Genomic DNA, 57,671 nt, shown 5'->3' on the forward strand with positions numbered 1-57,671 from the left:
TATCGCGCGCGTCGAAGCGGTTCCCGCGGGCGCTGACCTCACGGTGCTCAACGCCTACCCGGTCGACATCACCCCGTCGGACCGTACGAAGGAGGCGGTGACCGCGATCCGCGACCTGCCGGCGCCGTTCGAGGTGTTGGTGACCGGCGACGCCGCACACCTCGTGGACTACGAGTCGATGCTGGTGGAGCGGGCGCCGTGGGCGATCGGCGTGGTGGTGCTGGGCACGCTCTTGCTGCTGTTCGCCTTCACCGGCTCGGTGCTGTTGCCGATCAAGGCGGTGGTCACCAACATGCTCAGCATCGGCGCCGCCCTCGGCGTGGTGGTCTGGGTGTTCCAGGACGGCAACCTGGCTAGCGTCTTCGGCACCAGTGGACTCGGATACCTCAACCTCACCGTGCCTGTGCTCGTCGCCGCAATCGCGTTCGGGCTGTCCGTGGACTACGAGGTGTTCCTGCTCTCCCGCATCCGCGAACGCTGGCTGGCCGGCGTACCCGCCGATCGCGCGGTGGCGGAGGGGATACAGCGCACCGGGCGCATCATCACCTCGGCGGCGCTGTTGCTGGTGGTCGTGTTCGCCGGTTTCCTGGTCGGCGGTTTCGTGCCCATCAAGGGCATCGGCCTGGGGCTCGTGCTCGCCGTCGCGATCGACGCCACCGTGGTACGGATGCTATTGGTACCAGCCACGATGACCGTGCTCGGCCGGTACAACTTCTGGGCGCCAGGTCCGCTGCGCCGCCTGCACAAGCGGATCGAGGTGACCGAGGAGGCCCCGGCGGAAAGGGAGCCGGCGCTCGTCTGACCCCGGACACAGCGAAAGAGGGCACCCCACCGTGGGGTGCCCTCTTTCGCCGCTTGCTTAGCGCTTCGGCGCGGCCTTGCGGGCCGGGGCCTTCTTCGCGGGGGCCTTCTTGGCCGCCGCGGACGCGCGGGCGGTGGTGCTCTTGGTCGCGGCCTTCTTGGCGGGGGCGGCAGCGGCCTTCTTGGTCGCCGTAGCCTTGGCCGGTGCGGCGGCCTTCTTGGTGGCCGTGGTGGCCTTGGCGGTGGTGGCCTTCGAGGCGGTGGTCTTCTTGGCGGCGGCCACCTTCGGCACCCGGCCGCTCGCGACCATCTCCTTGAAGCCGGCGCCGGCGCGGAATGCCGGGACCGACGTCTTCTTCACCTTCACCGCTTCACCGGTGCGCGGGTTGCGAGCTGTTCGCGCGCCACGGACCCGCTTCTCGAAGACGCCGAAGCCGGTGATGGCCACTCGGTCGCCCTTGGTGACAGCCTGCTGGACTTCTGCCAGCACCGCGTCGAGCGCCGCCGTCGCCGCCTTCTTGTCCCCCAAGCGGGCGGCGAGCGCCTCGATGAGCTCGGCCTTGTTCACGTTTTCCCTCCCGTACTTAACTTCGGACTCAACTCGAGCCCATTCTGCGCGCACCGTATGCCCTTTGCCCAGTCTGAGCAAACATCCGCGCGAAAAAAGTCGTTGTGTCGTAACGGATTCGCCCCTGTCGGATGATCCGACAGGGGCGAAAACGGCCAGGTACGGGGTACTGCAGGGCTAAGAAACCACTGGCAGGAAGGGCAGTCGACGCTCTTCGTACGAGGTAATCGCGTCCTCGTGGCGCAGCGTCAGTCCAATGTCGTCCAACCCCTCCATCAGCCGCCAACGGCTGAAATCGTCGAGAGGAAAGGACCAAGTGCTGTCATCGGCCCGTACTTCCCGCGCCGTCAGGTCCACCGTGACCTGCGCGGTCGGGTCGTTCTCGACGAGATCCCACAGCGCTTCCACAGCTTTGAGTTCGAGCTCGACCGGCAGCAGACCCTCCTTCAAGGCGTTGCCGCGGAAGATGTCGCCGAAGCGAGGTGAGATGACCGCCTTGAAACCGTAGTCACGCAACGCCCACACGGCGTGCTCGCGCGACGACCCAGTGCCGAACTCGGGGCCGGCCAGCAGGATCGAGGCGCCCGCGAAGGCGGGGTTGTTGAGCACGAAGGCGGGATCCTCGCGCCACGCGCTGAACAGCCCGTCCTCGAAGCCCGTGCGGGTCACGCGCTTGAGGTAGACGGCCGGGATGATCTGGTCGGTATCCACGTTGGACCGGCGCAGCGGGAGCGCGGTGCCGGAGTGAACGGTGAACTTTTCCATGAACTACTCACGCCCTAGTTCAGGTCGGCGGGCGCGGCGAGGCGGCCCACGACGGCGGTTGCGGCGGCGACCGGGGGCGAGACGAGGTGGGTACGACCACCGCGCCCCTGCCGGCCCTCGAAGTTGCGGTTGGAGGTGGACGCCGAGCGCTCACCGGGCTTGAGCGTGTCGGGGTTCATGCCGAGGCACATGGAGCAGCCGGCGAACCGCCACTCGGCACCCGCGTCGGTGAAGACCTTGTCCAGCCCCTCGTGCTCGGCCGCTTCGCGCACGGCGGCGGAGCCGGGCACCACGAGCATGCGCACGCCGTCGGCCACCTTGTGACCGCGCAGCACCTCGGCGGCGGCGCGCAGGTCCTCCAGACGTCCGTTGGTGCACGAGCCGACGAAGACCACGTCGACGGCGACGTCGCGAAGGCGCGTGCCCGGCTCGAGCGCCATGTACTCCAGGGCGCGGCGGGCGGCCGAACGCTCGACCTCCTCGACGAACTCCTCCGGGTCCGGCACGGCGCCGTTGAGCGCGATGCCCTGCCCCGGGTTGGTGCCCCACGTGACGAACGGGCTGATCTGCGAGGCGTCCAGCACCACCTCGGTGTCGAACGTGGCGCCTTCGTCGGTCGTGAGGCTCTGCCAGTGCTCGACGGCCGCGTCCCACGCCTCACCCTGCGGCGCGTTGGGGCGCCCCTTCAGGTAAGCGAACGTGGTCTCGTCCGGAGCGATCATGCCGGCCTTGGCGCCCCACTCGATCGACATGTTGCAAATCGTCATGCGCCCTTCCATGGAAAGCGCGCGGATGGCTTCGCCGCGGTACTCCACGATGTGGCCGCGCCCGCCGCCGGTGCCCACCTTGGCGATCAACGCCAGCACAAGGTCCTTGGCCGTGACGCCGGGGCCGAGCGCCCCTTCGACGGTCACCGCCATCGTCTTCGGCCGCGCCTGCGGCAGCGTCTGCGTGGCGAGCACGTGCTCGACCTCACTCGTGCCTATGCCGAACGCGAGCGCGCCGAACGCGCCGTGCGTCGCGGTGTGCGAGTCGCCACAGACGATCGTGAGACCGGGCTGGGTGAGACCGAGTTGCGGGCCGATCACGTGAACGATGCCCTGCTGCGCGTCGCCCAGCGGGTGCAGCTTCACGCCGAACTCGGCGCAGTTGCGGCGCAGCGTCTCAATCTGCGTGCGCGACGTGGTGTCGGCGATCGTCAGAAGATCGCCGCGACGGTTGTTGAAGGACGGATCCGCGTACCCGGTCGGAGTGTTGTGGTCCTCGGTCGCGAGCGTCAGGTCCGTGCGCCGGACGGAACGTCCGGCCATCCGCAGGCCGTCGAATGCCTGCGGGCTGGTCACTTCGTGGAGCAAGTGAAGGTCGATGAACAGCAGATCCGGCTCACCCTCGGCGGATCGCACCACATGGGCGTCCCACACCTTCTCGGCGAGGGTCCTTGGTTTCTGCGTGTCTCCCACCATCTGGACATCCTAAATTCTGGGAGGTATGTTTCGGCTTGTGGGACACAGTATGAGCGGTGTCGGCGTTCTCGACAAGGCGGTGGTCATCCTGGCCGCATGTGTCGACGGCGCCAGCTTGGCCGAACTCGTCGAGCGCACCAAGCTGCCCCGGGCCACCGCGCACCGGCTTGCGCAAGCACTGGAAATCCACCGGATGCTGGTGCGTGACACCCAGGGACGGTGGCGCCCCGGGCCGCGTCTGGGCGAGCTGGCCAACGCCGCGCCCGACGTCCTGCTGACCGCCGCCGAGCCACTTCTGGCCGCGCTGCGCGACGCGACCGGCGAGAGCGCACAGCTTTACCTGCGCCGCGCGGACGAGCGCATCTGCGTGGGCGCCGCCGAGCGCGCGAGTGGCCTGCGCGACACCGTGCCGGTGGGCGCGGTGCTCCCGATGACGGCGGGCTCGGCCGCACAGGTGCTGCTCGCCTGGGAGCCGCCCGAGGCTGTGATGCCACTGTTGCCGCGGTGCAAGTTCACCGGCCGGACGCTGGCCGAGGTGCGCCGCCGCGGCTGGGCGCAGAGCGTGGCCGAGCGCGAGGCCGGCGTGGCAAGCGTTTCCGCCCCGATCCGCGACCGCACGGGCCGCGTCATCGCCGCGATCAGCGTCTCCGGCCCGATAGAGCGCCTCGGCCGCCGCCCCGGCGACCGCCACGCGATGGCCGTCGTGCGCGCCGGCCAGCGCCTGAGCGGCCTCTGAGGATCCTTCGAGCGGCTTTACCCCCGTCCGCGTCACCTGCGGACCGCACGCTCCCGCGGGCCACGCGGAGGTCGGCGGCTCGCCAGGGCTCGCCGAGATCCCCGACCTCCGCTGCCGACTCCGCGCGACAAGCCCAACCCGGGATCGGCGCCAGACCCACGCGCCGGCCAGCCACAACCGGCCCACCACAAGGGCATCACCCTGCCCGCTCGCCGAAAGCACACCGTGGCAACGCCACACCGGCCAACCACAGCGCATCACCGCGCCCGTCTGCCGGAAGGCACGCCAGGGCAACGCCACGCCGGGCAACCGCCGAGCAGCGCGATGAACCCGGCGGTGGAGCGGGCGATGACGTTGGCGATGCCGCGTCCTGGACCCGGCGGGGGCTGCCCGTGGTGGACCGACAGGGCATCACCGCGCCCGCCCGCCGAGAAGCACACCATGGCAATGCCGTCCGGCTGGCCACAGGAGCATCACCGCGCCCGACCGCCGGAAAGCACGCCGCGGCAACGCCACGCCGGCCCGCAAAAGGGCATCACCCTGCCGCCGCCGGAAGCACGCCGTGGCAACTCCACGCCGGCCAGCCGCAGGGCATCGCCGAGCGCCTGACCGTCGGAAGGCCCGCCGTGGCAAGGCCGTCCGGCCAGCCACGGGGCATCACTGCGGCCGCGCCGCGATCACACCGCGGCAACGCCACGCCGGCCGACCACAGGGGCATCACCGCGCGTGCCCGTCGGAGGCGCACCGTGGCAATGCCGTGCGGTCGGCCACCGGGGCGTCGCCGTGGCTGCCCGCCGGAAAGCACGCCGTGGTAACGCGGCGCCGGCCGGCCACAGCGCATCACCGTGGCTGCCCGCTGGAAGGCGCGCCGTGGCAAGGCCGTCCGGGCTCGCCAGCCGCCCCGAGATGGCCTCCGGCGACTTGGTTGGCCTAGCTTTGGCTGTGTCGCTGCTCTTCCTCGACGGCGTGGGCGCTTCGCCGGTCGCGACGCGACGTTCGGCGACGGCACAAGGCTCTCGCTGATCGGCCGGGCGGTGGCCGCCATCCGGTCAGCCGATGTGCCGCTGACCCGCGGCCGCACTGCGCTGTCGGGGTTGTCCTTGTCGCGCGGAGCCGGCAGCGGAGGTCGGGGATCTCGGCGAGCGCCAAGCTCGCCGCCGACCGGAGCGGTGCCCGCGGGAGCATGCGGTCCGCAGGTGACGCGGACGCGGGCAAATCCTGGCTCTGAAAACGATCGAGGCCCGCACCTGTGTGCGGGCCTCGCCAGATGTAGCCCCGACCGGATTCGAACCGGCGCTACCGCCTTGAGAGGGCGGCGTCCTAGGCCGCTAGACGACGGGGCCAGGACTTTCTTTGCTCCGCTGCCCTATCGGACAACGGTGCTGAACTCTACCAGAGGGCCAGCACCGGCGTCCTCACGGACAACGGCTGCTGGGGTACCAGGACTCGAACCTAGACTAACTGAACCAGAATCAGTTGGGCTGCCAATTACCCCATACCCATTGGCACGTGCCCATCGGGCCGTACCGGAGGGGAACTCTACCCGACTGGACGGCTCCCACCCAAATCGACCCGCGCGGTCAGTCGAGCCCCACGACGGGGTTGGCCAGGTCACCGATGCCCTCGACCCGCACCATCACCGTGTCGCCGGCCGTGATGGGACTCACGCCCGCGGGCGTGCCGGTGAGGATCACGTCGCCGGGCAGGAGGGTCATGACGTGTGACACGTAGGAGACCAGGGTGGGCACGTCGAAGACCATGTCCTTGGTGCGGCCCAGCTGGCGGACCTCCTCGTTGACCTCGCAGCGCACCTCGAGGTCGCTCACGTCGAGGCCGGTGCTGATCCACGGGCCGAGCGGGCAAAACGAGTCGAAGCCCTTCGCGCGCGTGAACTGCACGTCGGCTTTCTGCAGGTCGCGGGCGGTGACGTCGTTGGCGCAGGTGTACCCGAAGATCGCCCGCTCGGCCGCCGCCCGGTCGGCGCGCCGCGCGCCCGGCGGGCCGATGACCACCGCGAGCTCGGCCTCGTGCTCGACCTGCTTGGACTGGGGTGGCAGCCGGATTGCGTCGCGCGGCCCGATCACCGACGTGGAGGGCTTGAGGAAGAGCAGCGGCTCTTTCGGCACCTCGTTGCCCAGCTCGGCCGCGTGATCGGCGTAGTTGCGCCCGACGCACACCACCTTGCTCGGCAGGATCGGCGACAGCAGCCGCACGTCGGCGAGCGCCCAGCGCTGGGTGGTGAACGAGATCTGCCCGAACGGGTGGCCCTCGATCTCGGCGACCGTCAGCCCGTCGGGGTCGCCCTCCACGACGCCGAAGGACATCCCACCGGCATGAACGAAACGAGCGATACGCACAACCGCCAACCTACCCTGGACCGGTGCAGGTCCTGGACGCCACCGAGTGGCAAGCGCGCCGCGCGGCGCACGAGGCGCGCGTGGACGCGTGGCTGGCGCCACACCTCGCCCGCCGCCGGGCCGGCGTCAAGCACCCGGTCGAGGACTTCCTGTTCACGTACTACTCGTTTCGCCCCGCCCAGCTGCGCCGCTGGCACCCGGGCGCCGGCGTGGTCCTCGAAGGCGGCGAGCCAGACCGCGACTACATCACGGCCGGCACAGGCGTCACCCTCGACCCCACGATCGCCAAGCGCCGGTCGGTCGAGTGGATCAGGACGCTGATCGAGCGGACGGCGAGTCGGCCGCCCAACTACGGGTGCTTCGGGATGCACGAGTGGGCGATGGTCTACCGCACCGAGGGGGTACGCCACGGGCAGGTGCCACTGCGCCTCTCCCCCGACGAGACGGCGCGCGTGGTGGACGAAAACCGGGTGCGGTGCAGCCACTTCGACGCGTTCCGCTTCTTCACGCCCGCCGCCCGCCCGCTCAACCTCATCCAGCCGAGCCGCGAGTCACAGCACGACAACGAGCAGCCGGGCTGCCTGCACGCCAACATGGATCTCTACAAGTGGGCGTACAAGCTGTCGCCGCTCGTGGAGAGCGAACTCGTCGCGGACGCCTTCGCGCTGGCCCGCGACATCCGGGCGCTGGACATGCGCGCCAGCCCTTATGACCTGGCCGCCCTCGGCTACGAGCCGGTGCGGGTGGAGACCGCCGAGGGGCGGCAGGAGTACGCGCGAGCTCAGCGTGCCTTCGCCGACCGCGCGGCACCACTGCGCGCCCGCCTCATTGCTGCCCTCGATCGTCTCGACGACTCTTCTTGATCGCGGAGCGGCGCCGCTTGTCGTCCAGGCGCCGCTGCTTGGCCGCGCGGCTCGGCTTGGTGGGACGCCGCGGCGGCGGTGGCGGCGCAATCGCCGCACGCAGCAGCTCGGCCAGCCGCTCCCGCGCCGCCTCCCGGTTGGCAAGCTGCGCCCGGTGCTCACTCGCCGCGATCGTGAGCACCCCGTCGACGAGCCGCCCGGCCAGCCGCGCCAGGGCACGCGCACGCAGGTCGGCCGGGATCGCGGGCGAGCCGGCCACGTCGAACGACAGCTCCACCCGGCTGTCCGTCGTGTTGACGCCCTGCCCGCCCGGCCCGGACGAGCGGGAGAAGCGCTCGCGGAGCTCACCGCCGGGGATGAGGAGGCGGTCGCTCACGCGCAGGTCGTTCATCCCCCTAGTAAAGCGCCCGGTCGGCATGTGCGTGAGGCGTGGACGCCGATCGAGGAACACGCCGCGCCGTCGCTTGCGCGCTTCACGTTCAGCGCCGACTAACCTGACCCCTGCCGCTGGTCGCACCCGCTCGGGGTCGCCCCCACATCGAACATGGCCTGAGCAGCGCCTATGGGCGATTTGTGCCGCCCAACCATTCGGAGTAGCCGGCATTAGAGCAGGGGCAGGCGCGGAGTTCGGAGCGCTATTCCACGCAGCTGATAGAGATGCGACAACGAGAAGCAGCGCCACACCTCCCAACGAGCGCGAGTGTGTCCACAGTGCAGCACTGCCACGCGGCCGTCCCTGCGTATCGACTCGGCGCAAGCAGCTCCGAATTCCCTGCGCGCAGGGCCAGGCCGCGGGCGCTGGCCACCGGGAGCGGCGTTGCGCTAGTTGAGGGCGTTCACGGCGCGGGCGATGACCAGGACCACGATGAGGAACGACATGCACGCCTGCACCGTCATCGCCAGCTTTGCCCACCGAGCCAGCGGCATCGTGTCCGTCGGGCTGAAGGCGGTGGAGTTGGTGAAGGCGAGGTACAGGTAGTCGACGTAGAGCGGCCGCCACTCGCTGTGGGTGAGGTCGGGCGTGGTCATCTGCGGGAAGAGGAACTCCGGCTGGATTTTGCGCGCGTTGGCCCTGGCGGCGGGGCCGCCGCGGTCGGTCAGCCAGTACCAGATGGAGAAGACGATCACGTTGGTGAGCCAGATGACGGCGCCGCTGAGCAGCACGTTGCCGGGGTCTTCGTCCTCGCCGCGGACCAGCACCAGCACGAGGCGGCCGGTGGACCAGAGCAGCGCCACGGTGGCCACGCAGACCAGCGCGACCCCCAGCATCCGCAGCACGGCCGACTCGCGGTCGATCCGGAACGGGTTGACGACCAGCACGCCGAGCAGCAGCGCGACCTCGACGGCCGGCAGCAGCCACTTCGGGTCGAACGCCAGGTCCTGTGGGGTCAGAAACTGCAGGAGGATGGCGAAGGCGATGGCCAGCGCGACCGGCCAGCGATGCTCTCCCTGGTGGGGCCGCTTCCAGGCCGGGGGCTGATCACTCACGCGTCCATTGTGTACGCGATGACCGATTGACAACCCTGTTACGGCTTTCTATCGTGACCGGAAAGCGCTTTCCAGCCAGGGGCGCCTCTCCCCACGTCACGAGGGTCTGCCACCTCGCCTTCCCGCACGAAAGGCAGACCCCGCATGCCTCGAGCCACCGTGCTCCGGCCCGCCATCGCCGCCGTGCTCGTCGCGGCCGGCCTCACCGCCGTCACGCCCGCCGCCCCGGCCATGGCCGCCGACACCGCGCCCATCGGCTTCGCCGCCGTCAACGCCCTCGGCCAGAACGGCACCACCGGCGGCGCCGGCGGCCCCACCGTCACGGCCACCACCACGGCGCAGTTCCTCGACTACATCGCCCGCCCCGGCCCGTACGTCATCCAGATCACCGGCTCGATCACGCTGCCCACCGGCAACAGCGACGGCATGCACAACGTGACCTCGGACAAGACCATCATCGGCGTGGGTGCGAACGCCCGCCTCGTCGGCGGCGGCCTCAACATCGGCGTACCGGTCGACGACGACGTGACGAGCCCGCCTGCCAACGCCGTGCACAACGTGATCATCCGGAACGTGCACATCACCGGCGCGACCGACGACCTGATCAACGTGCAGATGTACAGCCACCACGTGTGGATCGACCACAGCACGTTCTCGAACGGCGACGACGGCGCGATCGACATCAAGCGCGGCTCGGACTACATCACCGTCTCGTGGAACCACTTCTTCGACCACGACAAGACGCTGCTGGTCGGCCACGACGACGACAACGCCGCACAGGACCGCGGGCGGCTGCGCGTGACGTACCACCACAACTTCTTCGACGGCTCGGACCAGCGCAACCCGCGCGTGCGCTTCTCCCCGCTCGTGCACGTCTACAACAACTACTACGACGACAACAGCTACGGCATCGCGTCGACAATGGACTCCGGCGTCTGGGCCGAAGGCAACTACTTCTACAGCGTCAACAACCCCGGACGCGTCGACTTCAGCGGCGACCTCGGCCGCATGTTCCAGCGGGACAACATCCTCGTCGCCTGCAACCACGCCATCGAGGTACGCGGCACCGTGACCGACCCGCGCACCTATTACCCGTACACGGCGGGTCCCGCCTCCACGGTCCCCACGGTCGTCCCGGCCGGCGCCGGCGTCGGAAAGATCTGAGGTGCCCGCCATGAAGCGCATCATCGTCCCGGCCGCGGCGGCCGTTCTCGCCGTAGCCGCCGTCACCTTCACCGCCGGCGGCGCGCAGGCGGCGACGCTGTTCAGCGACAACTTCGAAGACGGCAACAGCAGCGGCTGGACCACGAGCGGCGGTACCTGGGCGGTCGCCGCTGACGGCTCGCAGCTGTTGCGGCAGTCCGGCACCAGCAGCGACGCCCGCGCGCGGGCCGGGCAGGCGAGCTGGACCGACTACACGGTCACGGCAAAGGTGAAGCCGACCGCGTTCAGCGGCAGCAACCGCTTCGCCGCCGTGCTCGCCCGCGCGCAGTCGGCCACCAGCTACTACTACGTGGCGCTGCGCTCCAACAACACCGTCGAGCTCAAGAAGCTCGTCAACGGCACCGCCACCACGCTCGCCTCGGGCTCGCTGACGGTCTCGGCCGGCACCACCTACACGGTCAGCCTCCAGGTGGCCGGCTCGACCCTGCGCTCCACGGTCAACGGCAGCGCCGCGCTGAGCGCCACGGACACGGCGTTCGCGGCCGGCGGGGTCGGCGTCGCCACCTTCTATACGGCGGCCAACTTCGACGACGTCTCCGTGGACACGGCCGCGACGCCGACCACCCCGCCGCCGAGCAGCGCCAACCCGACCACGCCGCCCCGACCACGCCGCCCCGACGACTCCTCCGCCGGCGCCGGGCGGCGGGCCGATCGGGTTCGCCTCGCTGAACGCGCTCGGGCAGAACGGCGTGACCGGCGGCGCCGGCGGGCGCACGGTCACAGCGACGAACGCGACGGAGTTCCTGGACTACATCGACAGCACGGAAACGCTGATCATCCGGGTGGCCGGGCAGATCAACATCACGAGCAAGCAAGGGGTACGGCCGAACAAGACGATCATCGGCGTCGGCACCTCGGGCCACATCAACGGCGGCGGGCTGGACTTCTACCGCTCGTACAACGTGATCGTGCGGAACCTCCGCTTCACCAACGCCGAGGACGACGCGGTAAACGTCGGGCAGGAGTCGCACCACATCTGGATCGACCACAACTCCTTCTCCGGCGCGGTCGACGGCTCGATCGACATCGTGCGCGGCGCCGACTACGTGACCGTGTCGTGGAACCACTTCGACCACTCCGACAAGAGCATGCTGATCAGCCACTCGGACGGGGCGGCCTCCACCGACATCGGCCACCTGAAGGTGACCATCCACCACAACTTCTTCGACAACAGCCGGCAGCGCCACCCGCGCATCCGCTTCGGCGAGCCGGTGCACGTGTTCAACAACTACTTCCTGAACAACGAGCTCTACGGCGTCGCCTCGGTACAGCAGGCCGGCGCGGTGGTGGAGAACAACTACTTCGAGAACGTGCCGTTCCCGTGCTTCTCCGCCAGCGGGTACGCCGACAGCGGGCCGGGACGGCTCGTGCACCGGGGCAACACGTTCGTCAACTCGGGCACCTGTGAGGCGGCCGGTTCGGTCGTGGAGCCGCGCACCTACTACTCGTACACGATGGACAGCGCCGCCAGCGTCCCCGGCCTCGTGCGGGCCGGCGCCGGCTACGGCAAGGTCAGTTGATCCGGAGGTGAGCGCAGGGGCGACACCGACGGCGCGGGAGCGTCGTCGGTGCGGTCCCGGGCCGGCAGCCACAGCACGAACGTGCTGCCGGCCCCGAGCGTCGAGAAGACCGACACGTGACCGCCGTGCGACTCGGTGATCTGCCGCACGATGGCGAGGCCGAGTCCGGTACGGCGGTCACGGGACGGATGCGCGCCGCGCCAGAAGCGGTCGAAGACGCGCGGCTGGTCGTCGTCGGAGATCCCCGGCCCCTCGTCGGCGATGGCCAGCCACAGCCACCCGCTCTCCTGCCCCGTCCCCACGGCCACCGTGCCGCCCTCGGGTGACAGGCGCACCGCGTTCGACAGAAGGTTGCCGGCGGCCCGGCGCAGCGCGTCGTGGTCGCCGATGAGCATCAGGTCGCCGCGCACGTCGTACCGGATATGGACGTTGCGGTCCGCGGCGATGGCCGCGAAGTCCTCCCCCGCCTCGCGCGCGACGGCGCCGAGGTCCACGTCGCTGTCGGCGAGCGCGACCGCGTTGCGCCGCGCGGTGGCCAGCAGGTCCTCGACGAGCCGCGACATGCGCGTGGTGGCCCGGTCGATGACCGCGACCGCCCGCTGCTTCTCCGGCTCGGTGGCGTCCGGCGCGTCCATCAGCGAGGCGTCCAGGTTGGCGCGGATCACCGCGAGCGGGCTGCGCAGCTCGTGCGAGGCGTCGTCGATGAGCTGCCGCTGCGCGCGGAACGCCTCGTCCAGCCGGTCGAGCATCGAGTCGATCGTTTCGCCGAGGTCGCGCAGCTCGTCCCGCGGGCCGCTGAGCCGGATGCGGCGGGACAGGTCGGTGGCCTGGATCTCCCGCGCGGTGCGCGCGATCGCCCCCACCGGCCGCAGCGCCCGGCCGGACAGCACCCACCCGATGCCCAGGCTGGCGACGAAGAGGCCGCCGAGCGCGATCGCCGAGTAGTTGCGCAGCGTCTCCAGCGTGCTGAAGTTGACCGCCGACTCGATCTCGTCCACCTCGGCGACCGTCATCGTGCCGGTGAACTGGCCGTACTTGTAGGTCTTCGCCTCGTACGACTGGGTGATCGGCTTGGGGTCGGTGGTGCGCTCGACCGCCACGTACGTCACCGCGAGCCCGCCGCCGGCGAGCGCGAACAGCAGCGTGGAGTAGAGCACCGTGAGCCGGAAGCGAATCGTGCGGACAAAACGCATTACGACTCCTTCAACCGGTAGCCGCGACCCACCACGGTCTCGATGGCGTCACCGCCGAGCTTGCGGCGCAGCGTGCCCACCGTCACCCGCACGGTCTGGGTGAACGGGTCGGCGTTTTCGTCCCACACGTGCTCGAGCAGTTCCTCGGCCGGGACGACATGTCCCGGGCGGGTCATCAGGTACTCCAGCACCCCGAACTCCTTGGGCGTAAGGTGCAGCGCCTCGCCGGCCACGCTCGCCTCGTGCCGGGCCACGTCGAGGCGGATGCCACCCACCTCCAGCACGGCGGTGCCGCCGCCGGTGTCGCGGCGCAGCAGCGCGCGCACGCGGGCGAGCAGCTCCGCCAGCGCGAACGGCTTCACCAGGTAGTCGTCGGCCCCCTCGTCCAGCCCGCGCACCCGGTCGTGCAGCGCGCCGCGCGCGGTGAGCATCAGCACCCGCAGGTCCGCGCCGCCCTCGACGGGCACCTCGCCGCGCCGAATCGCGTGGCACACGCCGAACCCGTCGGCGTCGGGCAGGTTGATGTCGAGCAGCATCAGGTCGTACGCGTTGACGGCCAAACGGTCGTACGCCTGCGCCGCGTCGCCGGCCACGTCCACCGCGTAACCGGCGCGGACCAGGCCGAGGCGCACGGCCTCGGCCAGGTCTTCTTCGTCTTCCACCACGAGCAGGCGCATGGCTGAACGCTATCCGCCGCCGGCGATGATGCGCTCAGCCGCCTGCTGGGCCTGCTCGATCGGGATGGCGAAGCCGATACCGATGTTGCCGCTGCCCTCCAGAGTGGCGATCGCGGTGTTCACGCCGACCACCTCGCCGCGGGCGTTCACCAGCGGGCCGCCGGAGTTGCCCGGGTTGATCGAGGCGTCGGTCTGTATCGCGTTGCGCCGGGCACCCGAGCTGCCGAGGCGGACCTGGCGGTCGAGCGCGCTCACGATCCCCGCGGTGACCGTGCCGGAGAGCCCGAGCGGCGAGCCGACGGCAAGCACCGGCTCGCCGACCCGGGTGCTGCCGGGCTGCGCCAGCGCGAGAGGGCGCAGCCCGGACGACGGATCCACCCGCAGTACCGCGATGTCGCTTCCCGGGTCGCGGCCGACCACCTCGGCCGGCAGCCGCCGGCCGTCCGGGCCGACCACGGTCACCGAGCCGCCACCCTCGACCACGTGGTTGTTGGTGATGATGTGGCCCTGGTCGTCGACCGCGAAACCGGAGCCGCCCGAGCTGCCCACCCGGACCTGCACGACGCCGGCGAGCGCGGTCGCGGCCGCGCCGACCAGGTCACCCGGCACGCCACCGGCGGCGGGCGGCGGTGCGCTCGTGGCCGGCCCGGGTGCGGGCGGCGTCGCCGAGGCCGTGGTTGCCTCGTCGTCGTCCGCCACCACGCCGCCGGCGATCGCGCCCGACGCCGCGGATACCGCCACCACGGCGAGGCCGGCAAGCAGCATGCGCGGCCACCGCGCCGGGTCACCCTTCGCGGCCGCACCACCGGGTACGCCGGGGCGCGGCTGGCCCCAAGCATCGAGCTCCGGAGAGATGAAGCCCGGCCCGCGCGGTTCTCCGAGTCCTCGTAGGTCAGTCATGGCCACCCTCCACTAAGGAATTCTCGAGAACCAGAACATCGAGGCGGCCGCCGCCATCAGCGCGAGCACCAGCCCGACGCCGATGAAGCGGGCCGAGACGTCCTGCCGCTCGGTGGTGAACCCGACCGAGCTGCCGATGTCCTCGTACACCGCGCGGAGCTCGTCCGAGCTGCCGGCCTGGTGGTACGTGCCGCCGGTGCCCTGCGCCACGGCTTCGAGCGTCTCGCCGTCCACCGGCACGCTCATGCTCCGGCCGGGGCCCTCGATGGCGCCGGACTCCGTACCGAAGGCGATCGTGTCCACCGGCACCCCGGCCGAGGTTGCCGCCTGCGACGCCTCGTCCGGGTCGCGCCCGGCGGTGTTGGCGCCGTCGGAGAGCACGACGACCCGCGCCGGTGGCGGCTCCTCGGCGGCCTCCGCGTCCAGCGACTGGATCGAGCCCAGCGCCGCGTAGATCGCCTCGCCGATCGCCGTACCCTGCTCGCCCGCGCTCCCCTCCTCCAGCCGCTCGATGCCGTTGTACATGGCCTCCCGATCGGTCACCGGCGCCACGAACACGGACGCGTTGCCGGCGAAGCCGACCAGCCCGACGTTGAACTCCTCGGGCAGCCCTTCGACGAAGTCGCGCGCCGCGGTCTTGGCCGAGGTCAGGCGATCCGGCGCCACGTCGGTGGCCAACATGGACAGTGACACGTCCACCGCCACGATGACCGTGGCCCGCTCGCGCGGCACCCGCACGTCGTCGGTCGGTCGGGCGAACCCGACCACCAGCAGCGCCATCATCGCCAGGAACAGCGTCGCCGCGACGTGCCGCCGCCAGCCCGGGCGCTTGGGCGCGACCCGGTCGAGCAGGCGCAGGTTGGTGAAGCGCACCGCGTACCTGCTGCGGCGACGCTGCAGCACCAGGTAAAGCGCGGCTATGGCTGCTACGCCGACGAGCAGCCAGAGCCGCACCGGACTCTCGAAACTCATACCCGTCCTCGCTTCGCTGCGGGCGGGCGTGAGCCACTTGACACGCTGTGCCCAATGGTTCGCTCGCTTCGCTCCCTCACGCTGAACCCCTCTTCGGTGTTGCCGCCATCGCGAGGCGGCGCTGGGCGTACACGTGGCGCACGATGTCGGCCACCCAGTCCCGGTCCGTCCGAAGTGGAAGGTGTGCCGCACCGGCCCGGCGCAGGGCCCGCCGCACGGTTTCCCGCTGGACGGCGGCCGCCGCCGCGTACCGCTCCCGCAGCCGCCGGTCGCCTGTGGACACTTCGCGCCGCCGCCCGCTCTCCGGGTCGACGAGCGTGATGAGCCCGACGTCGGGCAGCTCCAGCTCGCGCGGGTCGGTCACCTCGACGGCCAGCACCTGGTGCCGTACCGCCACGCGGCGCAGCTCCTCTTCCCACTCCGGCCGGGCCTCGGGGTCGTCCGACTCCGGCAGGCCGTCCAGGAAGTCCGAGACCACGACCACAAGACCCCGCCGCAGCGCCGACCGCCGCAGGCCAGCGATCGCCTCGGCCAGCGCGGGTGGCTGGACTCCTTCACCCACACGGGGTACGGCGAGCAGCGTGCGCAGCAGGCCGAGCAGGTGGATGCGACCTGTGCGGGCCGGGTAGCGCCGGATCGACTCCACGCCGAGCAGGTGCGCGCCGAGCCGGTTGCCTGAGCCAGCGGTCAGGAAGCCGACCGCCGCGGTCGCCGCCACGGCCAGCTCCCGCTTCTCGATCTCCGCCGTGCCGAAGTCCATGCTCGGCGTGGCGTCCGCGAGCAGCCAGGTGGTCAGCTCGCGGTCCGCCTCGACCTCGCGGACGTGCGGCACCGTCGTACGCGCGGTGACCGCCCAGTCCATGCGGCGCACCTCGTCCTCGCCCGGCCGGTACTCCCGGCTGCCGGCCAGCTCGCTGCCCGCTCCGGGGAGCAGGCCGAGGTACTGGCCGTGCAGCAGCCCGTCGAGCCGCCGGGTGATGGTGAGCTCCAGCCGCCGCAGCCGCCGTTCCGGGGCAAGGTCGTGGATGGACGCGTACCCCTCGTTCATGCCGCTGCTTTTTCGGCTTGATGGGGTGCGATCTGCGGCGGTGGCACGGCCTCGACAAGCCGGCGCACCACGGTGTCCGCGCCCACGCCGTCGGCGACCGCGTCGAACGACAGCACCAGCCGGTGCGAAAGCACGTCCACCGCCAGGTCGGTGATGTCCGCCGGCAGCACGTAGTCGCGCCCGCGCAGCAGCGCCAGCGCCCGCGAGGCGGCGACAAGCCCGAGCGTGGCGCGCGGGCTCGCGCCGTACGCCAGCCGCGACCTCACGTCTCCCGCGCCGAACCGCTCCGGCTGCCGCGTGGAGACGACGAGCCGCACGATGTACTCGGCGAGCGCGTGGTGCACGAACACACCCCGCGCCAGCTCCTGCAGCGCCCGAAGTCGCACCGGGTCGAGCACGGTGCGCGGTTCCGGCCGCTTCGTGCCCATCCGGTAGAGGATGCCGAGTTCCTCCTCGTCGGTCGGGTAGTCGACCACGACCTTCATCAGGAAGCGGTCGCGCTGTGCCTCCGGCAGCTGGTAGACGCCCTCGGACTCGATCGGGTTCTGGGTCGCGAGGACCAGGAACGGATCGGGTACCGGGTACGACCGCCCGCCGATCGAGACCTGGCGCTCGGCCATCGCCTCCAGAAGCGCGGACTGCACCTTGGCGGGCGCCCGGTTGATCTCGTCGGCGAGGACGAGGTTGGCCATCACCGGCCCCAGCTCCACGTCGAAGGTCTCCTTCGACGACCGGTAGATCCTGGTCCCGACGATGTCCGACGGCACCAGGTCCGGCGTGAACTGGATCCGGCTGAAGCTCCCGCCCACCGCGGTCGCCAGCGTCTGCGCGGCGAGCGTCTTCGCCACGCCGGGCACGCCTTCGAGCAGGCAGTGCCCTTCCGCCAGCAGCGCGGTCAGCAGCCGCTCAACCAGCCGGTCCTGCCCGACGATCACCCGCTTGACCTCGAACAGCGCCTGTTCGAGCTGCACGTGCGGCGGCGTCGCCTCCAGGTCGGCGAGGGTAAGCGCGTTCTCGGTCACAGGTTCTCCTGCGCCGGCGCGCCACCGTCGCTGCCGCCGTTCTTCTCGGGGCAGTCCTCGGCCGACCCGCCGACCCCTGCACCGCCCTGCTCGATCTTGACCGTCGTGCCCGCGCCACCGGTGTCGTCGGCGGCGTACGCCACCCCACCGGCCACCGCGACCGCGGCGACCGCACCGGCGAAGCTCAGGCCCACGATTGTCTTGATCCGCATTGATCCGTTCCCTCCGTCGAACCTCGCCGTAGAAAGCCGGCGCTTCCGTACGGGCGCCCGTGTTCCGTCAGCTGGGGGCAGCACCACGGGCGCCCGCATATGCCCCATGTCATCAGGGACGGCCGAAAGACAGCCGAAGACGGCGAAGGAACTCCTCAGGAATCCAACAGATCGCGCAGCTGCGCGCGGCGGGGGCCGGAGACGCATCCGGCGCCTCACCCTCCAGGGAGCGATCAGGTCACCCTCGCCACGCTCTCGCCGCCTCCACCTCGGCGACCTCGTGGACCGTTCCCGTTGCGATGTCCCATAGAACGTCGGCTTTCTGCCACCGCGTTAGGGTCGGATCATGCGACTGACCAAGTACACGCATGCGTGCGTGCGCCTCGACGACGGTGACCGGCGGCTCGTGATCGACCCGGGCATCTGGAGTGAGGGCGCCGCGCTCGAAGGGGTCTCGCACGTGCTCATCACGCACGAGCACTTCGACCACGTCGACGTCGACAAGCTCGCCGCGGCCCAGCTCGCCAACGCCGGCCTCAAGGTGTACGCGCACGCCGACGTGGCCGCCCAGCTGGAAAAGCTCGGCGATGCCGTGGTGACCGTGGCCAGCGGCGACGAGTTCGACGCGGGCGGTTTCGCGGTGCGGGTCGTGGGTGGCGCGCATGCGGAGATCTACGACGGGCTGCCCGGCTGCGCCAACGTCGGGTTCGTCGTGGAGGGCGTGTACCACCCCGGTGACTCGCTGTTCGTACCGGACGTGCCGGTGACCACGCTGCTGGTGCCGACCAGCGCGCCGTGGCTGAAGCTGGCCGAGGGCATCGAGTTCGTACGGGCCGTGGGGCCGGCACGGGCGCACTCCATCCACGACGCGATGCTCAGCGACAAGGGCGAGCAGATCATCGACCGCTGGCACGACCTGAAGGGCGGGACCGAGTACTCGCGGATCCCCGTCGGCGGGACCGTCGACCTCTGAAAAGCGCGGAGGCGCGGCGGCCAGTGGCCGCCGCGCCTCATGTCAGCTGTCCGGGTGTCAACCCGTGGCGCAGGTCGCGGTTGGTGTGGTGTTGTTGCCGTTCTTATAAAGCGTGATGCCGAAGTTGTTGCCGCTGCCGTTGGGCCGCGCGGTCAGTGTGCCGCTGGTGCCGCTGACCGAGGCGTTCCAGCTGTTTTGCAGGCTCTGGCCGCCGTTGGTGCGGATGGTGACGACCCAGTTGCTGGCGCCGGTGACGTTGAACGTCGTGTTGAAGCGGTCGGTCCACTCCTGGCCGCGGGTGACGCTTACCGAGCAGCTGCCGCCCGGGTTTCCGGGACCGGAGGTCGTCGGGTTCGGGTTGGGGTTGCTGCCTTCGCGGACGGTAATGTCGGAGCTGCCCTGGCTCTGGTAGCCCTCGGTCGCCATCACCTGGTAAGCCCAGCTGCTGCCGAGGTTCAAACCAGCACGCGCCCACGCGTCGACGTGGTTGGCGAAGGTGATGGTGCCACTGCTGCGCTTCTGCTGGCGCACACTCCAGTACTGGTAGAACGTGGCAGTGCCATCGATCGACGGCTGGTTCACCCGCTGGCTGCGCAGAATGTCATAGGTGCCGCCGTCAGTAGTGACCGTGCCGAGCCGCTGGGCGCCGCTGCTCGGGTTGTAGCTGCCGAAGTTCTCCACCACGTAGTACTCGATCAGCGAGTTCCGCGTCCACCCGTACAAGGCCAGGTACGTGTTGTTGTTACCCGGGTTGTACGTACCGGAGTAGCTGACCGTCCTCCGCGAACCAGTGGCCCAACCCTTACCGCCAACCCAGTTGTTCGTGCTCCTGCTCCAAGAGCTGGAGTAACGGCCATTCTCGCGCAACGTCATACAGGCGTCGCCACTGTCCTTCCAGAACGAGAAGTAGAACCCGTTGTGCGTGCCAGTAGTGTTCGAGCAGACCTGCCGGTCCGCCTCGGCGTACGCGTTTGTCGCGACCGTTGTGCCGCCGACGGCCAGCACCAGGGCGCAGGCGGCGCCGATGAGCATCCTGGTGCGGCCGCGCCTGCGGCGACCAGGTTGGGCAGGGGCGTCGTTCATCTTCGTGCTTCCTCCTCGTGAGCGCTGGCAAGGCGGCGGCCCGGTGGCGCCACTGAGGACGCGCCGGATGGCCGGTCGACGACATGAGGACCAGGTCTGGTGGGTGACCTGGATCGACAGCAGCTAATGCCTGTCGATGGCACAGTATTGTTTCGGGCTCGTCACATTGTCAACAGTTCCCGGAACGATTGCGAAACCTTAACCGGGAAAGTACCCCTGTACCTGCTAGAACCAGGGCCCAAGCACGCGGCAGACCCAATGTGGATCACGTGAGCCGCAGCCGAAAGTTTCGGAAACATTTCGGGGGTTACGAGGCACTCCAGTCGCGCCACCTGCGGACGGTCACCTCGATGATCGGGCCGGGCAGCTCCACCGTGCGGTACTGCGCGTACTTCTCCCGGAGCAGCCGCACCGCGCGGTCCACCGCCGGCGCCTGCTCGGTCACCACGGCAAGGCCGTCGGCGCGCACCCACCACAGCGCCGACCACTCCTCGTCCCAGTGCTGCGCCAGCAGGCTCACCCGCGGGTTGGCGCGGATGTTGTCCAGCCGGCGCAGCGCGCGGCTCCGCTTGGGCTTGGCGTCCACCGCCGACCACACCGTGTCGCCGTCCAACGCGAACGTCACCGGCACCACATGCGGCGCGCCCGCACTGTCCACCGTGGCCAGTGTCGCGACGCGGGCGGCGGCGAAGCGCGCGCGGGCCGGCGTCACAGCACCACGTCGGCCAGCCGGTCCACCTCGTCGACCGACGGCACGGTGGGGTCGAGGACCAGCTCGGTCACCCCCACGTCGGCGAACGCGCGCACCGCCGCGCGGATCGCGTCCGGCGAGCGCAACGCCGAGACCGCGACGCCCTCGCCGCCGTCCGGCAGGAACGAGTAGTAGCGGCGCAGCGACCCCATCGAGACCTCCGCGTCGCCGAGTCCGAAGTAGACGAGCGCGCTGATCCGCGGCTCGCCCTCGCGCCCCGCCTCCTGCCACGCCTGCCGTACCTTCGCGATCATCGGCCCGACCCGGTCGGGGCTCGCCCCGCCCGCGGTCCAACCCTCCCGTACGCCACCGTGCGCCGCACCGCCGCGTCCGAGCTGCCACCGATGAGCACCCGCACGCGGTTGCCCGCCGCCGGCTCGGGGCCTACCGGATGCTCGTCGCCGGTCACGCTCTCGCCGGCCCAGGCGCGGTGGAGAAGGTCGAGCGTCTCGTCCATCAGCTTGCCGCGCCGCTCGACCGGCCGCTCCATCGCGGCGAAGTCGTCCGGCCGGTTGCCCACCCCGAGCCCCAGCGTCAACCGCCCGCCGGAGAGCGCGTCGAGGCTCGCCGTCGCCTTGGCCAGCCACACCGGCGGGTACACCGGCGTGAGCAGGATGTCAGGGAAGAGCCGGATCCGCGAGGTGGCGCCCGCGGCGGCCGCGAGGGCGGTGAGCGAGTCGTACGACGGGTACACGATCCGGTCGATCGTCGCCAGCGAGCTGAACCCCCGCGCCTCCGCGCGGCGCGCCCACTCGACAACATCCTGGCCATTGATGTGCAACGTGTTCGGCAGCCCGATCGCTATGTCCACAAGGTCTCACCGTACGCGCTGGGCAGGCCCCGCGAGCCGGTACCGGCTCACCAGATCATCGTCACCACGCGCTCGAAGTTTGCGAACCCCGCCCGCTCGAACGCGCGCGCCATCGGCACGTTGCCCACGTCCGTCGAGGCCCGGATGCGTGGCACGTCCTGGCCGGCCAGGAAGCGCGTGGCCTCGCCGAGCAGGTCGTCGATGTAGCCCTTGCCGCGGTGGCCCGGCCGCACCGCGATGTAGCCGACGATCGGCCCGTATTCGTTGCGCGCCGGGCACGCGAAGCCGACCGGCTCCCCGTCCGGCAGCGTGCCCACCAGCCACCAGTCGCGCGGGCTGCGGTAGTGCGCGAGCTCCCCGTCGAAGTGGCTGCGCGCCGCCTCGCGCGGTGACATCGTGCGCAGGTCGTTGCGGCTGTGGCCGTCGAGCGTGCCCTCCAGCACCTCGGTCATCAGGTCGATCATCTCGCCCTCGTCGCGCACCGGTCGAAACGCCAGCCGCCCGCGCGGCTCGGGCAGCGGCGTGCCCGGCCGCCACTCAAACCGCAGCCGCTCCACCAGCGGCCGCGCGCCGGCGTCCGCGAGGATCGCCAGCCGCTCCTGCACCGGCACCGGGTCGTCGTGCCAGTCCGGCGGGACCATGCGCAGGTACTCCGGCGGCGTCTGTCCCTCGGGCACGACCGCGGCCATGGCCGCGGCGACCAGCCGCTCACCCACCGCCCGCCGGTCCGGCGCCGCATCATCAAGATCAAAAATATCGAGCAGCAGGGGTACGGGCTCCGACTCCCTCCCCCACCAGGCGATCCGTGCCACGACACGGTCACCTCGCACCGCGACCCACATCCACGCGGCTTGCCGCCGCCCGGCCGCGAGGTCGTCTTCCAACTCCTCGTTCAGGACGTAGGGCAGCGTGTTGAAAAGGCTCAGCTCGTCCGGCCCGCTGATCGGCCGGATCGTCAGATTCTCAGTCAAGACCACAGTCTGCACAGAACCCCCACACCCCCTACAACCGATTTACCCGGTTCCGTCACGCCCCTGTCGATCACCGTGGCTACCGTCAGGGCATGGCGAGATGGCTGACGGTGCTCTGCTGGGCGGTGGCCGTGCCGGGCGTGCTGTGGGCCGCGGTGCGGCTGCTCGGCGTGGAGCGCGGGCCGCTCGTGCAGCTGCTCGCCTTCACCCCGTACGCCGCCGCGTGGAGCCTCGGCCCCCTGGTGCTCGCCCTCGCCCTGCGGCGCTGGTGGCCGGCGGGCGTGGCGGCCGTCGCCGCGGTGGCGCTTGTCGCGGTCGTGGTGCCGCGCGCGATCGGCGGCCCGGCCGGCGGCGACGGCCCCACCCTCCGCGTACTGACCGCCAACCTGCTCGCCGGCGCGGGTGACGCCGAGACGCTCGTACGGATCGTGCGCGAGCGCGAGGTGGACGTGCTGGCGGTGCAGGAGTTCACGCCCGCGGCGGCCGCCCGCCTCGACGCGCTGGGGCTGGCCGCTCTGCTGCCGCACCGGCGGCTCAACCCGATCGCCGGCACGGAGGGCTCCGGGCTGTACTCCCGCTACCCGCTCACCGCCACCGGCGTGCGGCAGAACCCGGGCGGCTTCACGCAGGCGTACGGCACGCTGACCGCGCCCGGCGCCGCACCTACCACAGTGGAGTCCGTGCACCCGGCCGCGCCGTACTCGCTTGGCCAGCTGCGCGCCTGGGAGCGGGATCTCGACGCGCAGCCGCGGGCCACGCCGAGCGGGCCGGTGCGCGTCCTCGCCGGCGACTTCAACGCCACGCTCGACCACGCGCCGCTGCGCCGGCTGATCGACTCCGGCTACCGCGACGCGGCCGACGCCGCCGGCGCGGGGCTCACCGGCACATGGGGGCCGTATGACGGCGATCGGATCCCGCCCGTCACCATCGACCACGTGCTGGTGGACCGCCGCGTCGGCGTACGCGACGTGTCCGTGCTCCGCCTGCCGGGCAGCGACCACCGCCCGGTCTACGCGGAGCTGGCGCTACCGCGCGCTGATCTGGGCGGGTGACAGCCCGTACGTGAGCGCGTCGACGAGCGCGTGCCAGCTCGCCTCGACAACGTTTTCGTGGACGCCCACCGTGGTCCAGTCGCGGCCGCCACCGTCGGCGGTCTCGACGAGCACCCGCGTGACCGCGCCACTGCCGTGGGAGCCCTCGAGGATCCGCACCTTGTAGTCGGCGAGCTCGAAGTGGGCAAGCGCCGGGTAGTGCCGGCGCAGCGCCACCCGCAGCGCCTCGTCGAGGGCGTTGACCGGGCCGTTGCCCTCGGCGGTGGCGATGACCCGCTCGCCGCGCACCCGCACCTTGACGGTGGCCTCGGAGACGACCGCGCCGTCCTCGCGGTGCTCGACCTGCACGCGGTACGACTCCAGGGCGAACGGCTTCGCCGTGCTCTCACCCGGCAGCTCCGAGCGGACGAGAAGCTCGAAGGACGCGTCCGCGGCCTCGAACGACCACCCGCGCGCCTCCAGCTCCTTGACCCGGCGCGTGACAGCGGAGAGGGCTTCCGGATGGCCGGCCAGGTCCAGACCGAGCTCGCGACTCTTGAGCTCGATGCTGGCCCGGCCGGCCATCTCGGTCACCAGGATCCGCATGTCGTTGCCCACAATGGATGGATCAATGTGGTTGTACAGCACCGGGTCCACTTTGATCGCGCTCGCGTGCAGCCCCGCCTTGTGAGCGAATGCCGCGGCCCGACGTAAGCCTGGTGGGTGTCGGGGCGATGTTGGCGATCTCGGCGACGGCGTGCGAGACGCGCACCGTCTGTTCCAGGCAGCCGTCCGGTAGGACGGGCAGCCCGAGCTTGAGCTGGAGGTTGGCGACGACGGCGAAGAGGTCGGCGTTGCCGGGGCGCTCGCCGTACCCGTTGGCGGTGCACTGGAAGTGCTTCACGCCCGCTTCGACGGCGGCGATCGTGTTGGCGACCGCGCAGGAGGTGTCGTTCTGGCAGTGGATGCCGAGGCGCTCCGGCCCGACGCCGAGCCGCTCGACGAGCTCGCCGATCGCGGCGGTCACGCGCGAGGGGAGCATGCCGCCGTTCGTGTCGCACATCACCACGACCTCGGCGCCGGCCTCAAGGGCGGTGGATACGACCGAGGCGGTGTAGGCGGGGTCGTGGCGGTAGCCGTCGAAGAAGTGCTCGCAGTCGAGGAACACCCGCCGCCCCTCGGCGACGAAGTGGGCCACGCTGTCGTGCACCATGGCGAGGTTTTCCTTGCCGTCGGTGCGCAGCGCCCGCTCCACGTGGCGGATGTCCGACTTGGCGACCAGGCAGACGGCGGCCGTCTCGGCGTCGAGCAGGGCGCGCACCTGGGGGTCGTCGGCCACGGCGATGCCCGCCTTGCGGGTCGCGCCGAACGCCACCAGGACGGCGTGTTTGAGTGGCAGCTCGCTGCGGGCGCGGGCGAAGAATTCGGTGTCCTTGGGCATGGCGCCCGGCCAGCCGCCCTCGATGAAGCCCACGCCAAACTCGTCGAGCAGCTTGGCCACGGCGAGTTTGTCGACGACGGAGTAGCTGATCCCCTCACGCTGCGCCCCGTCGCGGAGCGTGGTGTCGTACACCTGGAAGGTCATGGCTCTTGCCTCCTGATCCAACAAAAAGACCCCCGCGGTCGCGGGAGGTCTGCGCGCTCGGCGTGAGGGGGCCGGCGCGCTAGGTGCCAATAATGAGGACGAGGTGGGTCACGCCAACACTCTGCCACCGGTCCGGCACGTTTGGAAAGCAAGGTCCACATCTCGGGACCCGTGTCGCCGGGTTAGGTGACCCTCGATGTGGGTACCTCCGGTGTCGGAAGGAGTGATAACCGTGAACAGGCACGATCCCCAAACCCCGTATCAGCCCCCGAACCCGAACGAGCTCGGTGGCGCCATGCCGGGTGCCGTGCCGGGACGGGCGTTCGACCCGTGGACGTACCGCGACGACGCCGGCGTGACCGGCACGGACCTCGTCGGCTACAAGGTGGAGGCTACCGACGGCAGCATCGGCAAGATCGACCGTTGCAGCAATGAGGTCAGCGCCAGCTACCTGGTCGTCGACACCGGCCCGTGGATCTTCGGCAAGAAGGTCATGCTGCCAGCCGGCGTGGTGAACAACACGGACCACGAGGACCGCAAGGTGTACGTGGATCGGACGAAGGACGAGATCAAGTCCGCGCCCGAGTTCGATGAGAACACGTACACGGACCCCGTTTACCGGGACAAGCTCGGCTCGTACTACGGCGGGATGCACTAGATCGGTTCCCTCCCTCTAGAAGGGCCGGGGCGCCCCCTCACCAGGGGCGCCCCGGTTGTCGTCTCGGGTTACGGTGGCGAAGTGGATCGCACGTTGCCCTTCACGACCACCTTCAACTTCCGCGATGTCGGCGGCTACCTCGGCCACGAGGGACGCACTGTCCGGTGGCGCCGCCTCTACCGCTCCGACTCGCTTCACCGCCTGGACAACGGCGACACCGAGGCGTTCGCCGCGCTGGGCGTCCGCACGGTCGTCGACCTGCGCCGCCCGCACGAGGTCGCCCGCGACGGCCGCGTCCCGGAGTACCTGGGGCTCGGCTACCGCCACATCCACCCTCAGCACCAGGACTGGGACGAGATCCCGTACGAGGAGAAGATCGGCGTCGCCCGCTACCTAGCCAACCGCTATTACGACCTTGCCGAGCAGGGTGCGGCCGGCATCTCGGCCGCGGTCGGCGTGATCGCCGACGAGGCCCTCGCCCCGGTCGTCGTGCACTGCGTGGCCGGCAAGGACCGCACGGGCGTGGTGTGCGCGCTGACGCTGTCGGTGCTCGGCGTGAGCGACGAGGACATAGCGACGGACTACGCGCTGAGCACGCAGGCGGCCACGCGGTTCACCGACTTCCTGCGCAGCCGCAAGGTCGAGGTGCAGCGCATCCCCCAGCCGTACTTCTCGTCACCCGCCGAGGCGATGCTCATCTTCCTGAAGGAGCTCCGCGAGCGGCACGGCTCCGCCGAGGGCTACCTGCTGGCCGCCGGCCTCAAGCCCGAGCAGCTCGAGTCCATGCGCACCCACCTGCTGTCCTGACCCGCGCTGTGTGACTTCCCACCCGCTCACCCGACCATGACCGTGGGACGGTGGGCGTATGACGGAGGACATCCCGGCGGAGGTTGCCCGGCTCCGCAACGCCATCTCGTGTGAACTGCACGCCCAGCTGGCCCTGCGCGGCGAGACGATCGACCTGGCCGCCGTGCCCGAGGTCGCCTACGCGGTGGCACTGCGCCTCCGCGAGGCGTTCGCGATCGAGTGGGCGCCGCGGGGCGAGCAGGACCCGGACGACGACGGCTCGCTCGGCCTGGACGCCGCGGTGTTCCACGCCTCGTCCCTACCCACGGCCGACCGCTACCCAATCTTCGACCACGGCTGGCCCCGCCCCTGAGCCGCCACCCAGACCGCGCCAGCCCATCCCGCGCGGGGGTGCGTCCACGACGCGAGCGGCAGCTGGCGCCGGTTGATCGTCGCTGGCTGCAACCATGCCTCGCCCCCCGCGAGCGGCGGGCGGCGGTTCGTTGATCAGCCGCAGGGCTGCCGGTGGTTGGACGCGATCGTCGCGATGGGTCGCCCCGTGGGGCACCTTCTCGCCACGGACGGCCCAGCCCGCCCTTGGATCAAGGACTGATCCCCGCGCTGCACCCCCGGATCAAGCCCGAGCCATGGCGATGTCCGCACTGTCCGGACGGTTGGCGGGGTGAGCCGCGGGAGCATCCCAAGCTGGGCGCACTGCTGCGCCCAGCTCCAGAGCCTCCACCACCACGGCAATGCGCCGCCTGGATCCTCGACAGGTGCACAGCCGGGCCGCCGTCCGCGGTGAGAAAGCGGCCCCGCAAGGGCAAACTGATCGCCATATCGCACCCCAAAACCGCAGTCGACCCGCGCCGATCGAGGATCGGTCTGATGCCCTGCCGTCGCGGACCGGCGCACGAGGATCTAGGTCCCCGACAGCGCGGAGGGTGAGGCGGCGGGAGCATCCCAAGCTGGGCGCACTGCTGCGCCCAGCTCCAAAAGCCTGCACCACCACGGCATTGCGCCACCTGGATGCACAGCCGGGCCGCCGTCCGTGGCGAGAAAGCGCCCCCTGTCGACCCGCGCCGATCGGAGACCGGGCTGATGCCCTGCCGGTCGCGGACCGGTCGGGCGCGCGAGGACCTAAGGTCCTCGACCGCGGAGGGTGAGGCCGCGGGAGCAACGGTCCGGACCACCGCGGACATCGCGGTAGCCCAAATCTCTTGTGGGCGCGGCGGAGCGTCTCCCTGGCGCGTTCGCGGGACGCGCAATCAACGTGCGTGAGCATCACGGAGCGGGTGAGGCCGCGGGAGCCACAGACCTCTGGGTGGACGCGGAAGGGGCAGCGTCCTACGACGCTGCCCCCTTCGAAAGTCCGTGCTCAGATGACGCGGTGGACCCAGCCGTGCGGGTCGTCGGCGCGGCCGCGCTGGATGGCGACGAGCTGCTCGCGCAGGTCCATCGTGACCTCGCCCGGGCCGCCGTCGCCCATCGCGAACTCGCCCTCCGGCGTGCGGACCACCCCGATCGGGGTGATGACCGCGGCCGTGCCGCAGGCGAAGACCTCGCGGAGGCGGCCGCTCTTGGCGTCCGCCCGCCACTCCTCGAAGCTCACCGGGCGCTCCTCCACGCGGCGGCCCTCGCGGGCGGCCAGCGCCATCACCGAGTCGCGGGTGATGCCGGGCAGGATGGTGCCGGTCAGCGGGGGCGTGGCCATGGTGCCGTCGTCGTACACGAAGAAGATGTTCATGCCGCCGAGCTCGTCGACGAACTTGCGCTCCACCGCGTCCAGGAACACCACCTGGTCGCAGCCGTGCTGGATGGCCTCGGCCTGTGCGGCCAGCGAGGCGGCGTAGTTGCCGCCGCACTTGGCCGCGCCGGTGCCGCCGGGCGCTGCCCGCGTGTACTCCTGGGAGACCCACACCGCGACCGGCTTGACGCCGCCCGAGAAGTAGGCGCCGACGGGTGAGGCGATCAGGACGTACAGGTACTCAAGCGCGGGGCGCACGCCGAGGAAGACCTCGCTCGCGTACATGAACGGGCGCAGGTAGAGGCTGCCGTCCTCGGTCGGCGGGATCCACTCGCGGTCGATCTCGATGATGTGGTGCAGCGAGTCGAGGAAGGTCTGCTCGGGCAGCTGCGGCATGGACATGCGCTCGGCGGAGATGTTGAACCGCCGTGCGTTGGCGTCCGGGCGGAACATCGTCACGCCGCCGTCGGCCGCGTGGTACGCCTTCAGGCCCTCGAAGATCTCCTGCGCGTAGTGCAGCACCGCGGAGGCGGGGTCCATCGGGATCGGGCCGCGGGCCTCGACGCGTGCGTCGTACCACCCTTTGCCGTCCGCGTACTTGATCGTGACCATGTGGTCGGTGAAGATGCGGCCGAAGCCCGGGTTGGCCAGCAGCGCGGCGCGCTCGGCGGCCGATACCGGCTGAGGATTCGGACGGATCTCGAAGTCGAGCTTGTCACCACCGCTCATCGCGCTGGTACCTCCGTAACTATGGGAGTGCAGAATACCCCGAACGCTCGTTAGAAAGCGCGGGGTGAAGAAGGGGGAACGAGGGGTCGGCTAGGCCGCGACAGCGGCGGCGAGCCGGTCGCCAACCTCGGCGGTGCGCAGCGGGGCACCCGGGGTACGGGACGCCAACTCGGCCGCGACCGCCTCGGATACTCGACGGGCCTCGTCTGCGTGGCCGAGGTGGTCGAGCAGCAGCGACGCCGACAGCACGGCCGCGACCGGGTCGGCCAGGCCCTTGCCGGCGATGTCCGGAGCCGAACCGTGGACCGGCTCGAACATCGAGGGGAACTCGCGCGACGGGTTGATGCACCCGCTGGCGGCGAGCCCGATGCCGCCCGTGACCGCGGCGGCGATGTCGGTGAGGATGTCACCGAAGAGGTTGTCGGTGACCACGACGTCGTAGCGCTGCGGCTGGGTCACCAGGTACATGGCGGCCGCGTCGACGTGCTGGTACTCCGTCTCCACGTCCGGGAAGTCGGCCTTGACCGCCTCGAAGGCGCGCGACCACAGCGAGCCCGCGTGGGTCAGGACGTTTGTCTTGTGCACCAGCGTCACCTTGCGCCGCTCGCGGCGCTGGGCCCGACCGAAGGCGTCGCGGATGACCCGCTCGACGCCGTGCCGCGTGTTGAGGCTCTCCTCGGTCGCGACCTCGGCGGGCGTGTCACGGTGCAGCGTGCCGCCAGCCCCCGCGTACAGCCCCTCGGTGCCCTCGCGCACCACCACGAAGTCGATCTCGCCGGGCTTGACGTGTGCGAGCGGGCTCGACGTGCCGGGCCAGAGGCGGGACGGGCGCAGGTTGACGTACTGGTCGAAGGCGAAGCGCAGCTTGAGCAGCAGCCCGCGCTCCAGCACGCCCGGCGGCACGGTCGGGTCGCCGACGGCGCCGAGCAGGATCGCGTCGTGCTCGGCGAGCTCGGCGAGCACGGAGTCCGGCAGCACTTCGCCGGTGCGGTGGTAGCGCGCGGCGCCCAGGTCGTACTCCGTCGCGGTCACTTCGCCGGGAAGCACGACGTCAATGACCTTGAGGGCCTGCGCGACCACCTCGGTCCCGATGCCGTCGCCGGCGACCACCGCGATGCGTGCCACGTCAAACCCCTTCGTCTTGACCCCTCATGGCGCTGCCTGTGGCGTCGCGGGCCCGCGACGCCACAGGCAGCACTGGAAAGACTGTACTGAGGGAACGTTAATCGTCCGTCCCGATTCTCGGTACGCGAGTCCCAAAATTCGGTACACAGGTCTTTCTCAGCTAATCCCCATGATCCGGTCAACTTCAGGGCTTACCTTCTCCATCATGGCTATCCAGCGGGCCCCGATGCCGAGCCGTAGCGTCGCACGGACGGGGCGGCTGAGAGACGGGCGGGGCCGCGCTGACCTGTGGCTCGGCTACCAGGGCCCGGCCAACCGGCCGTTCGGGGCCGCCACCTCCGCCGCGACGGGCCGGTTGGTCGCCCGCCACGCGGTGCACACCTCGGCGGCCGACTTCTCGCTGATGCTCGTCGCGCCCGAGTGGATGACCCGCCGCACGGTAAGTCTGGCCATCGCCGACGCCGTCGCCGAGCTCCGCGCGATCGACGCGACCTACAGCCCGCTGCGCCGCGGCAGCCTCGTGTCGCTGCTGCGGCGGGGCGAGGTCACCCCGGAGGCCTACGCGCCACTGGCCGACATCGTGGCCCGCTGCGACGCGATGCGCGCGGCCACCGACGGGTGGTTCGACGCCTGGGCGGTGCCCGGCGGCTTCGACCCGGGCGGCCTGCTCAAGGGCTGGGCCGTGGAGCGTGCCGCGGCGCGGCTGCGCGCGTCGGGCATCACTGACTACGCCGTGGTGGGCGAGGCGGATCTGGCGGTGCGGGGCAACGCACCGCACGGCGGGCCCTGGCGCGTCGCGATCCACCATCCGCGCGAGCCGCGCCGGGTGCCGATGATGCTGGAGATGACCGAGGGCGCGGTCGGCACCTCCGGCATCACCGGCCACAGCGGGCACGTGGTCGACCCGCACACCGGCGAGATCGTGCGCCACGTCGGCTGCGCTGTCGTGACCGGTCCCGACCTGTCCATCGCCGACGCCTACGCCACGGCCCTCTACGCCGCCGGGCCGGCCGGGCTCGGCTGGTTTCCCACTGTGGACGGTTACCGCATGCTCTTCGCCGACTGCCGTCCCGCCTAAAGAGCTTTTCTCAAGGGGTAAGGAAGATCAGCCTCCGCGGTCTCGGCAAGTGACCGCGGAGGCTGATCGGCAGTTCGGGTACGCGTGGCTCGCGCACACGGGAGGTGCGGAAACACACCTCGCCGGCCGCGTCACCCGAAGACCGGCCCACGCGGTGCGTAACCAATTGAATACGCTATCGATTCGGCCCGGCCGGGCGCAAGGCAGGCCCCCCGCCGCGTGTCGCGCGGGGTGGGCGCCCCCGGACGTTCACCGGATGGCAATATCTGTGCCCGTGAGTTTTGACCTCGTCGTGTGGGCCCTCGACCGTGGCGCCACGCCAGCGGACGTACGGGCGGCGCACGAGCTGTGCCGCGAAGGTGAGCACGCGGAGGGCGAAGTCGACCGCCGGATCGGCGCCTTCTACGCCGAGCTGACCGCCCAATACCCGGACAAGGAGGCGGTCGCGGACAGCCCGTGGACCGACGCTCCCTTGCACGTCGCGCCCGACCACGTCCTGATGTGCCTGAGCGAGTCGTGCGCCGACGCCGTGCTCGAGGCGATCGAGCGTCTGGCCGGCGAAAACGACCTGATGCTCCTCGACCTGCAGGACGGCACGGTCTATCCACCACCGTCCCGCGTCGTGTGAAAGGGCTCCCCGCCGCGGCGGGGAGCCCTTTTGCGGTCCTACTACTCGTCGCGCAGGTCGGCCGCGCTCGCCGCGGTCGCGCCGATCACGTCGGCGGACTGGGTGAGCAGCTCGGCACCGACCGAGGAGTCGACGGTGAGCGTCATCAGCGCCTCGCCGCCAGCCTCGCGCCGGGCCACCTGCATGGCCGCGATGTTGACACCCGACTCGCCCAGGATCGACCCGATCGCGCCGACCACACCGGGCCGGTCCGCGTACCGGAAGAAGAGCAGGATGCCGTCGGCGGTCAGCTCGATGTCGAAGCCGTCGACCTCGGTGAGCTTGATGGTCTCCCGGGTGCCGCTGACCACGACCGTGCCGGAGACGCTGACCGTACGCCCGTCGGGCAGTGCGCCGCGGACCGTCACCAGCGTCGGCTCCTCGGCCGAGTCGGCGAACGTGGTCAGCTCGACCTCGACGCCCCGGTCGGCCGCGAACAGCGGCGCGTTGACGTACGTCACCTGCTCCTCGACCACGGAGGCGAACAGGCCCTTGGTGGTGGCGAGCTTGAGCACCGAGACCTCGTTGGCGACGGCCTCGCCCCGCACCTCGACGGTGACGCTGGCGGCGACCCCACCGGCGACGGCGGTGAACACCTTGCCGAGCTTTTCGGCGAGCGGGAGCAGCGGGCGCACGTCTTCGGCGACCACGCCGCCGGCCTGCACGTTGACCGCGTCCGGCACGAACTCGCCCTGCAGCGCGAGCTTGACGCTCTTGGCCACCGCGAGGCCGGCCTTGTCCTGCGCCTCGGCGGTGGACGCGCCGAGGTGTGGCGTGGCCACCACGTTGTCGAACGCGAACAGCGGCGAGGCGGTGCAGGGCTCCTTCGAGTACACGTCGATGCCGGCGCCGCCCACGCGGCCCTCGGCGATCGCGTCCGCGAGCGCCTGCTCGTCGATCAGGCCACCGCGCGCGGCGTTGATGATCCGCACGCCCGGCTTGACGATCGCCAGCTCCTTTTCGCCGATGAGGCCCACGGTCTCCGGCGTCTTGGGCAGGTGGATCGAGATGAAGTCGCTCTCCCGCAGCAGCTCCTCCAGGCCGACCAGGCGGACGCCGAGCTGGGCCGCGCGAGCGGGCTGCACGTACGGGTCGTAGGCGATCAGGCGGGTGCCGAACGCGGCGATCCGCTGGGCGAAGAGCACGCCGATGCGCCCCAGGCCGACAACACCCACCGTCTTGCCCTGGATCTCGACGCCGGTGTACTTCGACCGCTTCCACTCGCCGGCCTTGAGCGCGGCGCTGGCGCTGGCGGTGTTGCGCGCGACCGCGAGGAGCAGCGCGAGGGCCTGCTCGGCGGCGGAGACGATGTTGGAGGTGGGCGCGTTGACGACCATGACGCCGCGGGCGGTGGCGGCGGACACCTCGACGTTGTCGAGGCCGACCCCGGCACGGGCGACGACCTTGAGGCGGGGGGCGGCGGCGACAGCCTCGGCGTCGATCTGTGTGGCGGAGCGGACGATCACTGCGTGGGCTTCGGACAGCGCGGCGAGGAGGGCCGGGCGGTCGGTGCCATCCACGTGGCGGACGTCGAAGTCGTGCGCGAGCACGTCGATGGCGGCGGGAGCGAGCTCTTCAGCGATCAGCACGACCGGAGTAAATGCGACGGGAGTCATCTGTCCTCGTAGGTTGTGGGCGGGTTTTCGGCAGCGCGTCGACCTCGAGTGAGTGTGGCCGTGTCAGCGCGCCGCTCTGCGCCCTGCGCCTCCCCGCGAGCGGACGGCTCTCGCGGTCGTCGCCATCTCCACGCCGCCCGTCAGGGCCCGGCGACCGGCGCGAGGAAAGCGTGCGTGCCCTATCCCGCGATCGTAGGCGCACGAGGACGCTGCGTCGCTCCCACCTCGGCGTGAGCGCCCTCACAACCCTTTACAAATGCGACGTAACAGGCGCAGCTTGCCAGCCGCAGGACGCCTACCCGAACGGGTGACGGTCCACCTTGGCGAGCTCGCGACCCACCTGCCGGAACGACGTCGCCTCCGAGGTGAGCGCGTCGAGGAACGTGTCGAAGGCGAGCGAACCGACCGGCGGGTAGATGCGCTCCCGCGGCGGCTCCTGGCCCGGCACGAGCGCGCCCTCGGAGACCATGAACTCCAGGATCGCCTCGCGCACCGCCGGAAGCGCGACCGGCGAGTGGTACAGCACGTTGAGCGCCTGCATCCGCATGCCCTTGACGTGGTCCTCGCCCTTGTTGTCGTGGAAGTGCGGGTTGCGCGTCTCGATCTGCAGCACGGGCACCGAATGCGGCAGCGCGTGCGCGGAGACGACCGGGAGCACGCCGCCGAACTGCTCGAAGAGCTCGACGTACTCGAACGGCTCGACCGCGAAGCCGCCGGCCAGCCGCATCTGCATGCCGAGCTCGAGGCTGAGCGCGTGCTCGCCGGCGTTGCCGGTCGCGATCACCTCGGTGCCGAAGCCGGAGTACTCGGCGACGAGGCGGTTGAGGAACATGTTCGTGACTTCGGAGCTGCGCCCGCGGCGGCTGAAGAAGAGGCGTCCGTCGCGCAGCTTGGGCTTGGAGTGCCAGGAGATGCGGACCATCGAGTACGGGCTGTCGGCCGAGGCCAGGTGCAGGCCGGCCGCGTAGGCCTTGCAGTACTCGTTGACCGCGCCGGGCACGTAGTTGTCGGCGTCGACGTAGCCCAGGTACCGCCGGCCGGTCATGGCCGCCATCGCCATGCCGATCAGCATCGCCTCGCCCTTGCCGGTGCGGACCAGCCCTTCGTCGTCGATCAGCTCCGGCATCCCGGCCGCCTTGATCGCCGCCGCCAGACCGGGGTCACGCTGGTGAATCGCCATCGCCGGACGCTCCGCCGAGCGGCAGAACTGCTCCAGGCTCTGCACCTCAATCTCGTACCGATCGACGGGCTGGCGAGCACTGTTACTGACGAGAATGATGAGACAGTCGTGCGGAATTCCAGAGAGCACGCCCTCAATTACTCTGCGTGTCTCATTCATACACGGAATAACGACGACCAATTCCTCCTCGACCACACGCATGGCGTCGGGTGGCACCAGCTGACTATGGGATCCGCCCTGGTCAGCGCCGCGTTGCGCGCCCGAGTCGAGCTCGATGACGCGCTGAAGCTCATGGATCCGGACGGCGCCGAAGCGCTCGGTTCGGTGCGGTTGCTCCAGACGCATGAATCGACGGTACCTGAGGGTTCGATTAAGTGCGCGTAAGCGAAGACAGATTGGGGGAAGGTGGGGCTGCCGCGCGTAATAGTTCCATACACGCAATCTGCTGGTAACGAAGACGCCCTCCGGAGACCGTCCGGAGGGCGTCTGCATACAGTCGACTAGGCGGTTTCGGTGATCGGGCGGTCGACCCAGCTCATCATCGCCCGGAGCTTCTTGCCGGTGTCCTCGATCGGGTGCGCGGCGCCCTGCTCACGGTACTTGTTGAAGTTGGGGCGGCCGGCGTCGTCCTCGGCGATGAGCTCGCGGGCGAAGCTGCCGTCCTGGATCTCGCCCAGGATGCGGCGCATCTCCTCCTTGACCCGCTCGTCGATCACGCGCGGGCCGCGGGTGTAGTCGCCGTACTCGGCGGTGTCCGAGACGCTGTACCGCATGCGGGCGATGCCGCCCTCGTACATGAGGTCGACGATCAGCTTGAGCTCGTGAAGGCACTCGAAGTAGGCCACCTCGGGCGCGTACCCCGCCTCGGTGAGCACCTCGAAACCGGTCTGCACCAGCGCGGACGCGCCACCGCAGAGCACCGCCTGCTCGCCGAAGAGATCGGTCTCGGTCTCCTCCTTGAACGTCGTCTTGATGACGCCCGCCCGGCTGCCGCCGATGCCCTTGGCGTACGACAGGGCCAGCGCGAGCGCGTTGCCGCTGGCGTCCTGCTCGACGGCGACGAGGCACGGTACGCCCTTGCCGTCCACGTACTGGCGGCGGACCAGGTGACCCGGGCCCTTCGGCGCGACCATCGCCACGTCGACGTTGGCCGGCGGCTCGATCAGGCCGTACCGGATGTTGAGCCCGTGCCCGAAGAACAGTGCCTTGCCCTCGGAGAGGTTCGGCGCGATCGACTCGGCGTAGATCTTCCGCTGCGCGGTGTCCGGCGCGAGCAGCATGATGACGTCGGCCCACTCGCTGACCTCGGCCGGCGTACCGACCGTCAGGCCCTGCTCCTGCGCCTTCGGCCGGCTCTTCGACCCCTCGGGCAGGCCGATCCGCACCTCGACTCCGGAGTCCCGGAGGGACAGCGCGTGGGCGTGGCCCTGGCTGCCGTACCCGATCACGGCGACCTTCTTGCCTTGGATGATTCCAAGGTCCGCGTCGTCGTCGTAGAAGACCTCAGCGGCCATTTCTTCCCTTTCTCGGTTTGGTCCCGGCCGCCGCGGTGCCCGCGGCCGCCGAGGAAGGTCAGGCTGCGCGCAGCGCCGGCCCGGTCGTAATGGAACGCGAGCCGCGGCCGATCGCTACCATGCCGGACTGCACCATTTCCTTGATTCCATACGGTTCGAGGTCGCGCAGCAGCGCGTCCAGCTTGTCAGCCGTGCCGGTGGCCTCGATCGTGAGCGTGTCCGGCGCGACGTCGACGACGCGCGCGCGGAAGAGGTTGACCGTCTCGAGCACCTGCGAGCGGACCGGGCGGTCGGCCCGGACCTTAACCAGCAGCAGCTCCCGCTGGACGGCCACGACCGGGTCCAGCTCGACGATCTTGAGGACGTGCACCAGCTTGTTGAGCTGCTTGGTGACCTGCTCCAGTGGGGACTCCTCGGCGTTGACCACAATGGTCATACGCGAGACCTCCGGGTGCTCGGTCTCCCCGACGGCGAGGGAGTCGATGTTGAACCCGCGGCGGGCGAACAGTCCGGCCACCCGGGCCAGGATGCCCGGCTTGTTTTCCACCAGAACAGAGAGAGTGTGCTTGGTCATCAGAGGTCGTCCTCGTCGAAGCTCGGGCGCATGTCGCGGGCGAACATGATCTCGTCGTTGCTGGTACCGGCGGCGACCATCGGCCACACCATCGCGTCCTTGCCGACCACGAAGTCGACGACGACGGGCGCGTCGTTGATCTCCATGGCCGCCTTGATGGTCTTGTCGACGTCGTCCGCGCTCTCGCAGCGCAGGCCGATGCAGCCGAGCGCCTCGGCCAGCTTGACGAAGTCGGGGATGCGGTGCTTGTGGGTGCCCAGGTCGGTGTTGGAGTAGCGCTCGCCGTAGAACAGCGTCTGCCACTGCCGCACCATACCGAGGTTGCCGTTGTTGATGATGGCGACCTTGATCGGGATGCCTTCAAGCGCGCAGGTGGCCAGCTCCTGATTGGTCATCTGGAAGCAGCCGTCGCCGTCGATAGCCCACACGGTGGTGTCCGGCTTGCCGACCTTGGCGCCCATCGCGGCCGGCACCGCGTACCCCATCGTGCCGGCGCCACCGGAGTTGAGCCACGTGTGCGGCTTCTCGTACGAGATGAACTGCGAGGCCCACATCTGGTGCTGTCCGACACCGGCCACGTAGATGGAGTCCGGGCCGGCGATCTCGCCCAGCCGCTTGATGACGTACTGCGGGGCGAGCGTGCCGTCGGTCGGGTCGTCCCAACCCAGCGGGTACCGGTTGCGCAGGTCGTCGAGCTGGGCCCACCAGTCGGTGCGGTCGCCGGTGCGGCCGGCCGCCCGCTCGGCCGAGACGGCCTGGATCAGCTCGTCGATGACGTGCCGCGCGTCGCCGACGATCGGCACGTCCGCGGTGCGGTTCTTGCCGATCTCGGCCGGGTCGATGTCGGCGTGCACGATCGCCGCGTCCGGCGCGAACGAGTCGAGCTTGCCGGTCACCCGGTCGTCGAAGCGGGCGCCGAGCGCGACCAGCAGGTCGGCCTTCTGCAGCGCGTACACGGCGGAGACGGAGCCGTGCATGCCGGGCATGCCCAGGTGCTGCGGGTGCGAGTCGGGGAACGCCCCGCGCGCCATCAGCGTGGTCACGACCGGGATGCCGGTCAGCTCGGCCAGCTTGCGCAGGCTGTCGGTGGCGCCGGCCTTGAGCACGCCGCCGCCGACGTACAGCACGGGACGGCGGGCCGAGGTCATCAGCTTGGCGGCCTCGCGGATCTGCTTGCCGTGCGGGTGCAGCGTCGGCCGGTAGCCCGGCAGCTCCATCGCCGGCGGCCAGTTGAACGTGGTCTGTGCCTGCAGCACGTCCTTGGGGATGTCGACCAGGACCGGCCCGGGGCGCCCGGTGGAGGCGAGGTGGAACGCCTCGGCCATGACCCGCGGGATCTCCTCCGGCGTGGTCACCAGGTAGTTGTGCTTGGTGATCGGCAGGGTGATGCCCTGGATGTCGGCTTCCTGGAACGCGTCCGTGCCGATCGCCGGCCGCGCCACCTGGCCGGTGATCGCGACGATCGGGACCGAGTCCATGTACGCGTCGGCGATCGGGGTGACGAGGTTGGTCGCGCCGGGGCCGGAGGTGGCCATGCAGACGCCGACCTTGCCGGTGGCCTGTGCGTATCCGGTGGCGGCGTGACCGGCGCCCTGCTCGTGGCGGACCAGGATGTGCCGCACGGCCGAGTCGTAGATCGGGTCGTACGCCGGCAGGATCGCGCCGCCGGGGATGCCGAACATGACGTCGACGCCGAGGGCCTCGAGCGACTTGACGAGGCTTACCGCGCCGGAGACCTTGGCGGGGGCGGGCGGTGCCGCCGGGGTGGCGGCGTTGGCCGCGGCGGCGAGCATCGCCGGCGACGGTGCGCGGTGGGCGAGTGACTCAGGTGTTGGTCTCGTCATGGCGTTCAGCCTTCTGGCTCGTGGTCGGCGGTCTCGTGGTCACGTGGCTTTTCGAAAGGCACAAAAAAGGCCCGCGTGCGAACGCACGGGGCCAGCGCACTCTCCGGAGGGGAGAGTGCGCTCAGGTAAGTACTCGAGACGACCAAGTCGGCATGGGCCTAAGCCTGACGCATCTCACGCGATGAGTCAACTGCTCCCACATTGTGGGCGCGGCGCCCTGTTGGCCCTGCATTTTGCTCTCGATCGCTCTTCTGCTCGGGCACTGGCACGACTCGAGCGGGCGACGAGGCGGACTCCAGCCGGGCCTCGAAATGCTCAGCCGGCACCGGCCATCCGGACAGGTAACCCTGGCCGAGCTTGCATCCCGCCTCGACCACCATCGCCATCTGTCGCTGCTCGCCGATGCCCTCCGCGATGACCTCCAGCCCGAACTGGTGGCCCAGCTCGACCACCACCCGCACCATCTGCGGCACCACCAGCGAGTGGTCGATCTTCAGGATGTCGATCGGGAGCCGGCTCAGCTGGCCGAGCGAGGAGTACCCGGCGCCGAAGTCGTCCAGGGCGATCCGCACCCCTGTCTCGCGCAGGTCGCCCAGCCGCCGGATCAGCTCCTCCACGTCGGTGGAGACGGCGTGCTCGGTGACCTCCAGCACGAGGCGCTGCGGCGGCACCCGGTGCGCCCGCAGCGCGTCCTTCACCTGGTCGACGTACCGGCTGGCGTGCAGCTCGCGGGGCGAGACGTTTACCGACACCCACACGTCGTGTCCCTCGGCGAGCCAGCGGGACAGCTGGTGGCAGGCCTGGTGCAGCACCCACGCGCCAAGCCTGTTGATCATCCCGCACTCCTCGGCGAGCGGGATGAACTCGTCCGGGCCGACCTTGCCCAGCCGCGGGTGCTGCCACCGCAGCAGCGCCTCGGCGCCGACCGGCCGCACGTCGGGCAGCACCACGACCGGCTGGTACTGCAGGTGCAGTTCGTCGCGGTCGATCGCGCCGCGCAGCTCGTGCTCCAGCTCGGTGTGGCGGCGCAGCTTCACGTCGTACTCGACGTCGTAGCGCTCGACCCTGTTTTTGCCGTGCGACTTGGCCCAGCGCAGGGCGAGATCCGCGTTGCGCAGCAACGTCGTCACGTCGGGGACGGTCGCGCAGCCGGCCAGCCCGATGCTGACGGAGAGGAAGACCGTGCCGGTCTCCTGCTCGTACGGCCCGCCGAGCACGCGGAGCAGCCGGGACGCGGCCCGCGTGGCCTCGTCCGGGCGGGCCCACATCAGCACGGCGAACTCGTCTCCGCCGAGCCGCGCGGCCACGTCGCCGGGGCGCAGGTTCATCCGCAGGCGCTGCCCCACCTCGACGAGCACCGCGTCGCCCACGTCGTGGCCGCGCATGTCGTTGACGTTTTTGAACCCGTCGAGGTCGAGCGCCAGCAGCACCGCCTCGGCTCCCGGCGCCTGCTCGTCCTCAAGTGCGCTGAGCAGGCCCCGCCGGTTGGCCAGGCCGGTGAGCGGGTCGGTGTGGGCCAGCTCGCGGAAGTGCGCCTCCCGGTCGCGCAGCCTCTCCGCGTACGCCTTGACGTCGCGCAGCGCCAGGAACTGCCGCCCCACCAGCGCGAACCCCTCCAGGCTGCCGGTCACGATGCCGACCATGTCGAAGGCGCCGCCGCGGACGAGGTGGTACAGGGCGGAGGCGGCCATCGCGGCCATCGGCAAGAACGCGTACGCACTGCCGCGGCGGCTCAGCTCCTCGTCTAGCGCCGGGCTGTCGTCGCCCTCGGGCACCGGCGCGACCGGCCAGCGGTCGGTGCCGCGGGCGGCGAACGCGACGAGGCCGAGCGCGGCCGGCAACGCCACGGCGCTCACGTCGACAAGTGCGGTCATGCCCTGGCAGACGCCACCGGCCAGCCCCATCCCGGCGACCGCCGCCAGCGTCACGCCGGTGCCGACCCGCACCAGCGGACCGCGTGGCCGGGCCGCGCGCATCGCCGTGATCACGCTGACGCCCAGCGCCAGCGCGGCGATCGCGGCCGGGATCAGCAGCGGGCGGCACCAGAACGGGGTGCGGTCGCCCAGCACGCGGGTCGGCTCGGAGACCGCCACCCAGCCGACGAACCACAGCGCGGCGGCGATCACCAGCGCGTCGAGCAGGTAGCGCAGCATGCCCGGCCGCGAGGGTGCCGCGCCGGGCAGCGTGAGCAGGCCGAGGAGCAGCAGGCCGCTGCTGACCGCGACGCCGAGCGCGAGCAGGCTGCCGAGCGAGGTCTTTTCGTGCTGGGTGTGCACGATGTGCTCCTGCACGGCGATGCTGGCCGCGATGCCTCCGGCCGTGGTCAGCGCCCCCGCGGCCGCGCCCGCGGCGAGCAGCCGGTGGGCGCGCCGACTCGCTCCGGCGCGCGCTCGCGCCGACGCGGCCAGCAACACGACACAGACCAGCGCGAACACCACGCCTGCCGTCGCGACGGCCGCCACCACCGAGGGGAGGGGCACAAAACCATGCTGCCGGAATTCAGGGGGCCATGGGGGACGGCATGTGCGACTCGCATCTTTTTGGCACGAAGCGGCTATTCGGACGAGTGCTACCCGACCCAACGGGCAGGTTGCCCTTATCTGATCCCGGATATTGAAACGTGACAGACTGGGTTTCATGCCTGAGCTGCGGTCGAGGACCTCCACGCATGGTCGCACCATGGCCGGCGCCCGCGCCCTGTGGCGCGCCACCGGCATGACGGACGACGATTTCGGCAAGCCGATCGTCGCGATTGCCAACAGCTTCACCCAGTTCGTACCCGGGCATGTGCACCTCAAGGACCTCGGCGGCCTCGTCGCCGATGCGGTGGCGGAGGCCGGCGGCGTCGGGCGCGAGTTCAACACGATCGCGGTCGACGACGGCATCGCGATGGGCCACGGCGGCATGCTCTACTCGCTGCCCAGCCGCGAGCTGATCGCCGACGCGGTCGAGTACATGGTGAACGCGCACTGCGCCGACGCGCTCGTCTGCATCTCCAACTGCGACAAGATCACGCCGGGCATGCTGATCGCCGCGCTGCGGCTCAACATCCCCACGGTCTTCGTCTCCGGCGGCCCGATGGAGGCCGGCAAGACGGTCGCGATCGAGGGCATCGTGCACGACAAGATCGACCTGATCGACGCGATGATCGCCTCGTCCAACGACGCGGTCACCGACGAGCAGCTCGGCGGCATCGAGCGTTCCGCCTGCCCGACGTGCGGCTCGTGCTCCGGCATGTTCACCGCCAACTCGATGAACTGCCTCACCGAGGCCATCGGCCTCGCCCTCCCGGGCAACGGCTCGACCCTGGCCACCCACGCCGCCCGCAAGGCACTCTTCGAGCGGGCCGGCCGGCTGGTCGTCGACATCGCCAAGCAGTGGTACGAGAACGACGACGCCTCGGTGCTGCCCCGCGCGATCGCCTCCCGGAGCGCGTTCGAAAACGCGGTCGCGCTGGACGTGGCGATGGGTGGCTCGACCAACACGGTGCTGCACCTGCTGGCCGCGGCCCGCGAGGCGGAGCTCGACTTCGGCGTCGCGGACATCGACGCGATCTCCCGCCAGGTGCCCTGCCTGTCCAAGGTCGCGCCGAACTCGCCGAAGTACCACATGGAGGACGTGCACCGCGCCGGCGGCATCCCGGCCATCCTGGGCGAGCTCGACCGCGCCGGCCTGCTGCGCCGCGACGTGCGTTCGGTGCACGCCGGCGACCTCGACACCTGGCTGGCCGACTGGGACATCCGCGGCGGCAAGGCGACGCCGGAGGCGATCGAGCTGTTCCACGCCGCGCCGGGCGGGGTGCGCACCACCCAGCCGTTCTCGACGGAAAACCGGTGGGACCGCCTCGACGTGGACGCGGCCGAGGGCTGCATCCGCGACCGCGCCCACGCCTACACGGCGGACGGCGGCCTCGCGATCCTGCACGGCAACCTCGCGCCGGACGGCTGCGTGGTCAAGACCGCGGGCGTGCCCGAGGAGGTCTGGCGCTTCAGCGGCCCGGCCCGGGTGTTCGAGTCGCAGGAGGACGCGGTCAGCGGCATCCTCAACAAGGACGTCAAGGCCGGCGACGTGGTCGTGATCCGGTACGAGGGGCCGAAGGGCGGGCCGGGCATGCAGGAGATGCTCTACCCGACCTCGTTCCTCAAGGGCCGTGGCCTGGGCCGCGCGTGCGCGCTGATCACCGACGGCCGCTTCTCCGGCGGCACCTCGGGCCTGTCCATCGGCCACGTCTCCCCCGAGGCGGCCGGCGGCGGCCTGATCGCCCTGGTGGAAGACGGCGACGAGATCGTGATCGACATCCCGGGTCGCTCGCTCGAGCTGAACGTGCCGGCCGACGTGCTGGACGCCCGCCGGGTGGCCCAGGAAAAGCGCGACAAGCCCTACACCCCGATAGCCCGCACCCGCCCAGTGTCGGCTGCCCTCCGCGCCTACGCCTCGATGGCCACCTCGGCCAGCGACGGCGCCTACCGCCTCGTCCCCTAGCCGCTTCACGCAGTTGATCAGGGAGTTGGTGGGCGTGACGCGGCGCGCCGTTGCACCAACTCCCTGATCGACAGGTGCGGAGGGCGGGTTACTCGGCCCGGACGTTGTCGATGTCGAACTCGCCCGGGTGCGCCCACACGTAGACCTCGCGCACGTCGGACAGCGCCGCCGCGTCGCAGGACATCTGGGTGAGCAGGTCGGCCGTCACGGTCACCTGGGTGCTTTGCGGTACCCAGGCGAAGTTGGACTGGCACCAGCTGGGCACGTCGCCGTACTGCACGGCGATCGCACCGCTCGTGCCGGCGTCCGGACCGGTGCGCAGGTCGAACTTGAGCGACACCTTGCCGGTCAGGTCGAGCGGCGCGGGCAGCCGGATGCCGAACCACCCCTGTGCCGAGGCGGAGATGTGCAGGCCGTACGCGCCCTCGGTGTGGAAGTCGGCGGTCTGCGTGGTGGTACCGACGTCACCGAGCCATGGCGCGGCCGCCCACCCCTCCGTCCCGGTCTCGAACGTGGCGATCTGGATCGGCGGGGTCGCCTCGGGCAGCACGGTGATGGTCAGTTCGGCCACATTGGACGTACGGCCGGCGAGGTCCCGCACCGTGTAGCCGGCCACCGCGCGCCCGTGGAAGTCGGTGGCGGGCGTGAACGTCACCGTCGAACCGTCCAGGGTGAACACTCCACCCGCGACGGTCACGGACCGCTGCTGCCCCGCTGCCGCCGGGTCGAGGTCGATCGACGAGGCCCGCACGGACGTGCGGTACGCGATGTCGTTGTGCGCCGGCTCAAGCGTCACCGGCGTCTCGAAGGCGGTGACGGCGCCGTCGTGGTCGGCCACCGGTGGTCGTGAACGCAGGCCGCGGCGGATGTCGTCGCCCGCGTTCGCGAGCGTGATGCAGACCGGGCTCGGGCAGTAGACGGTGTAGCCGTCGTAGTCGGGGTAGAGCGTGCCGTCGTCCTGCACGCCGGAGAGGATCCAGTAGAGCCAGCCGCTGCCGCCGCTGGTCCGGAACGTGTCGGTCCACTCCTGGTAGACCGGGTTGCGGTCCTCCTTCTCCACCCAGCCGAACTCGCCGAGCATCGCCGGCTTGCCGACCCGCCGCGCCTCGCGGTTGTGCCGCTCGATCCAGGCGGTGCCCCAGGGCGCGTCCTTGCCCCAGTGGTGCGGGTACAGGTGGTAGGACATGACGTCCACGGCGGGCAGCTTGGCGAGCGCGATCGAGTCGACGCCCTCACCGCAGTTGACCGTCCAGTCGGTGCTGGCCCGGTCGTCGCAGAAGAAGCCCTCGTCGCCGACGCTCGCCAGGTGCCTGCGGTCGATCGACTTGATGTGGCGGGTCATCTCGTCGGCCCACGTGGTGAGCGTCTGCGTGGTGCAGGTGGGCGAGGTCGGGTGGATACCGGAGCCCTTGCACCGCGGCTCGTTGCCCAGCTCCCAGGTCATGACCGCCGGGTCGTCCTTGTACTTCACGCCGGTGAGCGTGTTTGTGCGGTTGAGGACGTGCGAGATCCAGTCCTTGTACCAGCCGCGGATGACCGGGTCGGTGTAGAACTCGTCGTGGTACTGCCCGCCGCGCCAGCGCACGTACTGGGCGATGCCACCGAAGTCGCTCCAGTTGTTGGTGAGCGGGATGACAAGCTTGATGCCCGCGTCGCCGGCGGCCTTGATGACGTAGTCGAGGCGTTCCAGCCCGTCGGCGCCGTCGTTGTACGCCGGCCTTGTGCCGTCCCAGTACTGGAAGTAGACGCCGTCGGCCTTGCCGGCCACGGAGTTGGAACCGTCCTGGTTGCCGATGTCGAGGAAGCCCCACGTGCGCAGCACTGTGAAGCCGCCGGACTTCGCGTCGGCGTACACGTCGTCGACCATCAGGCGCGACTTGTACATGAGGTAGTAGTTGTTGGTCCCGGCGAAGCGGAACCTCTTGCCGTCGAGCTTGAGGTCGGCACCGTGCCGCGTGACGAAACCGTCCTGTGTGGACGGAGTGGCGGCGGCCGGAGCGGCGGGGGCGACGACGGCGAGTGCGGTGAGGAGGGCGAGGAGGGGACGCACTTTCATCAGGTACTCCCGAAAATGAGAGCGGCGGCACCGAGCAGACCCGCGTCCGCGCCGAGCAGGCTCGGGTGGATCCGCACCCGGCGGACGAAGGCGAGACCGGCCAGGTCGGCGACGGCCTCGCGGAGCGGGGTGAAAAGCAGGTCGCCGGCGCCGGCTACGCCGCCGCCGACCACCACGTCGTCGAGGTCGAGCAGGCCGCCGGCGGAGACGATGCCGGCGGCGAGCGCGGCAGCTGAACGCGTGAACGCGGCCCGGGCGATGGGATCGCCGTCGCGGGCGTCCCGGGCGAGCGTGCGGGCGTCCGGTGGCGCGGCGGCGGCATCTGGTCGCCGCTCTACCCGGTCACCGCCTCGCCAGCCCTTGGACCAGGCCCACTTCACCATCGACGGCCCGCTCGCGATCGCCTCGACGCAGCCGCGACCGCCGCAGGGACACGGTGGGCCGTTGAGGTCGACCACGACGTGTCCGATGTGGCCGGCGTTGCCGGTGACGCCGGCGTACACCCGGCCGTCGAGCACCAGCCCGCCGCCCACGCCGGTGGAGACGACCATGCCGAGCATGGCCGGGGTGGTGTAGCCACCGCGCCAGTACTCACCGAGGGCCATGCAGTGGCCGTCGCCGGCGAGCACCGCGGGCCGGCCCGGCAGGATCGGGCGCAGGGCTTCCAGGATGGGGTACGGCCGCCAGTCCGGGATGTTGACCGGGCTGACCGTCCCGGCGCCGATGTCGACCGGCCCGGCCGAGCCGACGCCGAGGCCGGTCAGCTCGGCGGGCGTCCCCTGTGCCGCGACCTCGCGCACGAGCCGGTCAAGGGCGGCCGCGACCTTCTCTCCACCCGCCCCCGCGGGCGTGGCGGTCGTCCCCCGCGCCAGGATCCTTCCGTCCGTGTCCACGATCGCCGCCGCGATCTTCGTACCCCCGACGTCGACGGCCAGCACCGGCCCGCGCCCGCTCACGACCCCTCCCGTTGATCAGGGACTTGGTGCACTGAAACGCCGCGTGACACGCCCATCAACTCCCTGATCAACGCTGGTGGGGGACGTCGTTGACGCAGCGGAGCACGGGGCGGCGCGTCAGCGCCGGCCCGTGCAGTGTGGGTGGCGCGGTCACCCGGAAGACGGCGGTCTCGCCGGGCAGGAGGGTGACCATGACGTCGTCCACCGACGCGGTCGCGTCGAGGCGGTCGGGGAAGAGGGTCAGGTCGCGGAGGATCGTGCCGGCCTGCACGGTGACCTGCCAGCCGCCCGGCACCGGCTCGGCGGTGGACTCGTACTCCGGCGCGGGGTAAGGGATGTCCTTGTCCTCGGCGAAGAACCACCACGCCCGCAGCCCGTCGATCTCGGCCAGGAGCAGCTCGCGGTGCGGGTCTTCGCTGCCGGTCAGGTCGGCGGGCAGCGGCAGCGTGACCGCGGAGCGCGGCGGCACGTCCAGGTCGAGCGCGGTCTTGGCGCGCGGCTCTCCCGCGATGGTCAGGCGGGTGACGCTGGCCGGTCCCTGCCACGGCTCGGCGCCGTCGTTGACCGCGACGAGCACCAGGGCGCCGTCGCGCGGCTGGATCGTGAGGAGGCGGTCGGCGTACGCGCGGCGCAGCGCGTACCACAGTGGTTTGCGCCGCCCGTCGCCGTCGACCGCCGCCCACGAGGTGACCGGCCAGCAGTCGTTGAGCTGCCACATGATCGTGCCCATGCACAGCGGACGCAGCGACCGGAAGTGCTCGATGCCGAGCGCGAGCGCGCGGGCCTGGTTGACCTGGGTCAGGTAGTGCCAGTCGTCGAAGTCACCGGGCGCCGGCAGGTGGGCGTCGAGCCCGCGCTGGAGCTTGGCGTCGCCGTCCATCGCCTTCTGGTGGTGGCGCATGCCGGGCGAGTCGTGGGCGAGCGGATCATCGCTGATCGACCGCCGCAGCGTCGCGTACACGGGCGGGGCCTGGTAGCCGAACTCGGCCACGAAGCGCGGGCGGTAGTCGCGGTAGTGCGTGTAGTCCTTCTGGTTCCACACGTCCCAGATGTGCATGCTGCCGTGCGCGGGGTCGTTCGGGTGCCGGTCGGGGTCGCCGGAGTAGGGGCTGCTCGGCCAGTACGGCCGGGTGGGGTCGAGCTCGGCGACGATGGCCGGCAGCACCCGCAGGTAGTAGCCCTCGCCCCAGCTGCGCCCGGCCAGCCGCTCGGGCCATCCCCAGTCGTGAAAGCCCCAGATGTTTTCGTTGCTGCCGAACCAGGCCACCAGGCTGGGGTGGCTGGCGAGCCGGGTGACCTGCTCGCGCGCTTCGGCCACCACCTCGCTCGCGATCGGGTCCTCCTCCGGGTACGCGGCGCAGGCGAAGAGGAAGTCCTGCGCCACGAGCAGCCCCAGCTCGTCGGCGAGGTCGTAGAAGTCCTCGGACTCGTAGCGGCCACCGCCCCACACCCGCAGCATGTTGACGTTGGCGTCGCAGGCCTGGGCCAGCCGCTGCGCGTACCCCTCGCGGGTCACGCGGGTGACGAGCGAGTCGTCGGGGATCCAGTTGACGCCGCGGGCGAAGACCGGGACGCCGTTGACCACGAACATGAAGGGGGTGCCGTCCGCATCCGGCGTGGTGTCGAGGTGCACCGAGCGGAAGCCGATCCGCCGCTGCCACGTGTCGACCGCCGTGCCGGCGGCGGAGCGCAGCGTCACGTCGAGAAGGTGGCGCACCTGCTCCCCGTACCCCCTGGGCCACCACAGCTCGGGGTCGCGGACCTCGACCTTCACGATGGCCGTGCGCTCCCCGGGCGCGACGGTGGTTTCCGCGCGGAACCCCGCCACCGCCGCACTGAGCGCGAGCGGTTCGTCGGAGTCGCGCTCGACCTCGACGTGTACCTCGACCCGCCCGACTCCATCGTCGACGGTCACCAGTGGACGGACCGTGGCCAGCCGGGCGGTGGACCAGGCGTGCAGCCCGATCGGCTGCCAGATGCCGGCGGTCACCACGTTGGGTCCCCAGTCCCAGCCGAAGTTGCACGCCATCTTCCGGATGAAGTTGAAGTAGTCGGGGTACGCGTTGGGCCGGTCGCCGAGCGCGTCCCGCACCTGCTCGGCATAGCGGTACGCCGATCCGAAGTGGACGCGGAGGCGGTTTTCGCCGGTGCGCAGGTGCGGACGGGCGTCAAAGCGGTACGAGCGGTGCATGTTGGCGGTCGTGCCGACCTCGGCGCCGTTGAGGCTGACCGTGGCGACGGTGTCGAGACCGGCGCAGGCGAGGTCGACGCGCGCGTCGGTGGTGCCGTCCCACTGGAACGCCGCCTCGTACACCCAGTCGGTGTGTCCGATCCAGCGCAGCGCGGTCTCGTTGGCGTCGAGGTGCGGGTCGGGGATGAGGCCGGCGGCCAGCAGGTCGGTGTGGACGCAGCCGGGGACCGCCGCCGGCAGCGGACCGACCGACCCGTCGGCCGCTGCCACCGTCCACCCGTCGTGCAGCGGTCGAAAATCGCTCATGCCCGTCCTCGCTCCGCTGCGGGCGGGCACGAGGCTCCAAACGCCCTGAGCCAAATGATTCGCTCGCTTCGCTCGCTCATGTGTGTGTTTACCCTTGATTCCGGACAGCGCGATGCCCCTGGTGAAGTGCTTCTGGAATATGAGGAAAACGATGACGGTGGGCAGGGAGGTGAGCAAGGAGGCAGCCATGATGACCGCGAAGTGTTGCGGGTTGTACGCGTTGGACGCGTTCAGCCGGGAGAGGGCCACGGGCAGGTTGGCCATGCTGTCGCTCTGCACGATGATGAGCGGCCACAGGAAGTTGTTCCACTCGGCCAGCACCACGAAGATGGCCATCGCCGCGAGCGCCGGCCGCATCAGCGGCATCACCACCCGCCACCAGATCCGCCACTCGCCCGCGCCGTCGACCCGCGCCGCGTGCACGAGGTCGTCAGGGATCGAGCGCATGTACTGCACGAGGAAGAAGACGACGAACGCCTTCGCGAGCGCCGGGACGATGTACCCCTCGTAGCTGTTGAGCCAGCCGAGGTTGCGCACGATCAGGTAGTTGGGGATGAGGCTGACCTGCCAGGGCACCATCATCGAGGCCACGATGACCACGAAGATGACCCGCTTTCCGGGGAGGTCCATCTTGGTCAGCGCGTACGCGGCGAGCGAGGCGAGCAGCAGCGACACGACCGTGATCGTGGTGGCGACGAACAGGCTGTTGAACATGAACCGCCCGAAGCCGCCCGGCACGTCGCTGAAGCGCTGGAAGAGCCCGGCGACGACCTGCTGGCCGCGCTGGTCCGGCGTGTAGTTGGGGTCGTAGAAGGCGTCCACCGTCGGGTCGTTCGGCACGAAGCTGGGCGGGTTTCTGGTCAGCTCCGGCACCGGCTTGAACGCGGCGGTGAGCATCCAGTAGAAGGGCACCAGCATGGTGGCGCCGAAGATGTAGAGCGGGATCCGGCCGATCGTGGGCAGGAGGCTTCGTCGCATCACAGCTCCCTCAGCGCGCGGGTGACCCGGAGCTGGATCATGCTCACGATGAAGATGATGATGAACAGCGACCAGGCGATCGCCGACGCGTAGCCGAGCTGGAACTTCGTGAAGCCCATGTCGTACAGGTACGGCACAAGCATCAGGCCGCTGTCCTGCACGCCCCCGACGCTGCTGACGCCCCGGAAGACGATGTAGACCGCCTCGAACACCTGGAACGCGGAGATGAGGCTGGTGATCACCACGTACGTGGTGACCGGCTTGAGCTGCGGCAGCGTGATGTACCAGAACTGCTGCCACGAGGTGGCGCCGTCCAGCTTGGCCGACTCGTAGTGCTCCTCCGGGATCGCGTTGAGCCCGGCTACGAAGATCACCATGCCGTACCCGCAGCCGCCCCAGACCGCCATCACGACAAGGATCGGGATCGTGAGTCTCGGCGTCGCGAGCCACTGCACCGGCTCGAAGCCGGCCCAGCCGATCACCGTGTTCGCGAGCCCGAAGTCCTCGACCGTGAAGATCCACCGCCAGATCAGCGCGACCGCGATGGTCGAGGTCACCGCGGGCAGGAAGAAGAGCGTGCGCATGATCCGGTCGCGCCAGCTCGTACCCCGGAAGGCGACCGCGAGCGTGAGGGCGAGCGCGGTGGTGAGCGTGACCGCGGCGGCGACGTAGATGAACGAGTTGAGCAGCGCCTGGCGGAACCGCTCGTCCTCCAGCCACAGCCGCCGGAAGTTGTCGACGCCCACGAAGGACGGCGGCTTGACCCCGTTGTAGTTGGTGAACGCGAAGTACAGCGAGTTCAGCAGGGGCCACACGAGGAACCCGACGAACAGCACCGCGAACGGGAGCAGCATCAGGTACCCGGGAAGCGCCCGCCGCAGCCGCATGCGCCGCAGTTCGGGCGAGCGCTTCGCCCGGCGTACCCCATCCAGGCCTTGGCCCGCCGCGGCCGGCGCACCCGGCGCCGGCGCGGTGGTGGTCGGTGTGGCCATCGTTACTTGAGGTTGTTGTTCATGATGGTCGCGGCTTCGGAGAGCGCCTTCTTCGGATCGACGTTGTCGTTGACGACCGACTGGAGCTTCTTGGTGACCTCGGCCTGGCTGACCTCCCAGCCCTTGCAGTGGGGCGGGCCGCTGATCGTCTCCATGGTGGTGGCGAGCGTCTGCTTGATGTTGTCGGTCGTGTTGAGCGTGTCGAGCTGGTCCGACCGCGGCGACAGCCACAGTTCACCGGCGCGGTTGTAGACCTCCTTCTGCAGCAGCTGGATGGCCTCGTCGGTGTACGTCCACTTGATGAACTCGGCCGCCGCCTTCGGGTACTTGGTGTACGACATCACGCCGATGATCCGGCCGCCGACGAAGGTGCCGGCCCCGGCCGGGCCGGTGGGCAGCGCGGCGACCTGCCACTTCCCCTTCAGCTGCGGGTGGGCCGTGTCGATCGCGTTGGCCACCCAGGAGCCGTCGATCGCCATCGCGATCTCGCCGTTGGCCATGCCGGCGGCGGAGTCGGTGGCGGCCTTGGGCACGCCGTACTTGCGGAACTGGTCGGCCCAGGTGGCGGTGGCGAGCGCGGCCTGGTCGGTGTCGATCGTGGCCTTGGAGCAGTCGTCGGCGTAGAGGGAGCCGCCGGCCTGCTTGAGCCAGTTGAACCAGGGCAGCCACTCGAAGGTGTTCCAGTTTTCCACCAGCGGGGTCTTCACGCCGGAGGCCTTGAGCTTGGTGACCGCGGCGGTGAGCTCCTCCCACGTCTTCGGCGGGCCGCTCAGCCCGGCCTTCTGCAGCAGGTCGGGGCGGTAGAAGAGCAGGTAGAAGGCGTTGTCGAAGGAGGCGCCGTACACCGCGCCGCTCGACGAGGTGATCGCCTTGAGCACCTCGGGGCGGGTCTGCTGCTTGATCGTGCCGATGTCGTACGTGTTGAGGTCGAGCATGCCGCCCAGCTCGCCGAACTCGATGCCCCAGGACATGCCGCCGGAGATGATGTCCGGCCCGGTCTTGGAGGTGGCCGCGGTCAGGACCTTCGCGTGGCCGTCGTCCCAGGACAGCGCCTGAACCTTGATCGTCACGTCGGGGTGGGACTGCTTGTAGATGTCCGCGACCGCCTGGAGTGCGGCGGCGTGCTCATCGGACCCCGTGTTCCAGAACGTGAGCGTGGCGGGCCCGTCGGCCTCCTGGGCCGGCTCGTCGCTGCCGCCGGAGGTGGTGCAGCCGGCCACGAGGGCGGTTATCGCGGCCGCGGCCGCGGCGACCGCCAATCGCGTGCGCATGTGTGCCTCCACTATGACTAGCGCCACATCATCGATGAGCATTGACTGAACCGGTTGAGTGAGGAAACGGTACGGCTGGCCATCAGGGGTGTCAATGGCGTGTTACAGCTTGATCGTCACGAAAAGGGAAGGACACTTAACCGGACAAGCGTCTTGCGGCAGACCTGTTTTCGCTGGACGCGCGGTAGCGTTAGACCGCTTGTGACGAAGGAGCGCCATGAAGCGACCCACCATCGCGGACATCGCGCGGCGAGCCGGTGTCTCCAAAGGCGCCGTGTCGTACGCGCTCAACGGGCAACCCGGCGTCTCCGAGGCGACCCGGCAGCGCATCATCGCCATCGCCCAGGAGATCGGGTTCAACCCCAACAGCGCCGCCCGCGCGCTCTCCGGCGCCACCGCCAACGCGGTGGGGCTCGCCCTGTGCCGCCCCGCCCGCATCCTCGGCATCGAGCCGTTCTTCATGGAGCTGATCAGTGGCGTGGAGGGCGAGCTGTCGGCCCGCTCGTACGCGCTGACGCTCCAGGTCGTCACCGACCCGGACGCCGAGATCGCGGTGTACCGGCGCTGGTGGGGCGAGCGTCGCGTGGACGGCGTGTTCGTCTGCGACCTGCGCGTCGACGACCGCCGCGTGCCGGTGCTGGAGGAGCTCCAGCTGCCCGCGGTCGTCATCGGCGGCCCCGGCCACACCGGCTCGCTGGCCAGCGTGTGGGCCGACGACGCGGCGGCGCTGGTGGAGACGATGGAGTACCTTGTCGCGCTCGGCCACCGCCGCATCGCGCGGGTGGGCGGGCTGCCCGGGCTGCTGCACACCGAGATCCGCCGGCAGGCGTTCATCGACGCGAGCGAGCGGCTCGGGCTGGAGCAGTCGCAGACCGTGCCGTCCGACTACACCGGCGAAGACGGCGCCCGCGCCACCCGGCGCTTCCTCAGCGCGGCCAGCCGCCCGAGCGCGATCATCTACGACAACGACGTGATGGCGATCGCCGGCCTCGCCGTGGCGCAGGAGATGGGGCTCGCGGTGCCCGGCGACCTGTCGATCGTGGCGTGGGACGACTCGGCGCTGTGCCAGTTGACGCACCCGCCGCTGACGGCCATCGGGCGGGACATCCCGGCGTACGGCGCGCACGCCGCCCGCCAGCTGCTCGCCGCCATCGAGGGACGCCCGATCGGGGCCTACCAGGATGAGACAGCTCACCTCACCCCGCGGGGTAGCACCGCCGCCCCGCGGATAACGGGCTAACATCACGGGGTACTCGCGACTGGCGTATTGGGGCCTGTTTCAGAGGTTCACAGGACCCAGGTGGAAGGAACCACCGGGGAGCGACCACGATCGCGGCACCGTGCGCCTGGGTGCCGGTCAGCGTTGACATGCCTGGAGGTCGCTGTGCACGTACCACCGATTCCACACCTGACCGCCGCGGACCCCGAGCTGGCCCATCTCGTCGAGGGCGAGGCCGAGCGCCAGCACGACAAGCTGCGCATGATCGCTTCGGAAAACTACGTCTCCGAGGCGGTGCTCGAGGCTAGCGGGACGGTCCTCACCAACAAGTACTCCGAGGGCTACGCCGGCAAGCGCTACTACGAGGGCCAGCAGTTCATCGACCAGATCGAGACGCTGGCGATCGAGCGGGCCAAGTCGCTCTTCGGCGTCGACCACGCCAACGTCCAGCCGTACTCCGGCTCCCCCGCCAACCTCGCCGTCTACCTGGCGTTCCTCAGCCCGGGTGACACGGTCATGGGCATGTCCCTGCCGATGGGTGGCCACCTGACCCACGGCTGGTCCGTCTCCGCGACCGGCAAGTGGTTCAACTCGGTGTCGTACGGGGTTTCGCGCGAGACCGGCCGGATCGACTTCGACGAGGTCCGCGACCTCGCCCGCCGCGAACGCCCGAAGGTCATCTTCGCCGGCGGCACGGCGATCCCCCGCACGATCGACTTCGCGACGTTCGCGGAGATCGCCCGCGAGGTCGGTGCCATCCTGGCGGCCGACATCGCCCACATCGCCGGCCTCATCGCCGGCGGTGCCCACCCGACCCCGGTCGGCCACGCGGACGTCATCACCACCACGACCCACAAGACCCTGCGCGGCCCCCGTGGCGCCATGATCCTGTCGACCGAGGAGCACGCGAAGGCGATCGACCGCGCCGTCTTCCCCGGCCTGCAGGGCGGCCCGCACAACCACACCACGGCCGGCATCGCGGTGGCGCTGCGCGAGGCCGCACAGCCGGCGTTCCGCGACTACGCCGCCCAGGTGGTGGCAAATGCCAAGGCGCTGGCCGCCGCCCTGACCGAGCGCGGCTTCGACCTGATCTCGGGCGGCACCGACAACCACCTGATCCTCGCCGACCTGACCAGCAAGGGCATCGGCGGCAAGCCCGCGGCCCAGGCGCTGGACCGGGCGGGCGTGGAGCTCAACTACAACACCGTGCCGTACGACACCCGCAAGCCCTTCGACCCGTCCGGCATCCGGCTGGGCACCCCGGCGCTGACCACCCGCGGCCTGACCGAGGCGCAGATGCCGCAGGTGGCCGCGTGGATGGACGAGGCCGTGACGGCTGCGGTGAAGGACGACGACGGGACCCTGGACCGGATCGCGGGCGAGGTCCGCGACCTGCTCGCGTCCTACCCGATGCCGGGCTACCAGGCCTGACCAGTCATAACCGGAACGCCGCGGCCCCGCATGTGGGCCGCGGCGTCTTCGTCTACAGCATCGACTCGTAGCGGTCGCCGGCGTCGCGGATCGGGCGGAACGCCTCGCCGGCCGCCAGCCTGTGCAGCGCCTCGACCAGCCCGTCGGCCGGCGGCAGGTCGAGGGCGGCACGCAGGCGCTCGCGGTCGGCGTCGAGGTCCGGCCAGTCCTCGCGCAGCTCGTCGTCCGCCTCGGCCAGCAAGGCGCGCAGGGCGGCGCCGCCGTCGTCGCCCAACGGCCGGGCCGTCGCGTCGTGGAAGCTGGAGATCGAGGCCCTTCAGGAACGCAGGTTTCCGACCGCGGTGGCGTAGTACGTCGAGCCTTCGAGGTGGAACGCGATCTGCCGCACCGACCACCCCTCGCCGTCGCGGCGGTCCAGCTGGTCGTCCGTCAACGCGCGCAGCCGCACGTCGAAGATCTGCGCCAGTCGCGTCAGCCGGCTGCGGGCCTCGTCCAGGTCGTCGGCGGTGAAGGGCGCCAGGTCCGCCGCCGTGGTGATGGCAGAGGCGTGCCAGCCGTCCGGGAGCGTCGGCAGGCCGGCCACCCGGGCCTCGATCTCCGCGAGGTGGTCGACCAGGTGGTCGGCGACGCGGCGGACGGCCTTGTGCGGCGTGTAGATCCGGTCGTCGACCTGGCTGGGCTTGCCGTCCCAGGTCGGCCAGGTCTCGGCGAGCCGGAGCACCTCGGCCACCATCCCGGTCACCACGCTGGCGGGGTGCCGCCCATCGACCCGCGGTTCGTCGGACATGGCCGCACCCTAGACCTGGGCACCGACATCCTTTGCCGGGCTGCGCCGGGCCCGGACGACGACCGGCGGCGCCGGCTCCCGGCTCGCCACCGGCCGGAATGCGGGCTCGCGTCACACGATCGGGTGGTTGCGAGTAACGCGGTGCGGCGGGTCGGCGCTTGTCACGTTGTCGGCTGGGGCGGGATCCCCTTTTCAAACTCGGCGCTGCCGTGCCGAGCTCCCCCTCGTCCCAGCCGACCCCCTTGGCGGCCGGTTCTCGCGGCCGTACCGACCCGCCGCGCCCCGGCGGGATACGGGTGGCTCGGTCACGGTCGAGGTCTCGGTGAAGAACGACGCGGCCGGCGACGCCCCCTCCTTTGTCGACGTGATGTGCGTCAGCTGATCCGCGAACGTCAACCGGTAGGCGGCACCCGCGGCGTCGCCCACCGGCCGCGCTGGGCGAGGTGGGACCCGCGAGCGTCAGTTCGACGGGGCGCGGTGCTCCTCCAGGAACGCCTCCACGCGCTCGGCCGGCGCCGGCCTCGCCAGCGCGAAGCCCTGACCCAGGCCGCAGCCGGCCTCCTGGGCCTGCCTGACCTGCGCCAGCGACTCCAGGCCCTCGGCGATGATGTCAACGCCGAGGCGGCGGCCCAGGTCGGCCACCACGTCGATGAGCGGGCGGCTGTGACCCTGCAGGTCGGCGGGGAGCTGGTCGGAGGGTGCGGCGATGATGCTGCCGTCGATCTTCAGCAGGTCGACCGGGAGGCGGCGGAGCTGCTGGAGCGACGCCTGGCCGGCGCCGAAGTCGTCCAATGCGGTGCGGACGCCGAGCGACCTCAGCGCGGCGAGCTGGGTCACGACCGCGGACACGTCGCTGGACAGGCGGGACTCGGCGACCTCGACGACGATGAGCTCCGGGCTCACGTCGCGTTCGGCGAGGATCGCCTTGACCCGGGTGACGTAGTCGACGGCGGCGAGCTCGCGCGGCGAGACGTTGATGGACATCCACAGCTCGCGGCCCGGCACGGTCCACGAGGCCAGCTGCTTGACGGCGGTCTTCAACACCCACTGGCCGATCTCCTCGATCAGCGCGAGGTCTTCGGCCACCGGCAGCAGCTCGCTGGGCAGCACCGTGCCCAGCGTGGCATTGCGCCAGCGCAGCAGCGCCTCCACGCCGACCGGCTGGCGGTCGGGCAGCGACAGGACCGGCTGGTAGACAAGGTCGAGCTCGCCGCGGGCCGCCGCGCCGGGCAGCTCGCGCTCCAGGTCCATGCGGCGGACCAGCTGCTCTTCGAGGTAGGCGTCGTACCACTCGATGCGGTCGCGGCCCATCTGCCGGGCACGGCGCCGGGCCAGGTCGGCGCGGCGCAGGACGTCGTCCACATTGTCGCCGCCGGACAGCTCGGCCAGGCCGATGCTCACCTTGAGGTGCACGATGGCGCCGGGCAGCTGGTACGGCTCGGTCAGCACCGTCAGCAGGCGGGTGCCCAGCGCGTACGCCATGACCGGGCCCTCGACCGTGACCACCGCGAACTCGTCACCCGCCAACCGGGCCGGCAGGTCGTCGGAGCCGACGGCGGTGCGCAGGCGGCGGCCGACCTCGATCAGCACCGCGTCGCCGATCTCACGGCCGCGCACCTCGTTGACGTCGGCCATGCCGTGCAGGTCGATGACGAGCAGCGCGCCGGTGTGGCCGGACACCTCCCGCTGGCTGACGATCGTGCGCATCAGCTCGCGGCGGTTGGCGAGGCCGGTCAACTGGTCCGTGAAGGCGAGCTGGTGCAGCGTGCGCTCCAGGTGGCGGCGCTCACCAACGTCGCGGACGTGCACGACCAGCGCGGCCACTTCCGGCACGGCGCGCTGATCGCCCACAGTGGACTCCGTGTCGCGCCAGGTGCCGTACCCGTCGCGGAGGCGGGCCTCGACGAGCGGTGGGCGGCCAGGCGCCTGGCGCTCGGCGAGCACGGCCGCGAGCAGCGCGGTGACCTCGGGCGCGTCGTCCGGGTGCATCAGCGCGGGGAACGGGCGGCCGATCACGTCCGCGTCGGAAAGGCCGAAGAGGCGGGCGGCGGCCGGCGACTGCCAGCGCACCACGAGGTCCTCGCTGACGATCATGATGAGGTCGTTGGCACCGGCGACGAGCGAACGGAAGTGCGCTTCCTGCTCGACGAGGCGGCGGGCGAAGCGGCGCACGTCGGCGGCGGCCATGATCTCGCGCACCACGACGGTGGGGATGACCATGAGGCCGATCAGGATGGCGGTGTGGTCGAACTCGCCGACCGTGATCAGGTGGTACAGCGCGGCAAGCATCGCGAGCAGCGCGGGCACGGTCAGCAGCGGATAGCCGGAAAGCCGCGTCTCGGGCTCGTCCGGCGGCACCAGGTCACCGTCGGCATCCGCGCGGTAGGCGCCGAACAGCACCATCACCGGGCCGATCAGCACGAGGATGGCGGGGTAGAGGAGGGCGCGGTCGCTCACCCCGTACGCAATC

At 70.7% G+C, this 57,671-nt stretch carries 49 protein-coding genes, 2 tRNA genes, 2 pseudogenes and 1 riboswitch (2 of these 54 running past the window's edge); of the genes and pseudogenes, 15 read left to right on the top strand and 38 right to left on the bottom strand.

Features of this window, described 5'->3' with window-relative positions; translation table 11 throughout:
* Positions 1–802: the end of an MMPL family transporter gene (locus Phou_RS11325; protein WP_173056029.1), read on the top strand. 1,283 nt of this gene lie to the left of the window's left edge; 802 of the gene's 2,085 nt are visible here — the last part of the coding sequence; its start codon lies off the left edge, out of view; the stop codon is at positions 800–802.
* 57 nt (positions 803–859) lie between these two features.
* Here Phou_RS11325 and Phou_RS11330 read toward each other — a convergent pair whose 3' ends face one another.
* The 3 genes from Phou_RS11330 to leuC all read right to left on the bottom strand — a co-directional run bounded on the left by Phou_RS11330 (position 860) and on the right by leuC (position 3,597).
* Positions 860–1,369: an HU family DNA-binding protein gene (locus Phou_RS11330; RefSeq protein WP_173056030.1), complete on the bottom strand. Its 510-nt coding sequence runs from the start codon at positions 1,367–1,369 to the stop codon at positions 860–862.
* A 177-nt stretch (positions 1,370–1,546) separates the two neighbouring features.
* Entirely contained in the window at positions 1,547–2,134 is a 588-nt protein-coding gene (gene leuD / locus Phou_RS11335; protein ID WP_173056031.1) for a 3-isopropylmalate dehydratase small subunit, read from the bottom strand.
* A gap of 14 nt (positions 2,135–2,148) precedes the next feature.
* Positions 2,149–3,597, bottom strand: a complete 1,449-nt coding sequence (leuC, locus tag Phou_RS11340) for a 3-isopropylmalate dehydratase large subunit (RefSeq protein ID WP_173056032.1) — start codon at positions 3,595–3,597, stop codon at positions 2,149–2,151.
* 49 nt (positions 3,598–3,646) lie between these two features.
* On the opposite strand from leuC, the gene Phou_RS11345 reads away from it, so the two are divergent.
* Complete coding sequence (locus Phou_RS11345; protein ID WP_173056033.1) at positions 3,647–4,333, top strand: IclR family transcriptional regulator; 687 nt, start codon at positions 3,647–3,649, stop codon at positions 4,331–4,333.
* A gap of 1,270 nt (positions 4,334–5,603) precedes the next feature.
* On the opposite strand, the gene Phou_RS11350 is transcribed toward Phou_RS11345, so the two are convergent.
* The 3 genes from Phou_RS11350 to Phou_RS11360 all read right to left on the bottom strand — a co-directional run bounded on the left by Phou_RS11350 (position 5,604) and on the right by Phou_RS11360 (position 6,690).
* Positions 5,604–5,676: transfer RNA gene (locus Phou_RS11350), tRNA-Glu, on the bottom strand.
* A gap of 91 nt (positions 5,677–5,767) precedes the next feature.
* Positions 5,768–5,836, bottom strand: a tRNA-Gln gene (locus Phou_RS11355).
* Between the two features lie 77 nt (positions 5,837–5,913).
* Positions 5,914–6,690 (bottom strand): fumarylacetoacetate hydrolase family protein, encoded by a 777-nt coding sequence (locus Phou_RS11360; protein ID WP_173056034.1) that lies wholly within the window; start codon positions 6,688–6,690, stop codon positions 5,914–5,916.
* Positions 6,691–6,713: 23 nt separating this feature from the next.
* Between Phou_RS11360 and Phou_RS11365 the strand changes: the two genes are divergently transcribed.
* A complete protein-coding gene (locus Phou_RS11365; protein ID WP_173056035.1) occupies positions 6,714–7,553 on the top strand; it encodes a 3-methyladenine DNA glycosylase in 840 nt (279 codons plus the stop codon).
* On the opposite strand, the gene arfB is transcribed toward Phou_RS11365, so the two are convergent.
* Both arfB and Phou_RS11375 read right to left on the bottom strand, forming a co-directional pair.
* Entirely contained in the window at positions 7,516–7,944 is a 429-nt protein-coding gene (gene arfB / locus Phou_RS11370) for an alternative ribosome rescue aminoacyl-tRNA hydrolase ArfB (RefSeq protein ID WP_173056036.1), read from the bottom strand. The two genes, Phou_RS11365 and arfB, sit on opposite strands and share 38 nt — an antisense overlap.
* Positions 7,945–8,375: 431 nt before the next feature.
* Entirely contained in the window at positions 8,376–9,041 is a 666-nt protein-coding gene (locus tag Phou_RS11375; protein WP_173056037.1) for a DUF1345 domain-containing protein, read from the bottom strand.
* A gap of 144 nt (positions 9,042–9,185) precedes the next feature.
* Here Phou_RS11375 and Phou_RS11380 point away from each other — a divergent pair, with 144 nt between their 5' ends.
* On the top strand, positions 9,186–10,205 hold the full coding sequence (locus tag Phou_RS11380; protein ID WP_173056038.1) for a pectate lyase family protein: 1,020 nt from the start codon (positions 9,186–9,188) through the stop codon (positions 10,203–10,205).
* Between the two features lie 749 nt (positions 10,206–10,954).
* The gene (locus Phou_RS11385) at positions 10,955–11,785 is read left to right on the top strand and encodes a pectate lyase family protein (protein ID WP_246273489.1); all 831 of its coding nucleotides are present in this window, start codon (positions 10,955–10,957) and stop codon (positions 11,783–11,785) included.
* On the opposite strand, the gene Phou_RS11390 is transcribed toward Phou_RS11385, so the two are convergent.
* The 7 genes from Phou_RS11390 to Phou_RS11420 all read right to left on the bottom strand — a co-directional run bounded on the left by Phou_RS11390 (position 11,767) and on the right by Phou_RS11420 (position 17,809).
* The gene (locus Phou_RS11390; protein ID WP_173056039.1) at positions 11,767–12,978 is read right to left on the bottom strand and encodes a sensor histidine kinase; all 1,212 of its coding nucleotides are present in this window, start codon (positions 12,976–12,978) and stop codon (positions 11,767–11,769) included. The two genes, Phou_RS11385 and Phou_RS11390, sit on opposite strands and share 19 nt — an antisense overlap.
* The gene (locus tag Phou_RS11395; protein WP_173056040.1) at positions 12,978–13,655 is read right to left on the bottom strand and encodes a response regulator transcription factor; all 678 of its coding nucleotides are present in this window, start codon (positions 13,653–13,655) and stop codon (positions 12,978–12,980) included. Before Phou_RS11395 ends, Phou_RS11390 begins: the two co-directional genes overlap by 1 nt.
* A 9-nt stretch (positions 13,656–13,664) precedes the next feature.
* Positions 13,665–14,555: a S1C family serine protease gene (locus Phou_RS11400; RefSeq protein ID WP_173056041.1), complete on the bottom strand. Its 891-nt coding sequence runs from the start codon at positions 14,553–14,555 to the stop codon at positions 13,665–13,667.
* Positions 14,556–14,567: 12 nt separating this feature from the next.
* Positions 14,568–15,527 (bottom strand): VWA domain-containing protein, encoded by a 960-nt coding sequence (locus Phou_RS11405; protein WP_173056042.1) that lies wholly within the window; start codon positions 15,525–15,527, stop codon positions 14,568–14,570.
* 76 nt (positions 15,528–15,603) lie between these two features.
* Positions 15,604–16,575, bottom strand: coding sequence for a DUF58 domain-containing protein (locus Phou_RS11410; protein WP_173056043.1), 972 nt, complete (start codon positions 16,573–16,575; stop codon positions 15,604–15,606).
* The gene (locus Phou_RS11415) at positions 16,572–17,597 is read right to left on the bottom strand and encodes an AAA family ATPase (protein ID WP_173056044.1); all 1,026 of its coding nucleotides are present in this window, start codon (positions 17,595–17,597) and stop codon (positions 16,572–16,574) included. Before Phou_RS11415 ends, Phou_RS11410 begins: the two co-directional genes overlap by 4 nt.
* A complete protein-coding gene (locus Phou_RS11420) occupies positions 17,594–17,809 on the bottom strand; it encodes a hypothetical protein (protein WP_173056045.1) in 216 nt (71 codons plus the stop codon). Before Phou_RS11420 ends, Phou_RS11415 begins: the two co-directional genes overlap by 4 nt.
* Before the next feature lie 346 nt (positions 17,810–18,155).
* Between Phou_RS11420 and Phou_RS11425 the strand changes: the two genes are divergently transcribed.
* On the top strand, positions 18,156–18,782 hold the full coding sequence (locus Phou_RS11425; protein WP_173056046.1) for an MBL fold metallo-hydrolase: 627 nt from the start codon (positions 18,156–18,158) through the stop codon (positions 18,780–18,782).
* Positions 18,783–18,839: 57 nt separating this feature from the next.
* On the opposite strand, the gene Phou_RS11430 is transcribed toward Phou_RS11425, so the two are convergent.
* The 5 genes from Phou_RS11430 to Phou_RS11445 all read right to left on the bottom strand — a co-directional run bounded on the left by Phou_RS11430 (position 18,840) and on the right by Phou_RS11445 (position 22,398).
* A complete protein-coding gene (locus tag Phou_RS11430) occupies positions 18,840–19,865 on the bottom strand; it encodes a glycoside hydrolase family 11 protein (RefSeq protein ID WP_246273490.1) in 1,026 nt (341 codons plus the stop codon).
* Between the two features lie 307 nt (positions 19,866–20,172).
* Positions 20,173–20,577 (bottom strand): TIGR03668 family PPOX class F420-dependent oxidoreductase, encoded by a 405-nt coding sequence (locus tag Phou_RS11435; RefSeq protein WP_173056047.1) that lies wholly within the window; start codon positions 20,575–20,577, stop codon positions 20,173–20,175.
* Positions 20,574–20,870: a hypothetical protein gene (locus tag Phou_RS51020; RefSeq protein WP_218578943.1), complete on the bottom strand. Its 297-nt coding sequence runs from the start codon at positions 20,868–20,870 to the stop codon at positions 20,574–20,576. Before Phou_RS51020 ends, Phou_RS11435 begins: the two co-directional genes overlap by 4 nt.
* Positions 20,867–21,427, bottom strand: coding sequence for an LLM class flavin-dependent oxidoreductase (locus Phou_RS11440; RefSeq protein WP_218578954.1), 561 nt, complete (start codon positions 21,425–21,427; stop codon positions 20,867–20,869). The genes Phou_RS51020 and Phou_RS11440 overlap by 4 nt, the downstream gene beginning before the upstream one ends.
* Before the next feature lie 47 nt (positions 21,428–21,474).
* On the bottom strand, positions 21,475–22,398 hold the full coding sequence (locus Phou_RS11445) for a GNAT family N-acetyltransferase (RefSeq protein ID WP_371872105.1): 924 nt from the start codon (positions 22,396–22,398) through the stop codon (positions 21,475–21,477).
* A 92-nt stretch (positions 22,399–22,490) separates the two neighbouring features.
* Between Phou_RS11445 and Phou_RS11450 the strand changes: the two genes are divergently transcribed.
* Positions 22,491–23,450 carry an endonuclease/exonuclease/phosphatase family protein gene (locus Phou_RS11450; protein ID WP_173056048.1) on the top strand — a complete coding sequence of 320 codons (960 nt, stop codon included), beginning with the start codon at positions 22,491–22,493 and terminating at the stop codon, positions 23,448–23,450.
* On the opposite strand, the pseudogene cimA reads toward Phou_RS11450, so the two are convergent.
* Positions 23,424–25,014 (bottom strand): annotated as a pseudogene (cimA, locus tag Phou_RS11455) (citramalate synthase). The gene Phou_RS11450 and the pseudogene cimA overlap by 27 nt on opposite strands.
* A 232-nt stretch (positions 25,015–25,246) precedes the next feature.
* Between cimA and Phou_RS11460 the strand changes: the two are divergent.
* The 3 genes from Phou_RS11460 to Phou_RS11470 all read left to right on the top strand — a co-directional run bounded on the left by Phou_RS11460 (position 25,247) and on the right by Phou_RS11470 (position 26,831).
* On the top strand, positions 25,247–25,672 hold the full coding sequence (locus tag Phou_RS11460) for a PRC-barrel domain-containing protein (protein WP_246273491.1): 426 nt from the start codon (positions 25,247–25,249) through the stop codon (positions 25,670–25,672).
* 81 nt (positions 25,673–25,753) lie between these two features.
* Positions 25,754–26,479 (top strand): tyrosine-protein phosphatase, encoded by a 726-nt coding sequence (locus Phou_RS11465; RefSeq protein WP_173056049.1) that lies wholly within the window; start codon positions 25,754–25,756, stop codon positions 26,477–26,479.
* 58 nt (positions 26,480–26,537) lie between these two features.
* Positions 26,538–26,831, top strand: a complete 294-nt coding sequence (locus Phou_RS11470) for a hypothetical protein (RefSeq protein WP_173052344.1) — start codon at positions 26,538–26,540, stop codon at positions 26,829–26,831.
* Positions 26,832–27,836: 1,005 nt separating this feature from the next.
* Here the strand turns inward: Phou_RS11470 and Phou_RS11475 are convergent.
* A complete protein-coding gene (locus Phou_RS11475) occupies positions 27,837–28,934 on the bottom strand; it encodes a branched-chain amino acid aminotransferase (protein ID WP_173056050.1) in 1,098 nt (365 codons plus the stop codon).
* A 90-nt stretch (positions 28,935–29,024) separates the two neighbouring features.
* Positions 29,025–30,059, bottom strand: coding sequence for a 3-isopropylmalate dehydrogenase (locus Phou_RS11480; protein ID WP_173056051.1), 1,035 nt, complete (start codon positions 30,057–30,059; stop codon positions 29,025–29,027).
* A 226-nt stretch (positions 30,060–30,285) separates the two neighbouring features.
* On the opposite strand from Phou_RS11480, the gene Phou_RS11485 reads away from it, so the two are divergent.
* Together Phou_RS11485 and Phou_RS11490 are read left to right on the top strand one after the other, a co-directional pair.
* Complete coding sequence (locus Phou_RS11485) at positions 30,286–31,137, top strand: FAD:protein FMN transferase (RefSeq protein ID WP_173058257.1); 852 nt, start codon at positions 30,286–30,288, stop codon at positions 31,135–31,137.
* A 274-nt stretch (positions 31,138–31,411) separates the two neighbouring features.
* Positions 31,412–31,765 carry a hypothetical protein gene (locus Phou_RS11490; RefSeq protein WP_173056052.1) on the top strand — a complete coding sequence of 118 codons (354 nt, stop codon included), beginning with the start codon at positions 31,412–31,414 and terminating at the stop codon, positions 31,763–31,765.
* 41 nt (positions 31,766–31,806) lie between these two features.
* Here Phou_RS11490 and serA read toward each other — a convergent pair whose 3' ends face one another.
* The 6 genes from serA to Phou_RS11520 form a co-directional block, all read right to left on the bottom strand.
* Positions 31,807–33,420, bottom strand: coding sequence for a phosphoglycerate dehydrogenase (serA, locus tag Phou_RS11495; RefSeq protein WP_173056053.1), 1,614 nt, complete (start codon positions 33,418–33,420; stop codon positions 31,807–31,809).
* Between the two features lie 295 nt (positions 33,421–33,715).
* Positions 33,716–35,092, bottom strand: a complete 1,377-nt coding sequence (gene mpgS, locus Phou_RS11500) for a mannosyl-3-phosphoglycerate synthase (RefSeq protein WP_308784442.1) — start codon at positions 35,090–35,092, stop codon at positions 33,716–33,718.
* An 8-nt stretch (positions 35,093–35,100) separates the two neighbouring features.
* Positions 35,101–36,114 (bottom strand): ketol-acid reductoisomerase, encoded by a 1,014-nt coding sequence (gene ilvC / locus Phou_RS11505; RefSeq protein WP_173056055.1) that lies wholly within the window; start codon positions 36,112–36,114, stop codon positions 35,101–35,103.
* A 58-nt stretch (positions 36,115–36,172) separates the two neighbouring features.
* On the bottom strand, positions 36,173–36,688 hold the full coding sequence (gene ilvN / locus Phou_RS11510) for an acetolactate synthase small subunit (protein ID WP_173056056.1): 516 nt from the start codon (positions 36,686–36,688) through the stop codon (positions 36,173–36,175).
* Positions 36,688–38,532 carry an acetolactate synthase large subunit gene (locus Phou_RS11515; protein WP_173056057.1) on the bottom strand — a complete coding sequence of 615 codons (1,845 nt, stop codon included), beginning with the start codon at positions 38,530–38,532 and terminating at the stop codon, positions 36,688–36,690. Before Phou_RS11515 ends, ilvN begins: the two co-directional genes overlap by 1 nt.
* Positions 38,533–38,690: 158 nt before the next feature.
* On the bottom strand, positions 38,691–41,012 hold the full coding sequence (locus tag Phou_RS11520; protein WP_425571219.1) for a putative bifunctional diguanylate cyclase/phosphodiesterase: 2,322 nt from the start codon (positions 41,010–41,012) through the stop codon (positions 38,691–38,693).
* 157 nt (positions 41,013–41,169) lie between these two features.
* Between Phou_RS11520 and ilvD the strand changes: the two genes are divergently transcribed.
* A complete protein-coding gene (ilvD, locus tag Phou_RS11525; RefSeq protein ID WP_173056059.1) occupies positions 41,170–43,014 on the top strand; it encodes a dihydroxy-acid dehydratase in 1,845 nt (614 codons plus the stop codon).
* A gap of 88 nt (positions 43,015–43,102) precedes the next feature.
* On the opposite strand, the gene Phou_RS11530 is transcribed toward ilvD, so the two are convergent.
* The 6 genes and pseudogenes from Phou_RS11530 to Phou_RS11550 form a co-directional block, all read right to left on the bottom strand.
* Positions 43,103–45,070 (bottom strand): cellulase family glycosylhydrolase, encoded by a 1,968-nt coding sequence (locus Phou_RS11530; RefSeq protein ID WP_173056060.1) that lies wholly within the window; start codon positions 45,068–45,070, stop codon positions 43,103–43,105.
* Positions 45,070–46,026 carry an ROK family protein gene (locus Phou_RS11535; protein WP_246273493.1) on the bottom strand — a complete coding sequence of 319 codons (957 nt, stop codon included), beginning with the start codon at positions 46,024–46,026 and terminating at the stop codon, positions 45,070–45,072. The genes Phou_RS11530 and Phou_RS11535 overlap by 1 nt, the downstream gene beginning before the upstream one ends.
* A gap of 67 nt (positions 46,027–46,093) precedes the next feature.
* Positions 46,094–48,523, bottom strand: a complete 2,430-nt coding sequence (locus Phou_RS11540; protein WP_246273767.1) for a glycoside hydrolase family 2 protein — start codon at positions 48,521–48,523, stop codon at positions 46,094–46,096.
* A gap of 123 nt (positions 48,524–48,646) precedes the next feature.
* A pseudogene (locus Phou_RS55415) lies at positions 48,647–49,501 on the bottom strand (carbohydrate ABC transporter permease); the annotation flags it as partial.
* Complete coding sequence (locus Phou_RS11545; protein WP_173056062.1) at positions 49,501–50,493, bottom strand: carbohydrate ABC transporter permease; 993 nt, start codon at positions 50,491–50,493, stop codon at positions 49,501–49,503. The gene Phou_RS11545 and the pseudogene Phou_RS55415, both read right to left, overlap by 1 nt.
* 2 nt (positions 50,494–50,495) lie before the next feature.
* Positions 50,496–51,764 (bottom strand): extracellular solute-binding protein, encoded by a 1,269-nt coding sequence (locus Phou_RS11550; protein ID WP_173056063.1) that lies wholly within the window; start codon positions 51,762–51,764, stop codon positions 50,496–50,498.
* A gap of 217 nt (positions 51,765–51,981) precedes the next feature.
* Here Phou_RS11550 and Phou_RS11555 point away from each other — a divergent pair, with 217 nt between their 5' ends.
* Together Phou_RS11555 and glyA are read left to right on the top strand one after the other, a co-directional pair.
* Positions 51,982–53,004: a LacI family DNA-binding transcriptional regulator gene (locus Phou_RS11555; RefSeq protein ID WP_173056064.1), complete on the top strand. Its 1,023-nt coding sequence runs from the start codon at positions 51,982–51,984 to the stop codon at positions 53,002–53,004.
* Between the two features lie 5 nt (positions 53,005–53,009).
* Positions 53,010–53,123, top strand: a riboswitch (ZMP/ZTP riboswitch).
* 25 nt (positions 53,124–53,148) lie between these two features.
* Positions 53,149–54,414 carry a serine hydroxymethyltransferase gene (gene glyA / locus Phou_RS11560; protein WP_173056065.1) on the top strand — a complete coding sequence of 422 codons (1,266 nt, stop codon included), beginning with the start codon at positions 53,149–53,151 and terminating at the stop codon, positions 54,412–54,414.
* Positions 54,415–54,466: 52 nt separating this feature from the next.
* Here the strand turns inward: glyA and Phou_RS11565 are convergent, their stop codons facing one another.
* From Phou_RS11565 to Phou_RS11575, 3 genes are all read right to left on the bottom strand, one after another.
* Complete coding sequence (locus tag Phou_RS11565; protein ID WP_173056066.1) at positions 54,467–54,688, bottom strand: hypothetical protein; 222 nt, start codon at positions 54,686–54,688, stop codon at positions 54,467–54,469.
* 42 nt (positions 54,689–54,730) lie between these two features.
* Complete coding sequence (locus Phou_RS11570; protein WP_173056067.1) at positions 54,731–55,201, bottom strand: DinB family protein; 471 nt, start codon at positions 55,199–55,201, stop codon at positions 54,731–54,733.
* A 459-nt stretch (positions 55,202–55,660) separates the two neighbouring features.
* Positions 55,661–57,671: the 3' portion of a putative bifunctional diguanylate cyclase/phosphodiesterase gene (locus Phou_RS11575; protein ID WP_246273494.1), read on the bottom strand. 647 nt of this gene lie beyond the right edge of the window; the window shows 2,011 of its 2,658 coding nt (coding positions 648–2,658); its start codon lies beyond the right edge, outside the window; the stop codon is at positions 55,661–55,663.

Source organism: Phytohabitans houttuyneae, from assembly GCF_011764425.1.
In the GTDB taxonomy this organism is placed as follows: Bacteria; Actinomycetota; Actinomycetes; order Mycobacteriales; family Micromonosporaceae; genus Phytohabitans; species Phytohabitans houttuyneae.

Coding starts and splice junctions, on each gene's coding strand:
- Phou_RS11450 (WP_173056048.1), top strand. CDS start 22,491: ATGGCGAGATGGCTGACGGTGCTCTGCTGGGCGGTGGCCGTGCCGGGC.
- Phou_RS11530 (WP_173056060.1), bottom strand. CDS start 45,070: ATGAAAGTGCGTCCCCTCCTCGCCCTCCTCACCGCACTCGCCGTCGTC.
- Phou_RS51020 (WP_218578943.1), bottom strand. CDS start 20,870: ATGATCGCGAAGGTACGGCAGGCGTGGCAGGAGGCGGGGCGCGAGGGC.
- Phou_RS11400 (WP_173056041.1), bottom strand. CDS start 14,555: ATGACTGACCTACGAGGACTCGGAGAACCGCGCGGGCCGGGCTTCATC.
- Phou_RS11345 (WP_173056033.1), top strand. CDS start 3,647: ATGAGCGGTGTCGGCGTTCTCGACAAGGCGGTGGTCATCCTGGCCGCA.
- ilvN (WP_173056056.1), bottom strand. CDS start 36,688: ATGACCAAGCACACTCTCTCTGTTCTGGTGGAAAACAAGCCGGGCATC.
- leuD (WP_173056031.1), bottom strand. CDS start 2,134: ATGGAAAAGTTCACCGTTCACTCCGGCACCGCGCTCCCGCTGCGCCGG.
- Phou_RS11380 (WP_173056038.1), top strand. CDS start 9,186: ATGCCTCGAGCCACCGTGCTCCGGCCCGCCATCGCCGCCGTGCTCGTC.
- Phou_RS11470 (WP_173052344.1), top strand. CDS start 26,538: ATGACGGAGGACATCCCGGCGGAGGTTGCCCGGCTCCGCAACGCCATC.
- Phou_RS11430 (WP_246273490.1), bottom strand. CDS start 19,865: ATGAACGACGCCCCTGCCCAACCTGGTCGCCGCAGGCGCGGCCGCACC.
- Phou_RS11570 (WP_173056067.1), bottom strand. CDS start 55,201: ATGTCCGACGAACCGCGGGTCGATGGGCGGCACCCCGCCAGCGTGGTG.
- Phou_RS11545 (WP_173056062.1), bottom strand. CDS start 50,493: ATGGCCACACCGACCACCACCGCGCCGGCGCCGGGTGCGCCGGCCGCG.
- Phou_RS11475 (WP_173056050.1), bottom strand. CDS start 28,934: ATGAGCGGTGGTGACAAGCTCGACTTCGAGATCCGTCCGAATCCTCAG.
- ilvC (WP_173056055.1), bottom strand. CDS start 36,114: ATGGCCGCTGAGGTCTTCTACGACGACGACGCGGACCTTGGAATCATC.
- Phou_RS11425 (WP_173056046.1), top strand. CDS start 18,156: ATGCGACTGACCAAGTACACGCATGCGTGCGTGCGCCTCGACGACGGT.
- Phou_RS11515 (WP_173056057.1), bottom strand. CDS start 38,532: ATGACGAGACCAACACCTGAGTCACTCGCCCACCGCGCACCGTCGCCG.
- Phou_RS11540 (WP_246273767.1), bottom strand. CDS start 48,523: ATGAGCGATTTTCGACCGCTGCACGACGGGTGGACGGTGGCAGCGGCC.
- Phou_RS11550 (WP_173056063.1), bottom strand. CDS start 51,764: ATGCGCACGCGATTGGCGGTCGCCGCGGCCGCGGCCGCGATAACCGCC.
- Phou_RS11395 (WP_173056040.1), bottom strand. CDS start 13,655: ATGCGCCTGCTCGTGGTGGAAGACGAAGAAGACCTGGCCGAGGCCGTG.
- mpgS (WP_308784442.1), bottom strand. CDS start 35,092: ATGCAGACGCCCTCCGGACGGTCTCCGGAGGGCGTCTTCGTTACCAGC.
- ilvD (WP_173056059.1), top strand. CDS start 41,170: ATGCCTGAGCTGCGGTCGAGGACCTCCACGCATGGTCGCACCATGGCC.
- Phou_RS11405 (WP_173056042.1), bottom strand. CDS start 15,527: ATGAGTTTCGAGAGTCCGGTGCGGCTCTGGCTGCTCGTCGGCGTAGCA.
- Phou_RS11410 (WP_173056043.1), bottom strand. CDS start 16,575: ATGAACGAGGGGTACGCGTCCATCCACGACCTTGCCCCGGAACGGCGG.
- arfB (WP_173056036.1), bottom strand. CDS start 7,944: ATGAACGACCTGCGCGTGAGCGACCGCCTCCTCATCCCCGGCGGTGAG.
- leuC (WP_173056032.1), bottom strand. CDS start 3,597: ATGGTGGGAGACACGCAGAAACCAAGGACCCTCGCCGAGAAGGTGTGG.
- Phou_RS11390 (WP_173056039.1), bottom strand. CDS start 12,978: ATGCGTTTTGTCCGCACGATTCGCTTCCGGCTCACGGTGCTCTACTCC.
- serA (WP_173056053.1), bottom strand. CDS start 33,420: ATGACTCCCGTCGCATTTACTCCGGTCGTGCTGATCGCTGAAGAGCTC.
- Phou_RS11485 (WP_173058257.1), top strand. CDS start 30,286: ATGCCGAGCCGTAGCGTCGCACGGACGGGGCGGCTGAGAGACGGGCGG.
- Phou_RS11420 (WP_173056045.1), bottom strand. CDS start 17,809: ATGCGGATCAAGACAATCGTGGGCCTGAGCTTCGCCGGTGCGGTCGCC.
- Phou_RS11555 (WP_173056064.1), top strand. CDS start 51,982: ATGAAGCGACCCACCATCGCGGACATCGCGCGGCGAGCCGGTGTCTCC.